Here is a 56,147-nt window from a genome sequence, read left to right on the forward strand (position 1 = left end):
GGTCATCAGCTTTCTGTCGTCCTGGTTCTGCGCCACCGACTGACGTGTCGAAAGGCCCGGCCGTTATCGACCTTAGTGACCGGCATAGGCAAGCAGGCTGTGGACCTCGACGCCAAGCGCTTCGATGCGCCGGGTGCCGCCGAGCTCGGGCAGATCGATGACGAAGGCGGCACCGACGATCTCGGCACCCAGCTGACGCAACAGCTGGATGGCCGCGTCGGCTGTGCCGCCGGTGGCGATGATGTCGTCGGCGACCAGCACGCGCTCGCCAGGCACGATGGCGTCGGCATGCATCTCGATGGCGTCGACCCCGTATTCCAGCGCGTACTCCACGCTGACGGTGGCATGGGGCAGCTTGCCCCGCTTGCGGATCGGCACGAAGCCCGCGCCGAGCACCAGCGCCATCGCCCCGCCGAGGATGAAGCCCCGCGCTTCGATGCCCGCGACCTTGCCGATCCGCGCCTCCCGATACGGCTCGCAGAGACGCTCGACCGACTGGCGAAAGGCAGCGGCGTCCGAGAGCAGCGTGGTGATGTCGCGGAACTGGATGCCGGGCTTGGGATAGTCGGGAATGGTGCGGATGGCAGCCGCGAGGGGATCCGGCGTGATCGTGGCAGAGCTCATGCGGTGGCGTCCTGTTGCAGCTGGCGGCAGATCGACCGGCGCCCGACGGTGCTTCAATCGCGATACCCCCGCCGCGGTCAAGCGCAATCGTTCGCCGATCCAATGGCGGTTAGCGTACAGAGCTGTGTGGCCGGATCGTTTCCCACAACATCTCCGTCGGAACATGCGACTGTCCGATCTCGACCATGCCGAAAAGACGCAATGCCACATGCTTTACGCGCCCGCCTCTCGGTGCCGCTTGGCTGCCACGGGAAGGGAACTGCGGTGTATCTGCGTCTGACCTATGCGAGCATCATCGTCGACGGCATCGACGGCCGCCAGGAATTCAGCGACATCACCGACCATGCCGAGATCCGCAACCGGGGATTATCAATCGGCGGCGTCCTCGCCTTTGACGGACTCCAGTTTCTGCAGATCCTCGAGGGGGACCGAAGTTCGGTCGAGGCCCTCTATGAGCGCATTGGTGCCGACCCGCGCCATCACGGCGTCGTCTGCCTTCGCACGACGCTGACCGATGCCCGGCATTTCGACTACTGGGGCATGCGCCGCCAGCCGGCGATCGAGATGCTGATGCTGTCGCAGCATCTCGCCTAGGGCGCCCTGCATCCGACAGGATGCAGCGAATGCGACCTGCCCTACAGATTGCCGGTGCCGCACTGGGGTTGCGACCAGCTTCGTTCGAGAACGCCTGTCCTTCAAACGAAAGGAGGGGTCCAATGGCCCCTCTTCCGTCAGCGATGCTAGTACGTTCAGTGCGGTGTCGAGGCCCAGACGCGGCGCTTCACCAGGAAGAGCAGCACCGAGAACACCACCAGGAAGAGCAGAACGACGAGGCCGGTCTGCTTGCGGGTGACGAGGTGCGGTTCGGCGGTCCACATCAGGAAGGCCGAGACGTCCCGCGAATACTGGTCGAGCGTCTGCGGCGTCCCGTCGTCATAGGTCACCTGATCGTCCGAGATCGGCTGCGGCATGGCGAGCGCCGGGCCCGCAATGAAGTGCGGGTTGTAGTAGGTCCCGTCCTGGATCGTGATCCCGGCCGGCGGCTCCTTGCCATAGCCTGTCAGCAGGCCGTGCACGTAGTCCGGACCACCCTCGGCGTATTGCGACCACGGGAAGATGTCGAGGACGAAGCGCGGGAAGCCCCGCTCGACGGCGCGAGCCTTCGCCATCAGCGACAGATCCGGCGGCGCGGCACCGTTGTTGGCGGCGGCGGCAGCCTCGTGGTTCGGATAGGGCGACGGGAAATAGTCCGACGGAATACCAGGACGCTCGACGAGCTCGCCGTCAGAGTTCGGGTTAGCATCCGTGACGGTGTATTCCGCGGCGAACGCCTTCACCTGGTCGACGTTGTAGCCGAGCTCGCCGAGATCGCGGAACGCGACGAGGTTCATCGAATGGCAGGCCGAGCAGACCTCCTTGTAAACCTTCAGGCCGCGCTGCAGCTGCCCGATGTCCCACTTGCCGAAGGGGCCGGCGAAGGTCCAGTCCATCTCCGGTGGATGCTCGAGCGGGTAGTGCGGCGTCGCGTGCTCGCCCGCCCCTTCCGCCATCGGCGGAGCGGCACCGCCCGTGCCGGTGTCGGCGGCAGCGCCGGGCGCCGGCGACTCGGGCGACGAGGACGTCGGCTCAGCCGCAGCGCCGGCCGGCGCAGCAGCGGGTGCAGCGGCGGCAGGCGCCGCCGGTGCGGCGGTGTCCTGGGCGAAGGCTCCCGGCGCGAAAAACACGCTGGCAGCGAAGGCGGCAGTCAGAAGCTTGTTCATCTTGATCGATCCTGACGTCACCGTTCAGCCCTTCTTTTCGGGCGAAGCCACAGCACCGGCCGGCATCGAACGCCCACCATGCTTTGCCAGGATCGCATCGGTGATCGAGGCCGGGAGCTTCTTCGGGGTCTCGATGAGGCCCAGCACCGGCAAGACGATCAGGAAGTGGCCGAAATAGTAGATCGTGCCGATGAGCGCGAGGGTCGGATAGACACCTTCCGCCGGACGCGAGCCGAGCCAGCCGAGGATCACGGCGTTCACCGCGAAGATCCAGAAGAAGATCTTGTACATCGGGCGGTAGGAGGTCGACCGGACGCGGCTGGTATCGAGCCAAGGCACGAAGAACAGCACGATGATCGAGCCGAACATCACGAGCACGCCGCCGAGCTTGGAGTCGATCGGACCGATGTCGAAGGTGATGGCGCGGAGCATGGCGTAGAACGGCAGGAAGTACCATTCCGGCACGATGTGCGCGGGCGTCTTCAGCGAGTCGGCCTGAATGTAGTTGTCGGGATGGCCCATGTAGTTGGGCAGGAAGAAGACGAAGTAGACGAACACCGCGAGGAACACGGCCATCGCGAGGCCGTCCTTAATGGTGGCGTGCGGGGTGAACGGCACGGTGTCCTTCGAGGTCTTGATCTCGACGCCGGTCGGGTTGGTCTGGCCGGTCACGTGCAGCGCCCAGACGTGCAGGATGACGACGCCGGCGATCATGAACGGCAGGAGGTAGTGCAGCGAGAAAAAGCGGTTGAGCGTCGCGTTGTCGACTGCAAAGCCGCCGAGTAGCAACTGCTGGATCGGCTGGCCGATACCGGGGAAGGCGGTGAAGAAGCCGGTGATGACCGTCGCACCCCAGAAGCTCATCTGCCCCCAGGGCAGGACGTAGCCCATGAAGGCAGTGGCCATCATCAGAAGGAAGATGATCACGCCAAGGATCCACAGAACCTCACGCGGCTGCTTGTAGGAGCCGTAATAAAGGCCGCGGAAGATATGGATGTAGACGGCGATGAAGAAGAACGAGGCGCCGTTGGCGTGCATGTAGCGCAGCATCCAGCCCCAGTTCACGTCGCGCACGATCTTCTCGACCGATACGAAGGCGAGGCCCGAATTGGCGGCGTAGTGCATCGCCAGGACGACGCCCGTCAGGATCTGCAGGCCGAGGAACAGCGCCAGGATGCCACCGAAGGCATAGGCGTAGTTGAGATTGCGCGGCACCGGGAAGGCGACGAAGGAATCGTACATAAGACGCGGCAGCGGAAGCCGCGCGTCCAGCCAGCGCATGACGCCGTTTTCCGGCACGTAGGAAGAATGACCACTCATTGAAACGTTCCCCCCAGATCAGCCGATGCGCACGGTCGTGTCGGATATGAATGCAAATGGCGGAATCGCCATGTTCTCCGGCGCCGGGCCCGAGCGGATGCGACCCGCCGTGTCGTAAGTCGAGCCGTGGCACGGGCAGAACCAGCCGTCGTAAGAACCGGACTGGCCGAGCGGAATGCAGCCGAGATGGGTGCACACGCCGACCATCACCAGCCACTGCTCCTTGCCGGCGGCGGCGCGGTTGGCGTCGCTGGCATCGGCATCGGAGGGAAGGTTGGCATTGCGCGAGACCGGATCCTTGAGATCGGCCATCGTGACGTTCTTGCCGTCCTCGACCTCCTTGGCGGTGCGCTGGCGAATGAACACCGGCTTGCCGCGCCACTTGGCAGTGATCGACTGGCCCTCGGCCACCTGGCTGACATCGACCTCGATCTCGGCGAGCGCCAGCGTTCCGGCGTCCGGGTTCATCTGGTCGATGAAGGGCCAGACGGCGAGCCCGGCGCCCACGACGCCGACGGCGCCGGTCGCGATATAGAGAAAGTCCCGCCGGGTCGGTGCGGTTGTATCGTTAGCGCTCACGAACGGGGGCTCCTTCATCGAATTCGTCAGTCCCTGGACGGCTTACTGGGAGAATTCTCATCTCGTCCACGCCCGATTCTGCCGGTTTCAGCGGTCAAAATCACGCCATGGTTTTGGAGGCGTTCTAGGCAGAAGGACTGGCCTTGTCCAGACGGGAAGCCCGCCGAACGGCAACGTGTCGCGGTTTCGCCGTGCATTCGTCGAAACTTCGCTCGAATGTTGCTGCAGAGACGCGGATTGTGCACGCCGTGCCACCGATCTCGGCCTTTACTGCGCCGCCTCGCTGTCGAGGAAGCCCCCGGACTGCCGCGCCCAGAGATCGGCATAGAGGCCGCCGCTGCGGATCAGTTCCTCGTGCGTCCCCTCCTGCACGATCCGCCCCTCGTCAAGGACGATCAACCGGTCCAGCGCGGCGATGGTCGACAGCCGGTGGGCGATGGCGATGACCGTCTTGCCCTCCATCATGGCCGAAAGATTCTCCTGAATCGCCGCCTCGACCTCCGAGTCCAGCGCCGACGTCGCCTCATCCAGCACCAGGATCGGCGCGTTCTTCAGGAGAACACGGGCAATCGCAATGCGCTGGCGCTGCCCGCCCGACAGCTTGATGCCGCGCTCGCCGACATGGGCGTCGTAGCCGGCACGGCCAGCCGGATCGCGCAGGCCCGGGATGAAACCCTCGGCATTCGCCCGCGCGGCCGCCGACAGCACCTCGTCCTCGTCGGCATCGGGTCGGCCATAGGCGATGTTGTCGCGGATCGAGCGGTGGAGCAGCGAGGTATCCTGCGTCACGACGCCGATGTGTTCGCGCAAGGAGGCCTGCGTCACGCCGGCGATGTCGACCCCGTCGATGAGGATGCGGCCGTCCTCGACGTCGTAGAGCCGCAGCAAAAGGTTGACGAGCGTCGTCTTGCCCGCCCCCGAACGGCCGACCAGCCCGACCTTCTCGCCGGCGGCGATGGTCAGCGAGAGCTGGTCGATGACGCCGGAACCCTTGCCGTAGTGGAAGACGACGTTGTCGAAGCGGATCTCGCCGCGGGGCACCGCCAGATCCCCCGCATCCGGGCGGTCGACGAGGCCCGGCAGCTTGGTGACGGTCGCAACCGCGTCCTGAATGGTGCCGTAGTTGCGCACCAGCCCGTTGATGTTGAACATCATCCAGCCCGACATCTGGTTGAGCCGCAGCACCAGCCCGAGCGCGGTGGCAACGCCGCCCGCGCTGACGCTGCCGGCTTGCCAGGCGAGGACGGCCAGCGTTCCGATGGCGGTCATCATCACCCCGTTCAGCACGGCGACGGCGGTGCGCACCGAGGTCAGCGCGCGTGTCAGCCGGCGCACCGAGCCGAGGAACAGTCGGAAGCCGTCCTTGACGAAGGCATCCTCGTTGCGGGCGCTGTCAAAGAGTTTGACGGAGAGGATGTTGGTGAAGCTGTCGACTACCCGGCCGGAGACCACCGAACGGGCATCGGCGGTCGCGCGGCCGTAGCGGCGGATCTTCGGCAGGAGGGTGCGCACGATCCAGACATATCCGAGTGACCAGAACACCAGCACCACCGCCATCCACGGGTCGAGCGCGCCGAGGATGGTGACGGACAGGATGACGAAGGTGACGAAGGACCAGAAGGTCTGCAGCGTGGTGATGATGAAGTCGCCAGTCGCCTCGCCGACCTGCTGGACCTTCTGGGCGATGCGGCCGGCGAAATCGTTCTGGAAGAAGGTGTAGGGCTGCTCCATCAGGCGCCGGTAGGCTTGCCACCTGACACGGTTGTAGAAGCTCGGCGAGATCACCTGCTCTTCCAGAACCGACGCGACGAAGAGGATCAGCGAGCGGCCGATGAGCGTGATGAAGGCCAGCCAGAACAGCAGCCAGCCATGATCGGCGACGAGCGTTGCCGGCGTCGAGGTCGACAGCGCATCGATGACCCAGCCGACACCGGTATAGAGCACGGCCTCGACGCCACCGGTCAGTCCGCCGGTCACCAGCAGGCCGAGGAACGGCCACTTCGCCTGCTTGGCGAAGTGCCAGATGAAGCGGTTGGTCTCCGCCGGCAGCGGCGAGAGCTGGCCGATCCGGCGCGTCTCGGCCGCATCGTCATTATCGGCGAAAGGCTCGATGACGTTCTCGAAGCGCTGCAGGAACCGGTCCATCATCGAGACGCCGACGCCTCCTTTGCCGCGTCGCTGCCGACGTCGATGAAGCCGCCGACCTGCCGGTTCCACAGCTGGGAATAGAGCCCACCGGTCGCCAGCAGCTCGGTATGGCTGCCCTCCTCGACGATCCGGCCCTGGTCGAGCACGATCAGCCGGTCGAGGGCGGCGATGGTGGAGAGGCGGTGGGCGACGGCGATGACGGTCTTGCCCTCCATCAGCTTGTAGAGGTTCTCGGCGATCGCGGCCTCGACCTCGGAGTCCAGCGCCGAGGTCGCCTCGTCGAGAAGCAGGATCGGCGCGTCCTTCAGCATGACGCGGGCGATGGCGATGCGCTGGCGCTGCCCGCCGGACAGCTTGACGCCGCGCTCGCCGACCTCCGCGTCTAGCCCATGACGCCCGTCGATGTCGGACAGGCGCTCGATGAAGCCGACAGCTTCCGCCCGCTCGATCGCCCGGCGCACATCGGCTTCGCTCGCATCCGGCCGGCCGTAGAGGATGTTCTCGCGGATCGAGCGGTGCAGCAGCGAGGTGTCCTGCGTCACCATGCCGATCTGGCTGCGGAGCGAGGCCTGCGTCACGCCGGCAATGTCCTGGCCGTCGATGAGGATGCGGCCGGTCGGCAGGTCGTAGAAACGCAACATCAGGTTGAGCAGCGTCGTCTTGCCCGCGCCCGAACGGCCGACGAGGCCGATCTTCTCGCCCGGCCGGATGGTCAAGGTGAAGCCGTCGACGACGGGCCCGGCCTGGCGATGCGGCTTGTCCGAGCCATAGTGGAAGCTGACATTCTCGAACCGCACCTCGCCGCGGTCGACCACGAGCGGCTTGGCCGCCGGCCTGTCCTCCAGCGCCACGGGCAAGGTGAAGGTCGAGATGCCATCGCGGATCGTGCCGATATTCTCGAACAGCGCCGAGACCTCCCACATGATCCACTGCGACATGCCGTTGAGGCGCAGCACCAGGCCGACGCCGACCGCGATGGCGCCGACCGAAATGAACTCGCCAAGCCAGAGCCAGATGCCGAGCCCGCCGACGCCGAGCAGCAGCATGGAGTTGAGGAGGTAAAGGCAGGTGAAGAAGGCGTTGATCAGCCGGGCCTGGCCGTAGGCGGTGCCGAGAAAGCCGGTCATCGAATCACGGGCGTGGTCGGCCTCGCGCCGGGTGTGAGCAAACAGCTTCACGGTGCCGATGTTGGCGTAGGCATCGACGATGCGGCCAGTCATCTCGGCGCGGGCGTTCGCCTGGCTCATCGCCACGGTCATCAGCCGCGGAATGAAGTAGCGCAGCATCAAGATGTAGAGAACCAGCCAGGTGGCGAAGGGGATCACCAGGACCAGGTCGGCACTGGCAATGAGGAAGACGATGCCGGTGAAATAGACGGCGACGTAGAGCAACACGTCGATCGACTTGACGATCGTCTCGCGCAGCGCGATCGCCGTCTGCATCAGCTTGGTCGAGATGCGGCCGGCGAACTCGTCCTGAAAGAAACCGAGCGACTGGTCGAGCAGCCAGTTGTGCACGATCCAGCGAAACCGCATCGGGAAATTGCCAAACATCGCTTGGAAGCCGACGAGGGATTCGAGGAAAACCAGTCCCGGCAAGGCGATCGCGATGATGAAGGCCATGCCGGCGAGCTTCCAGCCCTGGTCGGCCAGAAAGGTTTCGCGGGAGGTGGCCGACAGCCAGTCGACGATCTGGCCGAGGAAGCCGAACAGCGACACCTCGATGATCGAGACGATCGACGTCAGCACCGCCAGCGCCAGCAGCAGCGGCCAGACCGGGCGGGCATAGTGCCAGATGAAGCGCGGCAGGCTGGAGGGCGGATTGCCCATTCGCTCGGGCGGGAACGGATCGACGAGCCGCTCGAAGAAAGAGAACATGCGGAAATTTCCTGATCGGCACGGACGGGGGCGCAAGGCACGCCCGTGATCGGGGGCTGTCGGGCCGGGCTAGGCTGCTGATATAGGAGCGCGTCCGCCGACGTCACCGAAAACCGTCATCACGTCGGCAATACTTCCCCATTGGATCCGCATGGCCCTGACGCTCGCGCTTTACCAACCCGACATCGCCGGCAATACCGGCGCCGTCCTCCGGCTCGGCGCCTGCCTCGGCGTCGACGTGTCGATCATCGAGCCGACCGGCTTCGACATGTCCGACCGTGCCCTGAAACGCTCCGGCATGGATTATCTCTCGATGGTGTCGCTCACCCGCCACGTCGACTTCAAGGCGTTCGAGCGCTGGCGGCATGAGACCGGACGGCGACTGGTGCTGTTCACCACCGCCGGCGCGGCGTCCTACACCGACATCGCCTACCGGCCCGACGACATCCTGATGTTCGGCCGCGAGAGCGCCGGCGTGCCGGAAGCGGTGCACGGCGTCGCCGACCTCCGCGCCACGATCCCGATGGTCCCCGGTGCGCGTTCCCTCAATCTTGCGGTCTCGGCGGGCATGGCGGCCGGTGAGGCCTTGCGGCAGGTGCGGATGGGCTCGCACGGCATGACATAAAACTGTTAGCCGACGGGGCTAGTGAGGTCCCGTCGGAAGCCGCGAGTCGCGCTCCGCGCCATCTTCTGGAGGCTTCCGCATGCCAAGACCTCAGGCGATCGACCTTGCGCAGGATCTCAGCCCTCGGCTCGGCACCAGCGCGGTTGTCGACCGGCGGCCGGCGGCGAAGATCCGCACGGCGGTGCACCGGGCGCGGGCCTGGTCGAAGGAGGGCCTCCTCGAGCGCGCCTTCACCACGCTGTTTAGTGGGCTCGTCTACCCGCAGATCTGGGAAGATCCGGTGGTCGATCTGGCCGCGCTGCAGCTCGGGCCGGACAAGCGGATGATCACCATCGCTTCCGGCGGCTGCAATGTGATCTCCTACCTCACCGCCGATCCCCGGGAGATCATCGCCGTCGATCTCAACGCCCACCACGTGGCGCTGACCCGGCTGAAGCTCGCAGGCGCCAAGCATTTTCCAAACTACGCCACCTATTTCCGCTTCTTCGGACGGGCGAACGACAGCGCGAACATCCAAGCCTACCGTAGCTTCCTGCGCGACAGGCTCGACCCCGTCACCGCCGCCTACTGGAACCACCGCGATCTGATGGGTCGGCCGCGTGTGCGGCTGTTCGCCGAGAACATCTACCGGCACGGCGTCCTCGGCCGCTTCATCAAGCTCGGCCATGTCGGCGCGCGGCTGTCGGGGGTGAAGCTTCAGCCGCTGACCGAAATGCGCGGTCTCGCCGAGCAGCAGGCCTATTTCGATGAGGTGATTGCACCGCTGTTCGAGAAGAAGTCGGTGCGCTGGCTGACCTCGCTGAAGGCGTCCCTCTTCGGCCTCGGCATCCCGCCGGCGCAATACGATGCGCTGGCCGGCGGCGACGAAATGGCGGACGTGTTGAAGCAGCGGCTGGAAAAGCTGATCTGCGGCTTCCCGATCGAGGACAACTACTTCACGCATCAGGCGCTCGGCCGCGCCTATGCCGCCGGCGATGCCGGCCCGCTGCCACTCTACCTCCAGAGCGCGCATTTCGATGCCATCGCCGCCCGCACCGACCGCGTCTCGGTCGTCCGGCAGTCCTTTACCGAGCGGCTGGCGGAGGAACCGGCCGAAAGCCTCGACGGCTACGTTCTTCTCGACGCGCAGGACTGGATGACGGATGTCCAGCTGAACGCGCTCTGGCGCGAGATCCTGCGCACCGCCCGGCCTGGTGCCCGGGTGATCTTCCGCACCGCCGGCGAGCCGAGCATCCTGCCCGGCCGGGTGGACGACGCGATCCTCGTCCGCTGGGACTATCGCCGCGACGAGTCCGAAGCCTTCTGCCGGGCCGACCGCTCGGCGATCTACGGCGGCTTCCACCTCTACGTCCGCCAGGCATGAGCCGCGTCGCCGGCGGCCATTCCGCCCTGATGGACGCGGTCTACCGCCGGCAGCGGCACATCTACGATGCCACCCGCAAGTATTACCTCCTCGGCCGCGACCGGCTGATCGAGGAAATGGCGCCGCCGGCTGGCGGCGCGGTGCTCGAGGTCGGCTGCGGCACCGGCCGCAATCTGATCCTCGCCGCACGCCGATATCCGGCAGCGCGGTTCCACGGCATCGACATCTCCGAGGCGATGCTGGCGACGGCCCGCGCCCATGTCGCGAAGGCCGGCCTCAGTGACAGGATCACCCTCGCGCAAGGCGACGCCACGGCGTTCGATCCCGCGGCGCTGTTCGGGCGGGAGGCGTTCGACCGGGTCTTCATCTCCTACGCCCTGTCGATGATCCCGGACTGGCCGGCCGCCGTCACCGCCGCTGTCGCCGCGACCGGCGATGGCGGGCGCCTGCATGTCGTCGATTTCGGCCAGCAGGAGCGCCTGCCGCCGGCGGCACGCGGGATCCTCCAGACCTGGCTGCGGCAGTTTCACGTAACGCCTCGGCCGGATCTGGCTGCGGTGCTCGAAGACGCGGCGACGATCGTCGGGGCGGATCTTATCCAGTCCCGGGTCTTCCGCGGCTACGCCTGGCTTTTCATCCTTCGCCGCTGAGATGACTGTCGCACTGGCACCCGAGAAGTGTCTGAGCTGCGAGGGGCAGACGCAGGGCCCAACCCAATCCGCAAACCTAATCGGCGGTCGGCAGGCGGCGCATGGTGAACTCGACCTCGTCGCCTGGCAGCAGACGCCAGCTCTCGACCGAGGTCCAGTAGGCGGCCTTGGGATAGCGGTCGAACCATTCGCGCGCCTTGGTCCGGGCCGCATCGCGCGGCAGCGTGTAGGTCTCGCGAACGAAGCTGCCCGTGCCGGATGCCTGACGGCGCCGGTTCTCTTGGAGCTGTCGGGCAAGACCATCCAGCGGCGGGCGGGGAAAGCTCATGGCGCGCATTCACTCATTACACGTCTCGAGCAGCAGAATAGCGCTGGCGCCGGCATATTGCGAATCGAAATCGGTGGCTGCGGCCTCCCCGCTCCGCTCGGCGGTCTTCCGCCCGCCGGCGCTTCCTGTTAGGCGCTTGGGTCGGTAAATTCGGCGGGATGCCGGCCGCACAGCGGACAAGGCAGAGGCCGGTTCGAGACGCTTGAGGAACAGACGATGGAACGTCCCCAGTTGCCGGAAGGCCTGCCCGAGAACATCGAGGCCAAGAAGCAAGCCGCGCGCGAATGGTTCGAGACGCTGCGGGACAAGATCTGCGAAGGTTTTGAGGCGCTCGAGGACGCCTTCGTGCCCGAGGGAGAGACGGCCGGGCGCTTTGTCCGGACGCCTTGGGCCCGCAAGGAAGACGGCGGCGGCGGCGTGATGTCGATGATGCACGGCTCCCTCTTCGAAAAGGTCGGCGTCCACACCTCGACGGTGCATGGCGAGTTCTCGCCGGAGTTCCGCAGCCAGATCCCCGGCGCGGAGGAGGATCCAAGCTTCTGGGCCTCCGGCATCTCGCTGATCGCCCATATGCGCAATCCCAATGTGCCGGCGGTGCACATGAACACCCGCATGGTCGTCACCTCCAGCCAGTGGTTCGGCGGCGGTGCCGACCTGACGCCGACGCTGGACCGCCGGCGGACGCAGGAGGATCCGGATACGCGCGCCTTCCACAAGGCGATGCAGTTCGTCTGCGACCGGCACAACGGCGTCGCCGACTATCCCACTTACAAACAGTGGTGCGACGAATACTTCTTCCTGCCGCACCGCAACGAGGCCCGCGGCGTCGGCGGCATCTTCTACGACTGGCTGCATTCGTCGGAAGAGAAAGGCGGCTGGGACGCCGACTTCGCCTTCACGCGTGATGTCGGCAAGGCGTTCCTCGTCGCCTACTCGCACATCGTCAAACAGAACGCTGGACTGCCCTATACCGAGGAAGACCGCGACGAGCAGCTGGTCCGCCGCGGGCGCTATGTCGAGTACAACCTGCTCTATGACCGGGGCACGACCTTCGGGCTGAAAACCGGCGGAAACGTCGACTCCATCCTCTCCTCCATGCCGCCCCTGGTGAAGTGGCCCTGACCCAATCGTTAGTCGCGACCGAAGTTTGGCGTTGGAGATAGCCCCGACTTCACGCGCCTCCGGCTGGCTTCAATCGATTTTATGCCGACGGGCCGAATTGACACGCCCCTGGTGCGGACGGATAACTAAAATTAATTCGGCGCCTTCTAAGCTCGAGTATTTCTAATTATTTCCTCGCATCAGGATCTCTCCATGTCAGCGATATCTTGCCCTGTCTGCAGCGGCACTGCTGCAGATCTTTACGAGACGCCGGATGCCGGGATTTGTTGCAGTTGCGAAGACTGCGGCAGCTTCGTCATCTCCGAGGCCAGTGCTATCTCGCTCGGGCGATACAGCGGACCGATGCGTCGGGGTCTGCTGAGCGCCGCGATCCAGCGCACGCCGGTCGGCGCTTTGCCGATCATCTCGCACGTCGACTGACGCCACCTCTCCATCCAGCGCGCAAGGTCTTGAACGCAAAGGCTTTGCTCATATTGCGGCGCCGTGCCTGTGACGCTGACGCCTGCGACGCCGAGCGTTCCTGGCGTTCGGCGTTATCGAGTGCTTCTCTCGAGGCATGGCCCTGCGCTGAAACGGCCAGATTTCCCGTTTGACCGAAAGGGCACTCCGCTTAGCTTCAGGGTTAAATAATCTTCTTAGACTTATCCCGCTCAGAGCCTTCTTTTCATGGGGTTGCTTAGGGGCGCCGCAATTAGTTCTTGTCTATGGCTGGAACAATTGCGTATGCCATGGCTTCTAGGCATGGCACGTTGCCGAGCCTATGGGAGGAAACGCAATGTACGAACTGAATTGCGCTGGTGTAATTCCAGGGTGCGAGCGGATCATTCGGGCCGAGAGCCCCGCCGAAGTTATCCGTCGCGCTGTCATGCAAGCCCGCCAGCTGGGCGTCGACCGGATCACACCGTCGATGATGGACAGCTTCCGCGCCGGGACACAGGAACTGCGGAACTGAACACCCGATCCTGCGAGCAAGCCTGATCACAGTGCAAGGCGGGCCGAAAGGCCCGCTTTTTTGTGTCCGCGCCAGGGTCCTCGTCTTTTGGAACTTGCCCGCGGCTAGGTTTTCAACTGTCCGAGCAGCTTCTCGCGGGAGAGCATGAAGCCGCTTTCCACCCAGGCAAGCTTCAGGGTCTGCAAAGCGGCGCCCAGTTCCTTGCCGGGGGTCATGCCGAAAGCCTGCAAATCGGCGCCGCTCACCGGAAAAGCCGGTGGGTCGAAGCTTTCTGCCGTCTTCAGAAGGCGCGCATAGCTAGACGTTGCACCCGCCGCATCGAGTCCCTTGGCAGCCGATACGGCCAGTTGCTGACGCAGCCGGTCGACGACCCCGCCCCGCTCCGCGAAGTAGAGTTTGAGTCGGAACGCGGTCTCCGTCTGATCGCCGGGAATGGGTCCCGTCTCGGCAAAGGCGTTGAGTCGGTCGCGGTCGATGTTGGAGAGCTTCAGCCTCGCCGACAGCTCGGCAAGGCGTGGCGCATCCGGCGGAACGATGCATTCCAGCCGCAGCAGCGGGTCGGCGGGCCAGCCGTTCAGCTGTTCCGCCGCCATGAGCCCGTGAATGCCGTCGATCCCCCAGCGTTCGCTCTCGGGCAGGATCAAGGTGAGGACGCCCGTCTGGCGCATCCAGAGCAAGGCGCGGGACGGGTCGGGGGCAGAAAGCAGCTTGCGCAACTCGCCCCAGACGCGTTCGGCAGAGAGTTGCGCGAGGCCTCCCTTCAGGCGCGTCGACGCCCGCAGGCCGTCGCTGTCCGGCCGGCCCTCGCCATACCAGGCGAAGAAGCGGAAGAAGCGCAGGATGCGCAAATAGTCCTCCTCGATCCGCGCGGCAGCATCGCCGATGAACCGCAGCGTCTGGCGCTCGATGTCGGCGAGGCCCCCGACGAGATCCACGACCTCTCCGTCGGCATCGCAGTAAAGCGCGTTGATCGTGAAGTCGCGCCGTTCAGCGTCGGCCTGCCAGTCGCGGCCGAAAGCGACGACGGCGTGCCGGCCATTTGTCTCGACGTCGCGGCGCAGCGTGGTGACCTCGAAGGGCCGGCGGTTGGCGATCACCGTCACCGTGCCATGCTCGATGCCGGTCGGCACCGTCTTGAAACCGGCCGCAGCGGCACGGGCAATGGTCACCGCGGGCACGCAGGTCGTCGCGATGTCTATGTCAGAGACCGCCTTGCCGAGGATGGTGTTGCGGATGGCGCCGCCGACGACCCGCGCCAGTTCCTCCTCGCCACTTTCATCACCGGGACCGGAGAGCGCTGCGAGCAAGCGTTGCAGGTCGGCGTCGCGGAGCCAATCGGCGTCGATCCGTGTCATGCGTAGAGCCTTTCGTAAAGCGTCCGGATGATGCCGGCGGTGACGCCCCAGATGCGGCGATCGCCGAAGGGCATCACGTAATAGTGCCGTTCCCGGCCCTGCCAGACCCGGCTTTCGCTGAAATGGTTGGCCGCGTCCATCAGGAAATCCAGCGGCACCTCGAAGACGTCGGCCACCTCCTCCGGGTTGGGCGTCAGCGTGAAGCCGGGCCGAACGAGGGCGAGAACCGGGGTGATTCTGAAGCCGGTGCTGGTGGAATAATGCGGCAGCCGGCCGAGCGGCTCGACGAAGCCAGCCTCGAGCCCGATCTCCTCAAAGCTTTCCCGCAAGGCCGCCGCCTCCGGAGAGGCATCGCCGGGATCGATCGAGCCACCGGGAAAGGCGATCTGGCCGGCGTGCTGGCGCAGCGTGCTGGCCCGCATCGTCAGGATGACGCCGGCCGAATGCCCGCGATCGACGATCGGCACTAGGACAGCCGCTGCCCGCGCGGAGCGGGTCTCCGCGAGTTGCTGGATGTCCGGATTGAGGACGTGGTCGCCGGCTTCAACCTCCGTCTCCCCGCCGCGGAGTACCCGCGCACAAAAGTCGGCAGCCGTGAAGCCAGGTGCGGACGACCAGCTGGTCATTCCAAAACACCTGCCGGCAGCACGAAGCGGGCGCCGCCCGATCGGATAAAGCCGACGCCGTCGTCGCCGGTTTCGACGCAGTCGGCGAGATCGAAGGCGAGCGCGCGCGTCAGCTTCGCCTCCAGCCGGCCGCGAACGAGGACGTAGGGCGTAAAGCCGCCCCCGCTGTCGACGGCGAACCGCAACGGATTGGCCGGGCCGGCTGCGACGATATCGCCCACATTGGTGCGGAAGGAGATCACCGGCTCCTCGCCCTCGGCGTCGCGGCTCATCTCGACGGCAATAAACGGCGCGTCCTCGACGGTGATCGACAGCTTCTCGACCGGCGTCACCAGGTGGGTCGTTCCGTCCGCATCCTTGCGCAGGACGCTCGAGAACAGGCGCACCAGCGCCGGCCGGCCGATCGGGGAACCCTGGTGGGTCCAGGAACCGTCAGCCCGAATCGCCATCTCGCTGTCGCCGCAGTGCGCGGGGTGCCAGGCCTCGACCGGCGGCGCGCCCTTGCCGGCGCGCTCGGCCCGTGCGACCAGCGCGGCAAGGCCTGGCGACACGCTGTTGTGATGGTCGGCGATCTCGGCTCTCCCGTGCTGTCGCAGCTTTCCGCGAATGTGGTGGCGCCGCGACGCCGGTTCCATGTCTTATTTTGGCCGGGCTTCCCGGTCACGAGATAGTTGCGTCCCGGCGGCTTGCCAGGATAACGCCCAGCAGATTTCATGGGTCAGCGGCCACACCGGCCGGCACCCTCTTCGCGGCCCATGCCAGCCGTCTGCCAGACAGTGGAGTTCTCCATGACGATGCATGCGCCCCAGGATTCGGTACTCGACGCGGACGGCATCGTCGCCTTGGCCGAACATGCCCTCGCCGACATCGCCCGGGTGAAGGAATCGGTCGGACGCGTCATCTTCGGCCAGGAGAGCGTCGTCGAGCAGACAATCATCGCAATCCTCGCCGGTGGCCATGCCCTCCTAGTCGGCGTTCCCGGTCTCGCCAAGACCAAGCTCGTCGACACGCTCGGCGTCTCGCTCGGGCTCGACGCCCGCCGCATCCAGTTCACGCCCGACCTGATGCCGTCCGACATCGTTGGCTCGGAGGTGATGGACCAGGACGAGGGCGGCCGCCGGTCCTTCCGCTTTTTGCGCGGCCCGGTCTTCGCGCAACTGCTGATGGCCGACGAGATCAACCGCGCCTCGCCGCGCACCCAGTCGGCGCTGCTGCAGTCCATGCAGGAATACCACGTCACCGTCGCGGGCGTGCGCCACGACCTGCCAGCGCCGTTCCACGTGCTGGCGACGCAGAACCCGCTGGAGCAGGAAGGTACCTATCCCCTGCCCGAGGCGCAGCTCGACCGCTTCCTGATGCAGGTCGACGTGCTCTATCCCGACATCGACGCCGAGCGCCGGATCCTCACCGCCACGACCGGCGCGATGGAGGACAAGGCGATCCCGGTGCTGACGGCCGAGCGCCTGCGGGAGATCCAGCTCCTTGTGCGGCGCATGCCGGTCCCCGAGAGCGTGGTGGAAGCGATCCTCCACTTGGTGCGGTCCGCCCGTCCCGGCCACGGCAACAAGGAAGCCGACGCCCATATCGCCTGGGGCCCCGGCCCTCGCGCCAGCCAGGCGCTGATGACCTGCGTGCGCGCCCGCGCGCTCTACGAAGGGCGCCTCGCGCCCTCGGTGGACGATGTGATGGCGCTCGCGGAGCCGATCCTGCAGCACCGCATGGCGCTGAACTTTTCGGCCCGCGCCGAGGGGATGACGGTGCGCGACGTCGTCGCCGCCCTGAAGCGCGACGCAGCGAAGGGCTAAGCGATTGACCATCGGCCAGACGGTCGACCTCACCGGTTCCGCCGATGCGCTGACGCGCGCCCGCCAGCGGGCGGCCTTGATGCCCGACCTTCTGGTCGAGGCACGCCGCGTCGTCGCCACCGTCATCGCCGGCTGGCACGGCCGCCGCCGCCGCGGCATCGGCGAGAACTTTTGGCAGTTCCGACCCTTCGTCGAGGGCGAGCAGGTGTCGCGCATCGACTGGCGCCGCTCGGCCCGCGACGACAGCCTCTACCTTCGCGACCAGGAATGGGAGGCGGCGCAGACCGTCTGGCTCTGGGCCGACCCCTCCCCGTCCATGCTCTATCGCTCCGATGCCGCGGCGGTATCGAAGGAGTCGCGCGCGCTGGTGCTGGTGCTGGCGCTCGCCGACCTTCTTTCCGGCTCGGGCGAGCGGATCGGCTATCCCGGTGTGATCGACCCGATCTCGGCCCGGAACGGCGCTGAGCGGATTGCTGCCGCCCTCGTCAGCGATCGTCCCGCCGGCTTTCCGCCGGACGACCGGCTGAAGCGCTTCAGCGAGGTCGTGCTGGTCAGCGATTTTCTGGATCCGCTCGACGAACTGCTCGGGCAAATCGACCGCATCGCCCGGCGCGGCATCCGCGGGCACCTCGTCGCCATCGCTGATCCCGCCGAGGAGACCTTTCCCTATGCTGGTCGCACCGAGTTCCGCGACCCCGAGACCGGCGCAAAGCTCACCGCCGGCCGGGCAGAACTGTTGCGCGCGGACTATGAGCGGCTCTACCGGGCGCGGCGCGAGACGATCGGCGAGCACTGCCGCCGGCTCGGCTGGAGCTTCATCCCGCATAGGACGGACCGGCTGGCCTCCGAGGCTCTGGTCGCGGTGCACAGCCGGCTGAGCGGCATGCCGCAGGCCGTGGCCAAGCGCGGGGTCCCGGCATGATCGGCGGTCTAAGCTTCGGCGCGCCGCTGGTGCTGTTCGGCCTACTAGCGCTTCCGGTGATCTGGTGGCTCCTGAAGCTGACCCCGCCCCGGCCGCAGACAGAACCCTTTCCGCCGCTAAAAATCCTCGCCGAGGTTCTGAAGCACCAGGAAACGCCGGCGAAGAGCCCGTGGTGGCTGACGCTGCTGCGGCTGCTGCTGGCCGCGTTGATCATCCTGGCGCTGGCAGCGCCGGTGCTGAACCCACGCGAAGGCCTCCTGTCCGGCAGCGGCCCGCTCGCCGTGATGATCGACAATGGCTGGGCGAGCGGCGCCAACTGGGAAGCCCAGCGCGATGCCGCCGAGGCCCTCGTGCAGGACGCCGCGAATGCCGGCCGCCCCGTTTCGCTCGCCTTCACGGCCGACGGCCCGACCGACGATGCGACGCCCGTCGAGGCCGCCACCGCGCTCGAGCGCATCGCGGCCGCCACGCCCCGTCCGATCCCGACCGACCGTCCCGCCGCCATCGCCCGCCTGACGACAGCCCTCGCCGGCAACCCGCCGGGCTCGGTCGCGCTCCTCAGCGATGGCATCGACAGCGACGGCGCCCCCGCCGCACTGACCGCGCTCGGTAGCCTCGGCTCCGGACAGACGATCTACTACCGCCCGGAAATCGCGGGTCTCGTCGGCCTGACGCGGACCGAGAACGCCACCGACGCGCTGGTGATCCAAGGCGTGCGGCCCGAAGCTGGCGCTGCCGCCTCGTTCGCGCTGCGGGCCGTCGATGCGCAAGGACGTGCGATCGGCACCGCCGCCTTGGCCTTCACCGCCGATGCCACCACCGGCGAAGCGCGCTTCACCATTCCCGTTGAGCTGCGCAACGACATCGCCCGCCTCGAGCTCGACGGCGCGACGACGGCCGGCTCGGTGCGGCTCGTCGACGACAGTTTCCGGCGGCGCCGTGTCGGCCTCGTGTCCGGAGAGGCGGCCGACGCCGCGCAACCGCTGCTGTCGCCGCTCTACTACATCAGCCGGGCCCTCGAGCCCTTCGCCGACGTGGTCCGCGCGGACAGTGCCGATCTCGGCACCGCCATCCCCGCGATGATCGCCCGTAAGCCCTCCGTTATCGTTCTCGCTGACATCGGCGTCATGCCCGCGGCAGCGCGGACGGCGCTGACCGAGTTCGTCGACAAGGGCGGCTTCCTGCTGCGCTTTGCCGGCCCTCGGCTGGCGGCGACCACCGGCGAGGATACGCTGGTGCCGGTGCGGCTGCGCAGCGGCGAGCGTCAGCTTGGCGGCGCCCTGTCCTGGGCGCAGCCGCAGAAGATCGCGCCGCTGGCGCCGACGAGCCCTCTGGCCGGCATCGCGATCGGCGAGGACGTCACCGTCTCCCGCCAGATCCTCGCCGAGCCCTCCGTCGACTTGGCCGACCGCACCTGGGCAAGCCTTGCCGACGGCACGCCGCTGATCACCGCCGGCCCGGTGGGCGCCGGCACCATCGTGCTGTTCCACGTCACCGCCGAGGCGACCTGGTCGAACCTGCCGATCTCCGGCGCCTTCGTCGACATGCTCCGACGCATCGTCACTTTGTCGCGCTCCACCGGCCCGGCCGCGGCTGGCGGCACGCCGGGCGAAGCCGCCTCGGCTGCGCAAAGCCTCCCGCCCTACAGGCTGATGGACGCACAGGGGCGGCTGGCGTCGCCTGGCCCCGACGCCGAGCCGTTGACCATCGCCGCAGACGCGACACCGTCCGTTTCGCGCCGCAACCCGCCGGGGCTTTACGGCACCGAGGAAGGATACGCCGCCTTGAACCTTCTCGCGCCCGACGCCGTGCTGCGGCCGCTGGCGGAAAGCGACTTCGGCGTGCCGCTGGTGCAGCGCGGCTATGCCCGTGCCGATACGCTCGATCTGACCCCCTGGCTTCTGGCCGCCGCTCTCGCGCTGTTTGCCGTGGATGCGTTGGCTCTCTTGTGGCTGAACGGTGTCATCTCACGGCTCGGCCGATGGGGCGCCAGACAGCGGGGCACGGTTGCGCCCGCGATCGCGGTGCTTGCTTTCGGCCTCGCCTTGAGTCTTGGCGGCACCGGCAAGGTCGTCGCACAGGAACAGAATGCCCCGCCGGCCGCGCGTTCGGCTGACGATGCCGAGCGCGCGAAAGCCGCGATCGCGGCGACCGTGACGACGCACCTTGCCTATGTCGAGACGGGTGACGGCAGCGCCGACGAGATCTCACGCCGCGGCCTCGACGGACTGTCGCAGTTCATCGCCGCCAAGACCGCGCTGGAGCCGGGGCCGGCCGTCGGCGTCGACATCGCCCGCGACGAACTCGCCTTCTATCCCATCCTCTACTGGCCGATCGATGCAGCGGCAGCGATGCCGGACGCGGCCGCCGTCAGCCGGGTCGACGCCTACATGAAGCAAGGCGGCACGGTGCTGTTCGACGTCAAGGACGACGATCTCTCGTCGCTGACCTCCACCGCCGTATCGCCCGGTCAGCGCCGCCTGCGCGACATCCTTGCGGATCTCGATATCCCGCCGCTGGAGCCGGTCCCGTCGGACCATGTCCTGACGAAATCCTTCTACATCATGGACGCGTTTCCCGGCCGCCATTCCGGCGGGGAGCTCTGGGTCGAGGCGCTGGTGAGGGATCCCAACGCCGAAAGCCGTCCGGCGAACGCCGGCGACGGCGTCTCGTCGATCATGATCACGTCCAACGACATGGCCAGCGCCTGGGCCGTCGATGATGCCGGACTGTTCCTTTATCCCACAGATTCCAGCGATGCGTCGCAGCGCGAATATGCCTATCGGGCCGGCGTCAACATCGTGATGTACGTCCTCACCGGCAACTACAAGGCCGACCAGGTGCACGTGCCGGCTCTCCTCGAGAGGCTCGGCCAATGACCTGGTCCATCGACTTCGCGCCCTTCTTCTCCTGGACGGTGCTGGCCATTCTCGCGGTCCCGGCGCTGCTGCTGGCGCTCGCGCTCGTCTTCGCAAAATTGCGCGGCTCGCTCCTGCGCGTCGTCGCCATCGCGGCGCTGATGCTGGCGCTGCTGAACCCGGTCGTGCTGCGAGAGGAGCGCGACCCGCTAAAGAGCGTCGTCGCGCTTGTGATCGACGACAGCCAGAGCCAGACCATCGGCCAGCGAACCGCCGAGACGACGGCTGCGGTCAAGGCCCTGCAGGACAGCCTGTCGCGCTTCCCCGAATTTGAGGTCCGGACCGTCAACGCCAAATCCGGAGCCGCCAATGCCGACGACGCGACGACCGCGCTGTTCGGCGCGCTCGGATCGGCGCTCTCGGACGTCGCGCCGACTCGGGTCGCTGGCGCCATCATGGTCACCGACGGGCAGATTCACGACATCCCCGCCGCGGCCAGCGCGCTCGGCTTCGATGCCCCGGTGCACGGGCTCGTCACCGGCCGGCCGGACGAGTTCGACCGCCGCATCGAGATCACCACCAGCCCACGCTTTGGCATCGTCGAGCAGGACCAGAAGCTCGCCTACCGCGTCATCGAGGACGGACCGCGGGCATCGGCCACACCGGTCGAAGTCCGCGTCTTCCTCAACGGCGATCTGATCGGCCGCCAGCAGGCGCGGCCGGGCACTTTGGAAAGCTATGACTTCAAACTGCCGCGCGCCGGCAAGAACATCGTCGAGCTCTCAGTCGCCCGCGATCCCGACGAGATCACGCCGATCAACAACCGCGCCATTGCGGTGGTCGACGGCATCCGCGAGAACCTTCGGGTGCTGCTCGTCTCCGGCGAGCCGCATGCCGGCGAGCGGACCTGGCGCAATCTCCTGAAATCGGACGCGTCGGTCGATCTCGTTCACTTCACCATCCTGCGCCCGCCGGAGAAGCAGGATGGCACACCGATCGACGAGCTGTCGCTGATCGCCTTCCCGACGCGCGAGCTGTTCGTCGAGAAGATCGACGATTTCGACCTCATCATCTTCGACCGCTACCAGCAGCGCGGCGTGCTGCCAGCGCTCTACTTCGACTACATCTCGCAGTACGTGCAGAACGGCGGCGCGATGCTGATCGCCTCCGGCCCGGAATATGCCGGCGACGACTCGGTCGCTTCGACCTCGCTGGCCTCGATTCTGCCGGCGCTGCCGACCGGCGAGATCGACGAGGTGCCGTTCCGCCCGGCTCTGTCCGAACTCGGCAAGAAGCACCCGGTGACGCGTGACTTGCCGGGCTCCGACCAGACCCCGCCGGCCTGGAGCGAGTGGTTCCGCTCGATCGGCGTCGGCGAGCCGCGCGGCGAGACCGTGATGACCGGCCCCGACAACAAGCCGCTGCTGGTGCTGGAACGCGCCGGCGAGGGCCGGGTCGCGCTGCTCCTGTCGGACCAGGGCTGGCTCTGGTCGCGCGGCTTCGAAGGCGGCGGCCCACACGTCGCACTGTTCCGCCGGCTGGCGCACTGGCTGATGAAGGAGCCGGAACTCGACGAGGAAGCGCTGAACGCCGAGGCGCGGGGCACGGACCTCATCATCACCCGCCAGACGATCGGCGATGATCCCGGTCCCGCGACGGTGGTGACGCCGTCCGGCAAGGCGGAGCAGGTCCCGTTGACGCGGATCGGCGAGGGCCAGTGGCAGGGCTCGCTGAAGACGGAAGAGCTCGGGCTTTTCCAGGCGGCGAATGGCGAGCTGCGGACGCTCGCCAATGTCGGCCCGGTCAACCCGCGCGAATACCGCGAGGCGGTGTCGACGACAGCCAAACTCCAGCCCATCGCCGACGCGACCCGCGGCAGCGTCCGCCGCATCGCCGCGGACGGCACCGTCGCCGTGCCGCGGATCGTGCCGGTCAGCGGCCGGGCGGATGCGGAGGGGCGAGACTGGATCGGGCTGAAGACGACCGACGAGACAGTGCTGCGCGGTGTCGAGCGGACACCGCTGTTTGCCGGTTTCCTCGGTCTGGCGGTTCTTCTCCTCGCGATCTCCGCAACCTGGTTCCGCGAGGGTCGCTGACCCCCGGCACATTGGAGTGCGCTGCGGTTAGCCGCGCGCCCGGACCACGCCGGACAAATTCTCCAGGGCACCCTCGACGAGCGGCAGGCCGAGGATGCGCGTCCGGTCCACCGGGCCCGGCATGATGACGGACCCGACCGGCAGCGGACGGTAGCCGATCGGCATGTAATAGGCGCGGTCGCCGACCAGCATGATGACGCGCTCGCCCGCCATCAGCGCCGTGGTCTCCGCTGTCGCCATCAGCCGCCGGCCGATGCCTTTTCCCTTGAAACTTGGACGTACCGCCAGCGGACCGAGCATCAGGCACGGGGCTTCGCCGATACGGATCGGCGTCAGCCGTACCGATCCGATGACCACGCCGTCGAGCAAGGCCACGAAGGACAGGCGCCGATCATGCGGCGCCATTTCCCGTACCCTTTCGGCGGCGCGGACAAAGCGACCGGGACCGAAAGCCTCGTCGGCAATGGCATCGATGACGGCATCATGCTCGGCGGTTTCGGGGAGATAGACGACGTCGAAGAGAAGGGAGGACATGCAGCTTCCGGGGACGGGCGCAGCCTGTCTCATGGACATCCGCGCGGGTATGGCTGTGACGGGGTTTCGACCTAGAATGTCGTTCGTCGTCGCAGCATCACCGCCATGGTCGTCTTCTCCAACGGCTTGGTGCCGGTTGAGGCGGGTTGTTATAGCGCGGGGAGCCGGACGGCAAGCGGCGACGGCGCAGACCATTCTCGATGGCTGGGTCCATGGCGGTCGCTCGCCCTTCGCCCCGCCCGCCTTACATCCCCGAATATCATTCTAAGGGGACAAGCAATGGGACTTTTGGTCGACGGCGTCTGGCAGGACAAGTGGTACGAGACCAAGGACGGCGCGTTCCAGCGAACGACGACGAAGTTTCGAGACTGGATCACACCCGACGGTGCGCCGGGGCCGGACGGGCAGAAGGCATATCCGGCAGAAGCCGGGCGGTATCATCTCTATATCTCGCTCGCCTGTCCCTGGGCGCACCGGACGCTGATCGTCCGCCGGCTGAAGCGTCTGGAAGACGTGATCTCGCTCTCTGTCGTCGACTTTCTGATGGCGGAGAACGGTTGGGAGTTCTCCGACAGGGCCGGCACCATTCCCGACACCGTCCTCGGCAAGACGAAGCTCTACGAGGTCTATACGGCGGCCGAGCCGCAGTTCAGCGGGCGGGTGACCGTTCCCGTGCTCTGGGACAAGAAGACGGGGACGATCGTCAACAACGAGTCTGCCGAGATCATCCGCATCTTTAACTCCGGCTTCGGCGACCTGGCCGATACCGCGGTCGACCTGTCGCCCGCAGCGCTGCGGAGCGAGATCGATGCAGTGAATGAGGCGGTCTACGACGCCGTCAACAACGGCGTCTACAAATGCGGCTTCGCCACCACGCAGGAAGCCTACGAGCAGCCGTTCCATGCACTGTTCGCCATGCTCGATCAGCTCGAGGAGCGTCTGTCCTCGCAACGCTTCCTCACCGGCAGCGCGATGACCGAGGCGGACATCCGCCTGTTCACGACGCTCATCCGCTTCGACGCGGTCTATCACGGGCACTTCAAGTGCAACGCCCGGCAGATCCGGGACTATCCCAACCTCTTCGGCACCATGCTCGATGTCTACCAGACCGATGGCTTCGCCGAGACCGTCGATTTCGAGCACATCAAGGGGCACTACTACCAGAGCCATACGACGATCAATCCGACCCGGATCGTCCCGCTGGGGCCAGAACAGGACCTTTGGCAACCGCATGGGCGGGAGCGACTTTCCCGCGGCTGATGGCTACCAGAGTGGATTCCGCGGGCCGCCTTCAAGTTCCGCGAGACGCCGGCGGGTCGACGCGGTCGTTCCCTCCGGCAGAGCGTTCAGGGAAAAGAAACCGCTCTCGGCGATCTCACAGTCGGGCGCTTTCGGTGCGGTCTGCCGCACCGAGCGGCAGACGTAGAACAGGACGTGGTCGCGGCGGGAGGCACGTCGGTTGAAGTAGATGCCGACGAGGTCCGGCGCTTCCAGAAGTTCCAGATTGCCCTCCTCGCGCAGTTCCCGTTGCAGCGCCTGCTCCACCGTTTCGCCAGCATCCACCCCGCCGCCCGGCAGATACCAGCCGGGGACATAGGTATGGCGCACCAAGAAGACGCGGCCTTCCCTGTCGAAGGCAGCGCAGCGCATGCCGAGCGTCATCGGTCGCATCAGCACGTGGGCGAAATGGAAAATCCGGGTGCGAAGCCGCGTCATCAGCACTATCGGAAGCCTCCGCCGCTCTTTCCCTTTAAGACAGAGCAGCTAGATGGAGGCATATGTTCACCCTTGCGCATCTTTCAGATATCCATCTCGGCCCGCTGCCGGAGCTCTCGTTTCGCGAGCTCGCATCCAAGCGCGTCACCGGCTACGTCAACTGGCACCGCAACCGGCGGAGGGTGATGTTCGGCGATACGCTTGTCTCGCTGGTCAACGACCTGAAGGCCCAGAAGCCGGATCATGTGGCCGTCACCGGCGATCTCGTCAACCTTGCCACCAAGACCGAGATCGTCGGCGCCGGCCTCTGGCTGCAGGATTTTGGATCCGCCCGCGACATCTCCGTCATTCCTGGCAACCACGACGCTTATGTGCCGGGCGCGCTGAAGCGGGCTTGCGCTGAGTGGCACGACTACATGGTCGGCGACACGCCGCAGCGGGCGATCGGCGGAATGTTTCCCTATGTAAGGATGCGCGGCAACGTCGCCATCTTCGGCATCTCCAGCGCCGAGGCGACCGCGCCCTTCTTTGCGACTGGCACGTTCAAGCGGCGCCAAGCGCTGGCGCTGGCCGAAATGCTGGGCGCCTGCCGTACCACCGGTCATTTCTGCGTCATCATGATCCACCATCCACCGATCTCGGGCGCGGCGTCCTGGCACAAGCGGCTAATCGGCAAGCAGTTCTTCTGGAAGGTCATCCGCGAAGTCGGCGCCGACCTCGTGCTGCACGGCCACACCCATCTCGACACGCTGAACTGGATCGCCGGGACCGATGGCCTGGTTCCTGTCGTCGGCGTGCCGTCGGCCAGCCAGAACGCCGGCAGCGAGAAGCCGGCCGCACGTTACAACCTTTTCGACATCGACGGCGAACCGGGTGCCTGGACCCTCGTCCAGCGCGAACGCGGCCTCTACAAGGACGGCAGCGGCATCGGCTGGATCCGTCAGCGGCAGTTGATGGGCAATGGTGAGGCGATCGACGTGGCCCCGTCCGCAGATGCGCCCGCGGCGATGCCGAATTTGCCGGCAGCGCAATAGCAGGCAAGACTGAGGTTGCGGTGCGACGCAGGGTGGCGATAGTCAGGCCGTCTGTTTCCTGCGGTAGTCATCCCCATGCGCGCTCCCCCTGCCCCGGCGATCACCGCCGGCCTGCTCGCGGCCTTCGTCGGCTTCACCTCTTCCTTCTCAGTCATCCTCCAGGGCCTCTCCGCGATGGGCGCGACGCGAGCCGAGGCGGCCTCCGGTCTGATGGCGCTGTCGATCGCGATGGGGGTCTGCGCCGTCGGGGTCAGTCTCTGGACGAGGATGCCGGTTTCGATCGCATGGTCGACGCCGGGCGCGGCGCTGCTGGCGACCTCCGGCCTGCCGGAAGGCGGGTTTCCGGTGGCCGTCGGGGCCTTTGTCGTGGCGGCGGGGCTGGTGGTCGCGTCCGGTGTCTTCCGTCCCCTCGGCCGCCTGATCGCCGCGATCCCGGGCTCGCTCGCCAACGCGATGCTCGCCGGCATCCTGTTCTCGCTGTGCCTTGCACCGGTAAAGGCCGTCGCCGCCGATCCCGCGGGCGGCCTTGCGATCGCGGTGACGTGGCTGGTGATGGCGCGGGTCAAGCGTATCCTCGCCGTCCCCGCCGCGGCGATCGTCGCCATCGCGGTGATCCTCCTGAAAGCACCCGCGGGCGGCATGGAGCTCGGGCACATGCTGCCCTCCCCCGTCCTGGTGATGCCGGCGTTCACGTTCGCAAGCCTCATCGGCATTGCCTTGCCGCTGTTCCTGGTGACGATGGCCTCGCAGAACATTCCAGGCCTCGCGATCCTCAAGGTGAACGGCTATACGCCGCCGGCCGGGCCCCTGTTTGCCGCGACCGGCGTCTTCAGCCTCGCGGCGGCCCCTTTCGGCGGGCACGCGGTGAACCTTGCCGCCATCACCGCGGCGATCTGCGCCAGCGACGAGGCGGGACCGGATCCGCGGCGGCGCTACTGGTCGGGCGTCGTCTCCGGCGTCGCGTATGTCGGCTTCGGGCTCATCGCCGGCGTGGTCACCGCCTTCGCCAGCCTGTCGCCGCTACTGATCCAGGCCGTGGCGGGACTTGCCCTGATCGGCGCTTTCTCCAGCGCCGTCCACGCGGCGATGGCGCGGCTCGACGAGCGGGAGGCGGCGACGCTGACGTTTCTTGTGACCGCATCCGGCATCGCGTTCTTCGGCATCAGCGCCCCGTTCTGGGGCCTCATCGCCGGCGCCGGCGTGCTGGCGGCCGCGCGGTGGAGAACGGCGCATCCTGCCGCCAGCTTACCGGCAGAGTATGCCAAGCCGCCGCGCTGATCCAAGAGTCCTACCGCGGAACGAGCCCGCGATAAGCAGCCAGCGCATATAAAATGCCGGCGCCGATGACGATACCGATCATCAGCCAGCCGATCGCCAGAGGGATTGCCGAGGGGTGCTTGTGGACGGCGGCAACAGGCCGGATCGGTTCGGCAGCGGCCGTGTCCGCCGTGCCCGAGCGCACTGCCGCGCGCTGCCCCAGCCCATCGCTGTCGGCAAGAGCCTTCTCCCGCTCGACGATGCGTTCGGCGATGTAATCGGTGACGCGGTCGGCGATCACCGCCGTTTCCAGCGATTCGGCGAGCGTCAGGCGGCCAAGCCGGGTCTCGCGGACGAAGCGGTAGGTGCGGCGGTCGCGCGCCATGCTCACATGGGCCGTTACGTCGATCCAGAACCGCGGCTGCTGGCCGCCCGATATGGAAAAATCGAAACGGTCGTCGCCGGCCGGCACCTCGTCGATGACGCCCGCCAGTTCCTCGGCGAAGATCTCGAGCCGTGCCCGATCGGCCTCGCGAATGTCGACGGTGACGTCGCTGCGGTGAGCAGCGGCAATTTTGGCCGCGCGGACGGCGTCGGCAAGCCGACGCGTGCCCATCAGGGAAGAGACGTTGTCCTTTCCTTCGCCCATCGCCGTTTCAGGACCCCGTTCCAGACTTGTCGTCTCCTCGACCTTAAATGTCTTGTGTGCAATTGCAACGCGCTGCCGCGATACCGGACCTATCGCCGGGACAACCGGGACGCCGCCGAAACCCGGTCGGGATCGACGACGAGGTGCAAAAGCGCCGGCCCGTCGCTGGCGAGCGCTGCCTCGAACGCGGCGGCGAAATCCGCGTCGCAGTCGACCTTTTCCGCAAAGGCACCGTAACTTCTGGCCAACGCGGCAAAGTCCGGATTCTGCAGCGCCGTTGCGGATATACGGCCGGGATAATGCTTTTCCTGGTGCATCCGGATCGTGCCGTACTGGCTGTTGTCGACGACGAGGACGATCACCGCGGCGCCGGCCTGGCAGGCGGTTCCGAACTCCTGGCTGGTCATCTGGAAGCACCCGTCACCGGCAAGGCAGACCACCTTGCGTTCGGGGTGGCGCAGCTTGGCAGCGATCGCGGCGGGCAGGCCGTAGCCCATCGAGCCCGAGGTCGGCGCCAGCTGCGAGGCGCGGTCGGTGAAACGGTGGAAGCGGTGCAGCCAGCCGGCATAGTTGCCGGCGCCGTTGGTGATCGTGCTCGCCGCCGGCAGGTGCGTCTCGAGATGCGCCATCACCGCGTCCATGTCGACGAAACGAGTTGTTTCGTCGACGAAACCGCTCGTTTCGTCAGCGAAAGGCTTTGTCGCCGGCGTCGCCGGAGGCTTAGGCGTCGACCAATCGAGATATTCCTGGTGCATGGCTTCGGCCTCGCCGGACCAGGCGACGGTCGCTGGCGGCACCAGTTGCGCGGCCTTTCGGGCGAAGGAGATGGGATCGGCATGAATGCCGAGCGTCGGCTGGTAGAGCCGGCCTATGCCGTCCGGCAGAATGTGCACCAGCCGCTGCCGCGGCATGGGCACGTCGAACAGCGTGTAGCCCTGGCTCGGCATCTCGCCCAGCCGCGCGCCGAGCGCGATGACGAGATCGGACGCGGCGATCCGATCGCGCAGTTTCGGCGAGGGGGCGATGCCGAGGTCGCCGGCATAGTTCGGGTGGCGGCTGGGGAAGAGCGACTGGCGGCGGAACGAGCAGACGACCGGCAGGTGCCAGGCCTCGGCGAAGGCCGCTATGTCGGCGATCGCCCCGTCGCTCCAGCGAGAGCCGCCGAGAAGAAGGATCGGCGCGGCGGCGGTCTCCAGCAACGACCAAAGGCTCTCGAGCTTGCTCTCCGCCGGCAAGATGTCGATCGCCTCGACCCGTGCGGGAATGGCCGCTTCGGCCTTTCCGGACAGCGTGTTTTCCGGCAGCGCAACGATCACCGGACCGGGCGAGCCATCGAGGGCAATCCGGAAGGCTTCAGCGACGAGGTCCGGCAGTTCGTCCGGCGTCGCCGCCTCGAACACCGCCTTCGCCATGCCGCCGAAGAGAGCGGGATAGTCGAGTTCCTGGAACGCGCTACGGCCCCGAAACTTCACCGGCACCTGGCCGATGAAGAGGATCATCGGCGTCAGGTCATGGGCGGCGACGTGGACGCCCGACGCAGCATTGGTCGCGCCGGGCCCGCGGGTGACGAAGGCGATGCCGGGCCGGCCGGTGAGCTTGCCATCGGCCTCGGCCATCATCGCCGCGCCGCCTTCCTGGCGGCAGACGACCGTTTCGATCCGGCTGTCCACCAATGCGTCGAGCACCGGGAGATAGCTCTCGCCGGGCACGCAGAACACGCGGTCGACGCCCTGCGCTTCGAGCGCCTTGACCAGGAGGACGCCGCCGCTCTGCATCAGTTTGCCCCGAGGATGCGGTTTGCCGCCGAGACGATCGCCTCCAGCGACGCCGTCACGATGTTCTTGTTGATGCCCGCGCCGAAGAGTTTCCCGCCGGCATGCTCGATCTCCATGTAGGTGATCGCGCTGGCGTTCGAACCGTGCTGGAGCGAATGCTCGGAGTAATCCGCGACGGACATCTCAAGCCCAAGATGGCGCGCCAGCGCATCGACGAAGCCGTCGATCGGACCGGTACCCCGCCCGGTGATCGTCACCTCGGTGCCGTTGTCGAGGATCGTCGCCTCGATCATCCGCTCGCCGCGGTGCTCGGGATTGGATACCGTGTGATGGTCGACGAACTTGAGCCGGCCGCCCGGCTGCTCGACATAGCGCTCGATGAAGCGGTCGTAGATCGCCTTGACCGGCAGTTCCTTGCCGCCCTCGTCGGTGATGCGCTGGATGTCCTCGCGGAACTCCACCTGCAGCGCGCGCGGCAGGTTGAGGCCGTAGTCGGCCTGCAGCACGTAGGCGATGCCGCCCTTCCCGGACTGCGAGTTGATGCGGATGATCGCCTCGTAGGAACGGCCGACATCCTGCGGGTCGATCGGCAGATACGGCACTTCCCAGAGCGCCTTGTTGGAAGCGCGGCTCGCCTTCATGCCCTTGTTGATCGCGTCCTGATGCGAGCCGGAGAAGGCGGTGTAGACGAGCTCGCCGACATAGGGGTGTCGCTCGGCGATGGCGAGCTGGTTGCAGTATTCGTAGACGTCCTTCATCCGGTTGACGTCGGACACGTCGAGCTGCGGATCGACGCCTTGGGTGAACATGTTCAGCGCCAGCGTGACGATGTCGACATTGCCGGTGCGCTCGCCATTGCCGAAGAGCGTGCCCTCGACTCGGTCGGCGCCGGCGAGCAGGCCGAGCTCGGTCGCGGCGATCGCGGTGCCGCGGTCGTTGTGGGGGTGCAGCGAGATGATGAGGTTCTCGCGGTTGTCGAGGTTGCGGCACATCCATTCGATCTGGTCGGCATAGACGTTCGGCATCGACATCTCGACCGTCGCCGGGAGATTGATGATCAGTTTGTTGTCCGGCGTCGGCCGGACGATCTCGATCACCGCATTGGAAATCTCCAGCGCGAAGTCGAGTTCGGTGCCGGTAAAACTCTCCGGCGAATATTCGAAGCGATAACCGCCGCCGGCCTTGGCCGCCATGTCGGTGATCATCTTGGCCGCATCCGTCGCGATCTCGCGCACCCCGGCGCGGTCCTTCTGGAACACGACGCGACGCTGAAGTTCGCTGGTCGAGTTGTAGAAGTGGACGATCGGGTGGTTCGCGCCCTCGAGCGACTCGAACGTGCGGGTGATCAGCTCCGGCCGGCACTGCACCAGCACCTGCAAGGACACGTCGTCCTCGATGCCGCCCTGTTCGACACACCAGCGGATGAAGTCGAAGTCGGTCTGCGAGGCCGAGGGGAAACCGATCTCGATCTCCTTGAACCGCATCCACTTCAAAAGCTGGAAGAAGCGCTCCTTCTTCTCCTGACCCATCGGGTCGACGAGCGCCTGGTTGCCGTCGCGAAGGTCGACAGAGCACCAGATCGGCGGCGTCTCGATGCGCTTCGACGGCCAGGTCCGGTCGGACAGGTCGAGCTGGGGATAGGGCTGGTACTTCTCGGCGGCCTTGCCCATCACAGGCGATGGCGGCGCGGCGCCGGTGGCAGGGGCTGTCTGAGCCGGCCGGCTGCCGGTGATACCCCGTTCGGGCATGGTGGCTGAAATGGACATCGTTGAGACCTTCGTCGCTCGCCCGGACGCGCGGGTCCTTCGACCTACGGCAGCGTTAACCGGGAATGGTGAACCCTATGGAAGCGGAAGGGGGCATGGCGCAGACGCGACCGGCTCGACCGCCGGACGCCCCCAATCAACGGGTCCGACGATCGCTTCTAAGCGGAAGGAGCAGCAGGCGCGCACGCAGGACCACTCCACCCGTCGCAAGCGACAGGGACAGGATCATCAGGAGGGTCGGGGCGATGCTCATGAGGAGAGGTTAGCCGAATTCGGGAGAACTGCAAGAGGCGCCTCCGACATCGTCGCGCGCCCCATTGTCGACGCCGTTCGCCCGCGCCGTGCGGCCCCCTCAGACCACCGGCACCCCGGTCTGCTTGATCTCACCCTCGGGCTCGACGTGGATCTGCACATGCGCATTGTCGAACTTGTCCTGCAAGGCATCCTCGATGCGGTCGCAGATCTCGTGCGCGTCCCCGACGGTCATCGCTTCCGGCACCACCATGTGGAACTCGATGAAAAGGGCCCGCCCGGCGATGCGCGTCTTCAGATCATGCACCTCGAGCGCCCCTTCGCCGTGGACGGAGATGAGCGAGCGCACCTGCTCCTCGTCGGCTGGCTCCATCGCCTGGTCCATGAGGCCGCTGAGCGAGGTGGTGACGACGTGCCAGCCCTCGCGCAGAATGTTGACGGCGACGAGGGCGGCCATGATCGGGTCGAGCAGCGCCCAGCCGGTGACCGAGGCGATGCCAAGGCCAACAAGCACCCCGATCGACGTGACGACATCAGCCATGATGTGGCGACCGTCCGCGGCCAGGGCCGGCGAACGACGGGCCCGGCCGGCGCGGATCAGGAACTGCGCCCAGGCGAGATTGATGACGGTGGCGACACCGTTGATGGCGATGCCGACCATCGGCGCCTCGAGTGTGCGCGGCGTCTCGAACGCGTTCCACGCCTCGCGCAGGATCAGGAGCGCGGCGACGATGATCAGTGCGCCCTCGACCACGGCGGAGAAATACTCGGCCTTGGTGTGTCCGAAAGGATGGTCGCTGTCGGCCGGCGTGAAGCTGACGCTGACCGCCCAGAACGCGATGATGCCGGCGACGACATTGACGATCGATTCCAGCGCGTCGGAGTACAGCGCCACCGATCCAGTGACGTGATAGGCGTAGTACTTGATGCCGAGCACCAAGAGCGCGACGCCGATCGTCGCCGTCGCGATGCGCTTGACCAGGACAGCGTCCGGGTGGACGCCAGTTGTCGAAATCGTCTTGGACATCAGGCAGCTTTCACGCGGGCGCGGCGCGGCAGATGCGCGACGATGTTCTCGATCATCCGCATGCCGGCGGCACCGCCGAGGCTCATGATGCTCTCGGGGTGGAACTGCACGGCGGCCACCGGCTCGGAGCGGTGCTCGAACGCCATGACGACGCCGTCCTCGGTCTCGGCCGTGACCTCGAACTCCTTCGGCAGCCGTACCGGATCGGCGAAGATCGAGTGGTAACGACCGACCGTCACCTCCTGGCCGAGCCCGGAGAAAATGATGCCGGGCTTCTGTACGCGAATGCGCGACGGCTTGCCGTGCACCGGCACATGCAGCGTGCGCAGCGTGCCACCATAGGCCTCGGCCAGCGCCTGCAGGCCGAGGCAGACGCCGAAAATCGGCAGATTGCGCTGGCGTGCCGAGGCGATGGTGCCGGCACAGTCGAAGTCGACAGGCTTGCCGGGGCCCGGCGACAGCACCACGAGATCGGGCATGACGCTGTCGAAGATCGTCTGCGGCACCGGCGTGCGAACGGTGGTGACTTCCGCACCGGTCTGTCGGAAGTAGTTGGCGAGGGTGTGGACGAAGGAATCCTCGTGGTCGACGAGGAGGATCTTGACGCCCTCCCCGACCTTGGCGCCCGAGCGCTCGCCGGCGACGCTGTTGGGCAAGCCGGCCTCGCGGATCGCCGAGATCAGCGCCGACGCCTTCAGCTCGGTCTCCGCCTCTTCTTCCTCGGGGTTCGAATCGTAGAGCAGCGTCGCGCCGGCCCGCACTTCGGCGATGCCGTCCTGCAGGCGGATGGTGCGCAGCGTCAAGCCGGTGTTCATGTCGCCGTTGAAGTGCATCATGCCGACGGCGCCGCCGTACCAAGCGCGCGGGCTCTTCTCGTGCGCCTCGATGAAGCGCATCGCCCAGAGTTTTGGCGCCCCCGTCACCGTTACCGCCCAGGCATGGCTGAGGAAGGCGTCGAAGGCGTCCATGCCCTCGCGCAGCCGGCCCTCGATATGGTCGACGGTGTGGATCAGCCGCGAATACATCTCGATCTGCCGGCGGCCGATGACGCGCACCGAGCCAGGCTCGCAGACGCGGCTCTTGTCGTTGCGGTCGACGTCCGAGCACATGGTGAGCTCGGACTCGTCCTTCTTGGAGTTCAGCAGCTTCAGGATCTGCTCGGAGTCTGAGATCGCGTCGTCGCCGCGCTTGATGGTGCCGGAGATCGGGCAGGTCTCGACCCGGCGGCCGTTGACCCGCACGAACATTTCCGGCGAGGCGCCGATCAGGAACTCGTTCTCCCCGAGGTTGATGAAGAACGAATAGGGCGACGGGTTGATCGCCTTCAGCCGGCGCGAGATCGCCGAAGGCGGGTTCTCGCAGCGCTCGAAGAAGGTCTGGCCGGGCACCACCTCGAACAGGTCGCCGCGGATGAACTTCTCCTTCGCCGACCGCACCAAAGCGGCATATTCGCCCGGCTTGTGGTCGCCGCGCGGCGGAATGCGGTCGGACGGTGTGAACGGCGCCTCCGGACCGCCGCCCTCGAGACCCTCGGTCGAAATCCCGTCCTTCTCGAAGCTGTAGCGATCGACATAGGCCTTGGCGGCGTAGTGATCGACCATCAGAATCTCGTCCGGCAGATACAGGACGACATCGCGGCGATTGTCGGCGCGCGTCAGGGATTCGGCGACGGGATCGAACTGGAAGGCGAGATCGTAGCCGAAAGCACCGTAAAGCCCGAGATCGGCATTCTCCTCGGACTTGAACAGGCCGACGACCGAGCGGAGGACGGAGAACACCGTCGGCATGCGCGAGCGTTCCTCCTCGGTGAAGGCCCGGTCCGGGAGCTTCACGCGCAGGTCGATGCGATCAGCGGAGACCGTCTGCTCGGCGATGTCCTCATGGCCTGCCAGTGCCCCGGCGACGAAACCCAGCAACGCCTCGCCGCGCGGGTTCAGCGCCTCGATCGCCATCTGGCGGCCGGCCGAGGTCACCATCAGCGGCGGGTCGACAATCGCCGTATCCCACCGGGTGTAGCGACCGGGATACTCGTAATTGGACGAAAACACCGCGCCCCGCCGGGTGTCGAGACGATCGACGAAGGGCTCGATCGCGCCGGCGTAGGGCACCACTTCGCGCCGCCGGGTCACGGCAACGCCGCCGAGGGTGTGATAGCGCTCGGCGCCGTCGGAGAGTATCTCGAGCGTCATACCTGTCTCCCGAACCTTCGAGCATCCTGCGCCGCTTGGGTCGCACCGAATGCACCGCCAAAATGCTGGGGCCCTCGAACACGGCGGCGGCTAATAAAAAAGGCCGCCGGATGAACCAGGGCGACCTTTGTCTTCGAACGCGTGCGAAAACGCCTAGGGGCCGCCGATCAGGGAGCCTGCCACCAGAGCCGATTGTGCGCGACGTTCTTCATGCGGAAAGCGTTAGCGCGGGACGGCCAAAAGGGCAATCGGATTCAGGCGTCGGGGACGCCGGTGACGGCGAAGTCATCCCCGCACACCACAGGCGCTGCGGGCAAAGCCCGCAGCGCGCTGACAGCCGGCCGACTGTCGGCTCAGAAAAGGCCCTGAACCAGGCCCTCGTCGTCGAGGAGGATCCGCTCGGCAGCCGGACTGCGCGGCAAGCCCGGCATGGTCATTATCTCACCGCAGATCGCAACGACGAAGCCGGCACCCGCCGCCAGCCGGACCTCCCTAACATGCACGACATGCCCTTCCGGTGCCCCGCGCAAAGCGGGGTCGGTGGAGAAGGAATACTGAGTTTTCGCCATGCAGACCGGCAGATGGCCGAAACCCTTCTGCTCGAAGTCGGTGAGCTGCTGCACCACCGCCTTGTCCATGGTCACGGCGGCGCCGCGGTAGATGCGCTTGACGATGGTCTCCACCTTTTCGGACAGTCCCATCGCATCGGGATAGAGCGGCGCAAAATCGGCGCTGCCGGAATCGGCGAGCGCCGCCACCTTTTCCGCCAGCTCGAGAATTCCGTCCGAGCCGTGCGCCCAGTGCTTGCAGACGATCGCCTCGGCACCAAGGCCGGCAACGTACTGCTGAAGCGCCTCGGTCTCGGCCTGCGTGTCGCCGGAGAAATGGTTGATGGCGACCAGCACGGGCACGTTGAAGAGACCGATGTTCTCGATGTGCCGGCCAAGATTGGCGCAGCCTCGCACCACGGCCGCCACGTCCTCGGCGCCGAGATCCTCCTTGGCGACGCCGCCGTTCATCTTCATCGACCGGACGGTCGCGACGAGGACGCAGGCTGAGGGCTTCAGGCCCGCCTTCCGGCACTTGATGTCGAAGAACTTCTCCGCCCCAAGATCGGCGCCGAAACCGGCTTCGGTCACGACGTAATCGGCAAGCTTCAGCGCAGCGGTGGTGGCAACGACCGAGTTGCAGCCGTGGGCGATGTTGGCGAAGGGTCCGCCGTGGACGAAGGCCGGGTTGTTCTCCAGCGTCTGCACGAGGTTCGGCTGCATCGCATCCCGCAGCAGCACCGCCATGGCGCCGTCCGCCTTCACGTCGCGGGCGAACACCGGGCTCTTGTCGGCGCGGTAGGCGACGATGATGTCGCCGAGCCGGCGCTCGAGATCGTCGAGGTCACGGGCAAGGCACAGGATCGCCATCACTTCCGAGGCGACCGTGATGTCGAAACCGGACTCCCGGGGATAGCCGTTCGGAACGCCGCCGAGCGAGGTCACGACCTGCCGCAGCGAGCGGTCGTTCATGTCAAGCACCCGGCGCCAGACGACGCGGCGGGTATCGATCTTCAGCTCGTTGCCCCAGTAGATGTGGTTGTCGAGGAGCGCCGCCAGAAGGTTGTGGGCCGAGGTGATGGCGTGGAAGTCACCGGTGAAGTGGAGGTTCATGTCCTCCATCGGGATGATCTGCGCATAGCCGCCGCCGGCGGCGCCGCCCTTGACGCCAAAACAGGGACCGAGCGAGGCCTCGCGGATGCAGACCACGGCCTTCCTGCCGATCCGGTTCAACCCGTCGCCCAGCCCGACCGTGGTCGTGGTCTTGCCCTCGCCCGCCGGCGTCGGGTTGACGGCGGTGACAAGGATCAACTTGCCGTCCGGCCTCTCCGACAGCGAGCGCAGGAAACCCGCCGTGATCTTCGCCTTGTCGTGCCCGTACGGGACGAGGTGCTCCTCGTCGATGCCGAGCTTGGCGGCGATCTCCCGAATTGGCCGCTTGTCGGCAGCGCGTGCGATCTCGATGTCCGACTTCACGACAGCCATTTCCCGCATTCCCATTCGTGCTCGTTTTCTTGGGGAAGCGCGAAAAATCGATTCCCGAATCTGAGCATATGTCGGCGGTCGGCCGCCGCCAACCTCGGCTGCGCAGAACACAAAAAAGCCCGGGCGTGGGGCCCGGGCTTTCAATTGGCATGCCTGCGTATGCGGATCGTCTGGCATGGGGAGGACACGCCCTCTGACCCGGCATCATTTTCAGGGAGGACCGCGCTGCCGCCGATCGACCGGGAGGAAGCCGCCGGTGGCTTGCCGATGCGTCCCTGAAGCGACGATCATGACGACCGTCGCTGGATCGAAGCTGACGTGATGTCTCACTCGATACAGCCACCCAACGTGCCGATTGACAGCATGGTTCCAGCGCCGGGTATCGCGACCCTCTAGGCCTCCATCGCGATCAGGCTGGCATTGCCGCCGGCGGCCGCCGTGTTGGTCGAGATCACCTGCTCGCGGGCAAACCGCGCGACGTAGTTCGGTCCGCCGGCCTTCGGTCCCGTGCCGGAAAGACCCGAGCCGCCAAAAGGCTGCGACCCCACCACGGCGCCGATCATGTTGCGGTTCACGTAGATGTTGCCGACCGTCAGCCGTTCGGTGACGGCACGGATCGTCTCGTCGATGCGGCTGTGGACGCCAAGCGTCAGGCCGAAGCCGGTCGCCTCGATGGCGTCGCAGACCTTGCCGAGCTCGCCGGCCTTCCATCTGACGATGTGGAGGATTGGCCCGAACACCTCGCGGTCGAGCGCCTCCGGCCGGTCGATCTCGACGATGTGCGGCGCGACCCAGTGGCCGTCCGCCGGGAGACCCGCCGGCAGCGTGCCGGCGAAACGGATGCGCTGGGTCTTCTTCATGCGGGCGAGATGCTCTTCCAGCATCGCCTTCTGCTCGGCGTCGATCACCGGGCCGACATCGGTGGCGACATCGCGCGGATCGCCCATGGTGAGTTCGGCGGCGGCACCGGCGATCATGTCGGTCATCCGCTCGGCGACATCCTCCTGCACGAACAGAAGCCGCAGCGCCGAGCAGCGCTGTCCGGCGGAGCGGAAAGCGGAGGTGACGACGTCGTCGGCCACCTGCTCGGGCAAAGCCGTCGCATCCACGATAAGGGCGTTGATGCCGCCGGTCTCGGCCACCAGCGGGGCGATCGGGCCGTTGCGGGCGGCGAGCGCCCGGTTGATCAGGTGCGCCGTCTCGGTCGAGCCGGTGAAGGCAACGGCCGCGGTGGCCGGGTGCGACACCAGCGCCGCGCCGGTGGCGCCATCGCCGGGCGCAAGATGCAGGACCGCGTCGCCGAAGCCGGCTTCGCGCAGGAGATCGACGGCGAGGCCGGCGATCAGCGGGGTCTGCTCGGCGGGCTTCGCTACGACGACATTACCCGCGGCCAAGGCGGCCGCGACCTGGCCGATGAAGATCGCCAGCGGGAAGTTCCAGGGCGAGATCGCCACCACGACACCGCGCGAGCGGTAGCGCAGCCGGTTCTCTTCGCCGGTCGGACCCGGCAAAGGCACCGGGGCCGAAAACAGCCGCTCGGCCTCGTCGGCATAGAACCGGCAGAAGTCGACCGCCTCGCGGATCTCGGCAAGGCCGTCGTCGACGGTCTTGCCGGCCTCGCTGGCGAGCAACGCCATCAGCACGCCCCGACGCGACTCCATCAGGTCGGCAGCCTTGCGCAGGCTGGCGGCGCGCTTTGCCGCCGGCACCTGCTCTGCCTCGGCAACGGCACGGCGGGCGGCGTTCATCAGGAGGACTGCCGCCTCGGCCGAGAGCGGGTGGCTGACGCCGACGAGATGACCGTCGACCGGCGAACGGATCGCCGCACCCGACGCAGAGGCGGAATGGTCGAAATCGCTGCGGGTCTCGATGGCCTTGTCGTGCGCCTTGTCGCGGTCGGCGATGAAGGCGCCGAGCGCCTTGCGGTCGCCGAACTCGACGCCGCCCGAATTGTGCCGGCCGCCGAAGAGGTCCTTCGGCAGGCCGATCTTCGCGTTGCGGCCGGGCCCGACCTGCAGCATGTCGCGCGGCCGCTCGATCAGGCTCTCGATCGGAACGTCCTTGTCGCCGACCTTGGCGACGAAGGAGGAATTGGCGCCGTTCTCCAGAAGGCGGCGGACGAGATAGGCGAGGAGATCGCGGTAGCCGCCGACCGGCGCATAGATGCGGCATGCCAGCGTCTCGCCGAACTCAGCGCGCACCGCCTCGTAGAGCGCCTCGCCCATGCCGTGCAGGCGCTGGAACTCGAAACCGGTCGGCTCGCGACCGGCCATTTCGAGGATGGTCGCAACCGTCAGCGCGTTGTGGGTGGCGAACTGCGGATAGAGCCGCTCGCGACGATCCAGCAGCGCCTTGGCGGCGACGAGGTAGGAAAGGTCGGTCGCCGGCTTGCGGGTGTAGACGGGGTAGCCGTCGACGCCCTTCTCCTGCGCATGCTTGATCTCGGTGTCCCAGTAGGCGCCCTTCACGAGCCGCACCATCATCCGGATGCCCGCCTCGGCGGCCAGCGCGTCGATGTGGTCGATCACCGCGAGCGTCCGCTTCTGATAGGCCTGGATGGCGAGGCCGAACCCGTCCCAGCCGCTGAAGTCGGCGCTGCGCACGACCGCGTCGATGACGTCGAGCGACAGTTCCAGCCGGTCGGCCTCCTCGGCATCGACGGTGAAATTAAGCTGGAAGCTTTTCGCCCGCATCGCGAGGTCGGCGAGCTTCGGCACGAGTTCCGCCATGACCCGCTCGTGCTTCACCGACTGGTAGCGCGGGTGGAGCGCCGAGAGCTTGACGGAGATGCCCGGCCGGTCCGGCAGCGCCTTGTTGCCGGCCTTGCGGCCGATCGCCTCGATCGCGTCGGCATAGGACTTGAAATAGCGATCGGCATCGGCCTGCGTGCGGGCGCCCTCGCCGAGCATGTCGTAGGAGTGGCGATAGCCTTTCTTCTCGAGGCCGCGCGCCCGTTCCAGCGCATCCTCGATGTTCTCGCCGAGAACGAAGTGCCGGCCGAGGAAGCGCATGGCCTGGCGCGTCGCGGTCCGCACCGCCGGGGCGCCGACGCGCTTGACCAGCGAGGAGAGGACGCCGGTCGGCGTCTCGCCGGGGCGAATGATGCGGGCGGAAATGCCGAGCGCCCAGGCGGAGGCAGCCGTCAGCATGCGGTCCTCGCCGCCCTCGCGCGACACCCAGTCGCCGGCGCCGATCTTGTCCTCGATCAGCCGGTCCTGCGTCTTGGCGTCCGGCACGCGCAGCAAGGCCTCGGCCAGCACCATGAGCGCCAGGCCCTCGCGGCTCGACAGCCCGAACTCGCGCAAGAAGTCCTCGACGCCGCCGATGCCGCCGGCCTTGCCGCGGATGTTCTCGATGAAGCGACGCGCGGTCGTGTCGACCGAGGCCTCATCATGCGTCCAGCGCGAGGCACTGGCCAGAAGGCTGGCCACCGCGGCATCATCATCGGGCGCGAAGGGAGCGGAGAACGGGCGAAGGGCAGTGACGGACATGGATGACCCCGAGGGTTGCGACATCAGCAACATTATCAGCGGTACGCGGTGCCGATCTCGCCAATCTCGCCGGGTTTTTCCGTGACTTTCACGGCCAATGGCGTCAAAAACATCTGTGATGACCGAAATCGACGCCAAAGACCGCAAGATTCTTGCTGCCCTCCAGGCGGATGGCCGGCTGACCAATCTGGAACTGGCCGAACGCGCGCATCTCTCGCCGACCGCGACGTCGGAGCGGGTGAAGCGGCTGACGCGCGACGGCTACATCCTCGGCTACACCGCGATACTCTGCCCAGAGAAGCTCGGCCGCGGCATGATCGTCTTCGTCGAGGTGAAGCTGGAGCGGACCACGGACGACGTCTTCACCGCCTTTTCCGCCGCCGCCAAGGCCAATGGCGACATCATGGAGTGCCACATGGTGGCCGGCGGCTTCGACTATCTCCTGAAGGCGCGCGTGAAAGACATGACGGCCTACCGGGCCTTCTTGTCGGACGCCCTGCTGACGCTGCCGGGGATCCGCGAGACCCACACCTATGCGGTGATGGAAGAGATCAAGAATTCAACGACGATCACGCTGTGATCGAAGAAATTGCGCCGCACGGCGTCGCGTTCTGACATTCGCCGGGAAAGGCCCCGGCAGCTAATCCCTGGTGGACCGAGTGTTCCCCAAACCTTGCGTCCCGCCGAGGCGTCCGCGATAGTCGGGCTCAGAGATCAAGCATCCGCCCGGGCCTTCGCCCCGAGGGCGACACTGGAAGGATCTGCATCCATGCGCGCTCCCCATACCCTCGCCGCCCTCGCACTGGCCTTGTCGGTGGCCGGGCCGGCTTTCGCTGCCGAGCCCGAGGCGTGCAAGACCGTGCGCTTCTCCGACGTCGGCTGGACCGACATCACCGCGACGACCGCCGTGACCACCGAGATCCTCAAGGGCCTTGGCTATACGCCGGACACCAAGGTTCTGTCGGTTCCCGTCACCTTCGCCTCGATGAAGAACAAGGACATCGACGTCTTCCTTGGCAACTGGATGCCGTCGATGGCCGCCGACGTGAAACCCTATATCGACGACAAGACGGTCGACAGCGTGAAGGCTAACCTCACGGGCGCGAAGTACACGCTGGCGGTGCCGCAGTACCTTTACGACGAGGGCCTCAAGACCTTCGCCGATATCGCCAAGTTCTCCGACAAGCTGGACGGCAAGATCTACGGCATCGAGCCAGGCAATGACGGCAACCGGCTGATCCTCGACATGATCTCGAAGGATGCCTTCGGCCTCGGCAAGTTCGAGCTGGTGGAATCCTCCGAACAGGGCATGCTGAGCCAAGTGGCACGCGCCACCAAGTCGGAGAAGCCGGTGGTTTTCCTCGGCTGGGCGCCGCACCCGATGAACAAGAACTTCAAGCTCGCCTACCTGCCAGGCGGTGACGACTTCTTCGGTCCCGATCTCGGCGGCGCAACAATCTACACCACCACCCGCGCCGGCTACTCCGCCGAATGCCCGAACGTCGGCAAGCTGCTCGCGAACCTCACCTTCTCGCTCGACATGGAGAACGCCGTGATGGGCGCGATCCTTGACGACAAGCAGGATCCAGCCGATGCGGCCAAGGCCTGGCTGAAGGCCAATCCGGATGCGGTGACGAGCTGGCTCGGCGGCGTGACCACGGTCGACGGCAAGGACGGGCTGCCGGCCGTGACGGCGGCCCTCGGCTCCTGACATCAGCACGCACCGCGGCGAAAGCCCAGCCAGCGCGGCACCACAACGGAGGGCAGAGCCCTTCCCCTTCCTGCCAGGAGGCCCGGCGCAAGTCGGGCCATGGCCTTCTACAAGAGAGTGACGTTGCCCCGTGGAATGGATTGAAGGCCACCGCCTGCCGATCGGCAGCTACGCCGCAGCTTTCGTCGACTGGCTGACGGATAATTTCACCGGGGTCTTCGACGCCATCCAGGTTGGCCTCGAGGCCTTCATCGACGCCATCCTCTACGTCCTGCAGACACCGCATCCCTTCGCGGTGATCGCGGCTTTCGGTGTCATCGCCTATGCCACGCGCCGCTCGGTACCGATCGTACTCTTCACGATCCTTGGCTTCCTGCTGATCGTCAATCTCGGCTACTGGAAGGAAACCACCGAGACGCTGGCGCTGGTCATCGCCTCGACCTCCGTCTGCATGGTCATCGGAATACCCATGGGTATCGCGGCCGCCCGCCGCCCTTGGCTTTATGCTGCACTGCGGCCGGTGCTTGATCTCATGCAGACCATCCCGACCTTCGTCTACCTCATCCCCGCCCTCATCCTGTTCGGACTCGGCATGGTGCCTGGCCTCGTGGCGACGGTGATCTTCGCCTTGCCCTCCCCGATCCGGCTGACCCGGCTCGGCATCGCCTCGACGCCCCTGCAGCTGATCGAGGCCGGCGACGCCTTCGGCGCGACGCCGTTCCAGCGGCTGATGAAGGTGGAGATCCCTTATGCCGCGCCGCAGATCATGGCCGGCCTGACGCAGACCATCATGCTGTCGCTGTCGATGGTGGTGATCGCGGCCCTCGTCGGCGCGCCGGGCCTCGGCGTGCCCGTGCTGCGGGCGCTGAACTCGATCAACATCGCCCAGGGCTTCGAGGCGGGCCTTGCGATCGTGCTCCTCGCCATCATCCTCGACCGCTTCTTCCGCGTCGACGAAGGAGGCCGCCGGTGAGCTCGATCGACCGTTCCCCGCTTACGCCCACGACGGCAAGGCCGATCGTCTCGTTCCAGAACGTCTCCATCGTCTTCGGCAAGAAGGCCGAGGCCGCCTTGCCGCTGGTCGATGCCGGCGCGACGCGCCAGGCGATCAACGAGCAGCTCGGCGTCATCCTCGGCGTCGCCGATGCCAGCCTCGACATCGCCGAAGGCGAGATCGCCGTGCTGATGGGGCTTTCCGGCTCGGGCAAGTCGACGCTGATTCGCGCCGTCAACGGCCTCGCGCCGATCACCCGCGGACGCGTGGTCGTCGACACAGGCCGCGGCCCGGTCGATCCGAAGGACTGCGGCGGCAAGCGCCTGCGCGAACTGCGCCGGCACGAGGTGGCGATGGTGTTCCAGCAGTTCGCGCTGCTGCCCTGGCGCTCGGTTACCGAGAATGTCGGCCTCGGCCTCGAGCTTGCCGGCTGCGGCAAGGCCGAGCGGCGCGATCGGGTGATGCGCCAGCTGGAGCTCGTCGGACTCAGCGACCGCGCCCATTCGCTGGTCGGCCAGCTGTCCGGCGGCATGCAGCAGCGTGTCGGCCTTGCCCGCGCCTTCGCCACGGACGCGCCGATCCTCCTGATGGACGAGCCTTTCTCGGCGCTCGACCCGCTGATCCGCACCCGGCTGCAGGACGAGCTCCTGGAGATCCAGGCCCGGTTGAAGAAGACCATCATCTTCGTCAGCCATGACCTCGACGAAGCGTTCAAGCTCGGCAACCGCATCGCCATCATGGAAGGCGGGCGGATCATCCAGGTCGGCACGGCGCAGGACATCGTCATGCGGCCGGCGAACGACTACGTCGCTGCCTTCGTCACCCACATGAACCCCCTGAACGTCTTGACCGCAGGCGACGTCATGGTGCCGCTCGACCGGTCGGCCGGCGGGCTCGATGCCCGCATCGCCGGCTCGGCGCACAGCCACACGCCCTTGCGCAAGGTGATGGAGGTCGTCTCCGAGGGCGGCGGCGAGGTCATGGTGTCGGAACAGGGCCGCATCATCGGCCGCATCGGAGCGCAGGAAATCATCACCGCACTCGGCCGGCATCAGAAGCGGAATTAGGCGACGGCAAAGCTGGTTCTTCTCCCCACCGGGGAGAAGTGGCCGGCAGGCAGATGAGGGGACGCCGGCGCCATGGTGCCGCGGACGGCAGATACAGCAAATCTGATGTCCGGCATCTGCGCAGCCCCCTCATCCCGCTGCCGCGACCTTCTCCCCGGAGGGGAGAAGAAAGCAGCGTCGCCGCCGGCGAACTCAGGCGGCCGCGGCCGCCTTCTTCGCCGCCACCCGCTTGCGGATGCTGTCGACATCGGTGATCGGCGTCGCGGCAAACAGCGTGCGGGTATATTCATGCTGGGGGTCGGCGAAGACGCGCGCCTTGGGCCCGTGCTCGACCACCTCGCCGTAGTACATCACCATCACCTCATCGGCGATGAAGCGGACGACCGAGAGGTCGTGGCTGATGAAGACGTAGGTCAGGCCGAATTCCTGCTGCAGGTCGGCCAGAAGGTTCAGGATTTGCGCCTGGACGGAAAGATCCAGCGCCGAGACGGGCTCGTCGAGAACAAGGATGCTGGGGTTCAGCATGAGGGCGCGGGCGATGGCGATGCGCTGGCGCTGGCCGCCGGAGAACATGTGGGGGTAGCGGTTGTAGTGCTCGGGGCCGAGCCCGACCTTGACCAGCATCTGCATGGCCAGTTCCCGCCGCTCGGCCGCGGAGTGCTGGGTGTTCAGCACCAGCGGCTCGGTCAGCACGTCGCCGACCTTCTGGCGCGAGTTCAGCGAAGAATAAGGGTTCTGGAAAACGATCTGCACCTTGCGGCGGAGATCGGCTCCCGGCTTGGAAGTGCCGATATTGACGGGCAGGCCGTCGATCAGCAGATCGCCGGCGGTCTGCGCATCGATCAGCGCCAGGATCCGCGCGAGCGTGGACTTGCCGCAGCCGCTCTCCCCCACGATCGCCAGCGTCTTGCCCTTCTCGACCGAAAAGCTGACGCCCTTGACCGCGTGTACCTTCTTCACCGGCTTGAACAGGCCGGCGGGCACCTCGTAGTCGCGCTTCAGGTTGCGCGCCTCGATCACGATGCTCATGCGCTTGCTCCCGCAGCGGTTTCGGCCAGGACGAAGTCGGACACCGTCGGCAGCCGCGAGCCCGTGGCATTTTCCGGCAAGGCCGACAGCAGAGCCCGGGTGTAGCTGCTCTTCGGCGCGGTGAAGAGCGACAGCACGTCGGCCTCCTCCATCTTCTTGCCCTTGTACTGGACGATGACGCGGTCCGCCGTCTCGGCGATGACGCCCATGTCATGGGTGATCATGATCAGCGCCATACCGTGCTTCTGCTGGAGGTCGAGCAGGAGGTCGAGGATCTGCTTCTGGATGGTGACGTCGAGCGCCGTCGTCGGCTCGTCGGCGATCAAGAGCTTCGGCCCGCAGGCGATGGCGATGGCGATCATCACCCGCTGGCACTGGCCACCCGACATCTGGTGCGGAAAGCTCTTCAGCTTCTCCTCGGCATCGCGGATGCCCACGAGGTTCAGCAACTCGATCGCCCGCGCCCGCGCCGCCTTGCCGCCTAGACCGAGATGCTGGTTCAGCACTTCTTCGATCTGGAAGCCGACATTGAAGCACGGATTGAGGCTGGCGATCGGCTCCTGGAAGATCATCGCGATATCGCGGCCGATGATCTCGCGGCGCTGCTTGCCCGTCATCGAGAGCATGTCGCGGCCTTCGAAGGTCATCTCGTCGGCGGTGACGGTGGCCGTGCCAGGGAGAAGCCCCATGACGCCGAGCATGGCGACGGACTTTCCCGAGCCGGACTCGCCGACGATGCCGAGCACCTCGCCGACATCGACGGACAGATCGATGCCGTCGACGGCCCTGAACGGGCCCGACGCGGTGTCGAAGGTGACGGTGAGATTGCGAAGGGAGAGGAGAGCCATGCCTTACATCACCAACTTTTTCATCTTACATTCCAACCCGAAGGAGAACACCATGTCGACAACCAAACCGCAGGAGCGACCCAAACCGATCAGCGGGCCTACGGGACCCCGGCCGATCTATTAGGTCGCAGTTTCAGGGACGTCTCGAGCGACGTCACCGCATCCTTGCCAAGAATCGCCGCAAAATCCTTGAGGGCCAGATAGTCTCCTATCATGGCCAGTTTCTGCAGTTTCGGCAGCTCTGCGAAGCGGTCACTCCGCAGGTCGTCAGCGAAGAAGCCGATAACCTCCTGCTGCCGATAGAACAGCACCACCTGATCGATGACGTCGTTCGGCAGAATGGAAATCTCCGTGGCGACAGCGCCGAAGAGGGGCGAGCCTGCCTCGCGAGAGATGAATGGCAGGTAGCTGTCGTCGGTCTCGAACTGCTGCGACACTCTCGCGAAGATTTCCGTCGTCTCGTATTGTTGCAGATGATGGACGATCGACCGGATTTCAGCGAGCAACGCTGTCTGCACATCGCGAATACGCTCTGCCCGTCGTCGCCCTTCGATCGCATTTGAGCTTCGCCAGCTGACATACCAGCCGATCGCCGCAATGAAGGAGGAGATCAGGGTCGCGGTGACGACAGGACCAACCCAATCTCCCCCCAAGGATCAACTCCGCTTCAGCTTCGGATCGAGCGCATCGCGCAGGCCGTCGCCGATCAGGTTGATCGCGAGAACCGTAATCAGGATGGCGAGACCGGGGAAGGTAACGACCCACCAGGCCCGCAGCACGAACTCGCGGGCCTCGGCCAGCATCGTGCCCCATTCCGGCGTCGGCGGCTGGGCGCCCATGCCGAGGAAGCCGAGCGCTGCCGCGTCGAGGATGGCGTTGGAGAAGGATAGCGTCGACTGGACGATCAAGGGACCCAAGCAGTTCGGCAGGATGGTCTTGAACATCAGCCGCAGCGGCCCTGCCCCGACAACACGCGCGGCCGTGACATATTCCCGTTGCTTCTCGGCCATCACCGAGGCGCGCGCCAGCCGCACGAAATGCGGCTGCAGCACGAGGGCGATGGCGATCATCGCGTTGACAAGACCGGGTCCGAGCACCGCGACGAGCACGAGGGCCAGGAGCAGCGACGGGAAGGCAAGGATGATGTCCATCACGCGCATGATAACGGTGTCGACCCAGCCGCGGACATAGCCGGCGATCAGGCCAAGCACGACGCCGGTCGACACGGCGATCGACACCACGAAGACGCCGACGAACAGCGAGAAGCGCGCGCCATGGATCAGCCGGGACAGGACGTCACGGCCGACGGCGTCGGTGCCGAGCGGAAAGGCGATGCGACCGCCCTCTTGCCAGAACGGCGGGATCAGAAGCGCGGTGCGGTCCTGAAGCGTCGGGCTGTGCGGCGCGATCAACGGCGCGAACACCGCTGCGAACACGATCAGCGCAAACACCACGAGGCCGACGACGGCCCCCTTGTTGACCGAGAAATAGAACCAGAACTCGGAAAACTGCTGCGCCCGCATGCTGCGCGGCTTGGCGGTCGGAATATCGGTGCCGACGCCCTCGGCGGCCTTCTGTGCGTCGATGCTCATGAGTTGCGAACCCGCGGGTTGATGAGGCCGTAGGTGAGATCGACCAAGAGATTGACGACCATGATGATGACGGCGACGAACAACAGACCGCCTTGCACCACCGGATAGTCGCGCTTGAACACGGAATCGACCATCCACTTGCCGATGCCGGGCCAGGAGAAGATCGTCTCGGTGAGGATGGCGCCGGCGAGCAGCACGCCGACCTGCAGGCCGATCGTGGTGATCACCGGGATCAGCGCGTTGCGCAGCGCATGGATGCCGACCACCCGGAAGCGCGACAGGCCCTTGGCACGGGCGGTGCGGACATAGTCCTCGCCCAGCACTTCCAGCATGGCCGAACGGGTCTGGCGGGCGATGACGGCGAGCGGGATCGTGCCGAGCACGATGGCCGGCAGGACGAGGTGGCTCAGCGCCGATTTGAAGGCTCCGGACTGTCCCGACAACAGGCTGTCGATCAGCATGAAGCCGGTGACCGGCGGGAAGAAGTACATCAGCGAGATGCGGCCCGACACCGGCGTCCACTGCAGATAGCCGGAGAAGAAGATGATGAGGAGAAGCCCCCACCAGAAGATCGGCATGGAATAGCCAACGAGGGCCGTTCCCATGATCGACTGGTCGAACCAGGTGCCGCGCTTGATCGCCGCGAAGACACCGGCGGGAATGCCGATGACCACGGCAAACAGCATGGCGACCAGCGAGAGTTCGATCGTCGCCGGAAACAGCGCCATGAACTCCCGCAGCACCGGCTGCTTGGTGGTGATCGAATTGCCGAAATCGCCCCGGAGGATGTCCCAGAAATAGATGAGGTACTGGGTGTAGAGCGGCTTGTCATAGCCGAACTGCACGACAAGCTGCTGGTACCGTTCCGGCGAAAGGCCGCGCTCACCGGCCAGCGCGATGATCGGATCGCCGGGCAGGAGCCGAATGAAGAAGAAGGAGACAAGCGTGACCCCGATGAAGGTCGGGATCAGGAGGCCGATCCGCTTGAGAAGAAATCCGAACATGGAAAGTGCCCTTGACGCCTGCCGCATCCGGGAGACGCCCCGTGCAACAGACCAAAAAAGATGAGCGCCGCCGGACCAGCCGGCGGCGCTCTTTATAGCCTCAGATCAGTCTACTCGTCGATGTCGACGCCGTCGAAGCGGTGCGAGCCGAGCGGATCCATCAGGTAGCCCTTGACCTTCGTGGACATCGGCAGGCTGACGAGCGAATGCGCGATCGTCGCCCAAGGGGCCTGGTCCTTGAAGATCGTCTGCGCCTCGGCATAGAGCTTGCTGCGCTCGGCCTGGTCGGAGATCGTGGCGGCCTTCTTGATCAGCGCGTCATAATCCTTGTTGCACCAGGCAGCCTTGTTGCCGCTGCCGATGCCGTCGCAGCCGAGCAGGATGGCGAGGAAGTTGTCCGGATCGCCATTGTCACCGGTCCAGCCCGCAAGGACCGCGCCGTCGTGCTTCGGATCGCCTGCGAGCTTCAGGTACTGCGTCCAGTCGTAGGTCACGATCTCGACCTCGACGCCGACCTTGGCGAAATCGGCCTGGATCAGCTCGGCCATGCGGCGGGCGTTCGGGTTGTACGGACGCGCCACCGGCATCGCCCAGACCTTCATCTTCAGTCCGCTGACGCCGGCCTCGTCGAGCATCTTCTTGGCCGCGTCCGGATCGTACTTATCGTCGACGATCTTCTCATTGTAGGACCACATGGTCGGCGGGATCGGGTTCTTCGCAACCTGGCCGATGCCGGGATAAACGGCCTCGAGTATGGCGTCCTTGTTGATCGCCATGTTGAGCGCGCGGCGGACCTCCGCCTTGTCGAACGGCGGCTGCGAGGCGTTGTAGGCGAGGTAGCCGACGTTGAGGCCGGCCTGCTCCATCATCGTCACCGACGAGTCGCTCTTCAACGCCGGGATGTCAGCGGGGTTCGGGTAACCGGCAACGTGGCACTCGCCGGCCTTCAGGCGCTGCAGGCGAACCGAGGCATCCTGGGTGATCGCGAAAACCAGATCGTCGATCGGCTGCTTGCCACCCCAATATTCTGGATTGGCCTTGTAGCGGATGACCGCGTCCTGCTGGTAGGCGACGAAGGCGAAGGGACCGGTGCCGAGCGGCTGCTGGTTCAGCTTCTCTGGGGTGCCGTCCGCGAGCAGCTTGTCGGCGTACTCCTTCGACATGACCGAGGCGAAGTCCATCGCGAGGTTCGCGATCATCGGCGCGTTGGGGGTCGTCAGGGTCAGCTTGACCGTCAGATCGTCGACCTTCTCGAACGACTTGACGAGCGTCGGCATCGACATGTCGTTATAGTAGCCCCAGGTGGTGTCGCCCGCATAGGAGAAGTACGGGTTGGCCTTGTCGCTCTGGCGGTTGAAGGTGAAGAGCACGTCATCGGCATTGAAGTCGCGGGTCGGCGTGAAGAAGTCCGTGGTCTGGAACTTGACGCCCGGACGCAGCTTGAAGGTGTAGACGAGGCCGTCCTCGGAAACTTCCCAGCTTTCAGCGAGGCCCGGCACGACCTCGGTGGTGCCGCGCTTGAACTCGACCAGGCGGTTGTAGACCGGCTTCGACGACGCATCGAAGGTCGTTCCAGCCGTGTACAGCGCGGGATCGAAACCCTCCGGCGAACCTTCCGAGCAGTAGACCAGCGACTTGGCGGAAGCAGCCGAACCGAGCGTCAGGGCAAGCGCCGTCGCAGCCAGAAGCGTCGTTACAATTTTCATTCGCGATCTCCGTTGTATTGAAAGCCGAATCTGCGCTCGCATGGGACTGGCCTTGGCATGCTCGCATGACGGCGCATCCCATAGCGTCAGCTAATTCGATGCAAGCTTAATTTTTCATCATTCACTCAAAAACGATCCGCGGCGCCGGTATTTTACGCGATGCCACGGAATCCATTGCGCTTAGTGTATTGGCAGCTATCGACTTGAAGATTGCAGCGTGCGGTCCATCCGGCTCTGCCGCCACCACGGGACGGCCCGCATCGGACGTCTCGCGGATCCGCATGTGCAGCGGAACCTCGCCGAGGAACGGCACGCCAAGCCGCGTGGCCTCGGCGTGCGCGCCGCCATGGCCGAAGATGTCCGAACGCTCCCCGCAGGAGGGGCAGAGGAAATAGCTCATGTTCTCGACGATGCCGAGCACCGGCACGTCGACCTTGCGGAACATGGCAAGGCCCTTGCGGGCATCCAGCAGAGCAAGATCCTGCGGCGTCGAGACAATGACGGCGCCAGCCAGCGGCACCTGCTGCGCCATCGTCAGCTGCGCATCGCCGGTGCCGGGCGGCATGTCGACGACGAGCAAGTCGAGCTTGCCCCACTCGACCTCCCGCAGCATCTGCGTCAGCGCGGACATCACCATCGGACCGCGCCAGATCATCGGCACCTCCTCGTCGACAAGAAGGCCCATCGACATCGCCTTCAGCCCGTAAGCCTCGATCGGAATGATGATGCGGCCATTGCTCTTCGGCTTCTCCCGGATGTCGAGCAGCCGCGGTATCGACGGACCGTAGACGTCGGCGTCGAGGATGCCGACTTTCAGCCCGAGGGCCGCAAAACCGAGTGCCAGGTTGACCGCCGTGGTCGACTTGCCGACGCCGCCCTTGCCCGACGCCACCGCGATGATACGTTCGATGCCGGGAACGCCGGGCTTTGCGGTGTTCGTGCGGGGGGCCGGGGCCGCCGGCGTCGCGGGACGGGACCCGGCCGGGGCATGGGAATGGGCATGTCCGTGCGAATGGCTGTGCGCATGCCCCGCCGGGGCGGCCGGTGCAGGCCGCGGTGGGACAGCGGCGCCGCTACCCGCGGTCTTCTCCGCGGTCAGCGCCACCATCCCCGACCGCACGCCTTCAACGGCCGTCAGCCTGCGTTCGATGTCCTGGCGGAACGGCTCGAAACGCGGAGCGTCCTCCGCCGGCACCGACAGCGAAAAGAAGGCCTTGCCGTCGGCGATGAAAATATCGGAGACCATGCCGCGGGAAACGACATCCCCCTTGCCGTCGGGCGCGTCCAGGCCTTTCAGCAAAGCGATGATCTGATCCTTGATGATGGCACTCATGTGAACCTTTCCAGGGTCGCTGTCGGCATTTCATCCAGCCCATACCGATGATGCCCTGCTTCCGCAAACCAGGAACGTTCCCGTCTTCGGCATTGACCTGAAATCCAATGGCAAATCCCGCCGGTTGCCTGCCGCTGTAAGACGTCGTGTTCGGCCAGGGAGTAACACTCCTGCAGTTACCAGAGGGTCGCGCGATGGTGGACGCTGCTGGATGCGTCGATCGCCTGTTCGTTGGTGTAGCATCGGCCCAAAGCGAAGAAAGGAGCTGATGATGGACCGATTGAAGAAGGATCCCTGGCGGGGTGTCGACGACGAGACCCGCGCGCTGGCGCGCCGGCTGGTTCGAACCGCCCGCTTCGCGGCGATTGCCACTCTTCACCCGGAGACCGTTTGGCCACAGGCAACCCGTGTCGCTGTTGCAGCCGACGCGTCCGGTCACCCGATCGTCCTGATCTCCAACCTTGCGCCGCACACCCCTGCCCTGAAGGCCGATCCCCGTTGCGGCGTGCTCCTGGGCGAGCCCGGAGACGGCGACCCGCTGGCGCATCCGCGCATCTCGCTCGCCGGAACCGCCCATTTCATCGCGCTTGCGAGCCCGGAGGAAAAGGCATTGAAGGCGCGCTTCCTGGCGCGCCACCCAGAGGCCGCGGCCTACAGCGATCTCGCCGATTTCCAGATCGCGCGGTTAGCCGTCGGCAGCGCCAGCCTCAACGGCGGTTTTGCGAAAGCCTACAGGATGGAGGCGGACGACGTGGTGGATCCGCCAGTCGATCCAGCGCTCCAGGCCGCGATCCTTCGCGCCCTCACGCACATGAATGCAGACCACCTCGACACCGTCGATACCCTTGCACGACGGAGTGGCGAGGAAACGAAGGGCTGGCATATTCTGTCGGGCGATGCCCGCGGCTTCGAGATCGGACATCGCGACGAGATAAGACGCATCGAGTTCCGGCAGAGGATCACCGCCGGCAACCAGTTACACCGTGCCTATCTCGACCTCTTCACCGACAGCTGAGCGATTTCAGGCCGCGCAATCGGCGCGGAAACGGTTTCCGGCCTTGGTTTCCCAGATGCAAAGTCCCGGATTGTTGGCGGCTTTGCCGACCATACGATCGCCCGTTCCCGGCTGCGGCTCAGGAACCTTGCCGGGCGTGTACGGGGTGACCGCGGCACCGCTGACACCGAACACGGCGCCGAAGACAGGCGACTCCTTGCTGAAATTGCTGCACGCGGACAACCCAAGAAGCCCGCACATGGCAACAGCAACCGTTTTCAGCATTTCAACATCCTAAAACTGAGAAAACTGGCTAAAACTGAGAAAACTGGCAGCTCAAACGAAAAAAGCACCGCCCGTAAAGGCGATGCTTCTTTCAAAATTTGGCCGGCAGGCTTTACGGGCAGGCAGCCACGTAGCGCTCACCAGTGCGCTGGTCGCGGTAGATGCAATCGCCAGCCTGTGAACGGCCGATAACGTTGCCGACCACAGCGCCCGTGCCTGCACCGATAAGGCCACCAACAAGCGCACCCTTACCGCCGCCGACGCCTGCGCCGATTGCCGCACCGCCGAGACCACCGATCGCAGCGCCCGTACTGGTCGCTCGCTCTGTCTGCGAACAACCCGCGCTCACCAGCAGAAGACCGGCAACAGCCCCCATCATCATCTTTTTCATCTACGCGCCTCTACCGATTTTGTTTTCGTCCCACCCCTCAAACTCTAAAAGGGCACGGAGGTTCCATCGACGCGCATCCTGACAAAATGATTCCGCGGCAGAAGTTAGCGAGCGGCCACGATCTGGGGTGCAGCGTCAAACGTTACGATCAGATTTCCATTACGGCCAATAGTCCAGTCGACCGTGGCCGATTCCTCGAAGACTTCCTCGGAAACTTCCTTGCAAGCGCCATACACCTTTTTGTCGGCGGTATCGCTTAGACGCATCTGCAACGATAAGTTTTGCGAGCACTCGGCCTGATCTTCGTATGCAGTAACAGGGACAGGGATTTCCTTGCAAACCGACGCATCGGCATTGCAGCCTACCAGCAACATGAATGCAGCGATATGTTCCATCGGTCCGTCTCCTTCGGGAAGAAGAACATTCCGCTGGGGCAACGGTTCCAGTTCGCGTTAAGCCAATATTCACACTTCAGTGAACTGCAGGGCCAGCAATTGTAGTCGCGCCTACGCATTATCGCAAGCAAGTGGCGCGACCGGTAGTGCTTTCGGCGCTACTCGGGACTGTTGATCTCGAATTGTGATTCCGGAATCAACAATGTGTAGTGCAGCCCGTCGGCCCGGTAATCCAATGCAGCCTGACCGCCCACTGAATTAGGAACGATGCGCTCGAGCGTCGACGTTCCGAACCGCGTATCATTGTCGCTGCGAACGCGTGGACCACCTGTCTCGCGCCACATCAGCCGAAGATTTCGCTCCCCGTCCTGATCGACGAACTCAGACGAAATCGCAACCTTGCCGCCGGGGCTGGAGAGCGAGCCATAAGAAGCAGCATTGACGGCGAGTTCATGCAGAGCGAGGCCGACATGCAAGGATGCGGTCGGCGAGAGATATACATCGACCCCGTCGAACGAGATCTGCCCCATTCCATCCGGCGCATACCGTTCGACCTGCATGACGATGAGGCTGACGAGATCTGCTCCCCGCCAATCCGCATCGGTCACGATGTCCTGGGATGAGGCAAGCGACTGTATGCGCCCTCTGAACCGAACGAGGAATTCGGGAACCGTTACCGAATGGCGGGCGGTCTGGCTGGCCAGACTTTGAATGATGGCAAGCAGGTTCTTCGAGCGGTGGGACAACTCCCGCAGAAGAATTTTGAGTGTCTCTTCGCGACGCTTCTGCTCGGTGATTTCCAGCGACGTACCGATAATGCCGACGACGACGTCATCGACCTTATCGACGTCGACACGGATATCAAACCAACGCGTAACGGAACCGGAGGTTGAGGAAAGCTCAAAGCGCGCCGGTCGCTGCGACCGTAAAACCTCGTTCTTGACCAAGACAGATTTTGAGGCTGCGCCAGCGTCGAGTATGTCGTGGTCACCTTGCCCAACAACACTTTCATCTAGCCAAGAATTGGAAGCGTTAAATACCCAGAGATAAGTAAGCTCGCGGCTTTGCGCGAACAGCGTCATCTCGGTATTGGCGAGAGCTTTTAAAGCCTTAGAGGCAACCATCTGCAGACGCTCAAACCTTTACGCATGCTCTTGTCCGCCTGACCCGCCCGCTCAGCGGAAAGTCAGAGTTTAGCTGGGCATGCCTGCCTGTAGCCGCTGCCTGTTCAACTTTAGAACCGTTGCGAAATCATCCGATTTCCGTTGTTCGGGTCGCTTTCCAACCCTGCTCGAACAACGCGTCCTTCTGTCCACGGTTCCTGAGATTCTGAACCGCGATACGTTAGCCAATACAAAAACACCGCCGGGGTACCGGCGGTGTTTTTTGGTCGACCAAAGGCTTAGGCAGCCGCCCGCTTTTCGGTTTCGAAAAACAATGCCTGGCTGATCAGAGCCTTCACCATGTCCGGATTAAACGGCTTCGTCACCAGGAAGGTCGGCTCCGGCCGCTCTCCCGTCAACAGCCGCTCAGGAAAGGCGGTGATGAAGATGACGGGGACACTGACCTTTGACAGGATATCGTTGACTGCATCGATCCCTGAGCTGCCGTCGGCGAGCTGGATATCTGCGAGAACCATGCCCGGCTTCTGCTGCTCGAACAATGCGAGCGCTTCCTTATGGGTCCGCGCGATACCGGTGACAGTATGGCCGAGGCTCTCGACCATCTGCTCGATGTCCATGGCGATCAGCGGCTCATCCTCGATGATCATGATCTCAGTCGAGACCTGCCGCCCGATATCAATGCTTGCTTCGTCAATCAGGCTCGAGAACTCCTGCTCGCCGACGGAGAGGATCTGTGCCGCCTCAGTCGTCGTAAATCCCTCGACGGCTACCAGCAGAAAAGCCTGACGCGGCAGCGGCGAGATCGCACGAAGATTACGCGAAGCGCTCTCCTCCCAAGCCGAAACCGGCGCGTCGTCGCGTACATTCACCTCAACCGACTGCCAGAGCGATGAGAACAGGCGGTACAGCGAAATACGCGGGCTGTCCTCGGTGCTGAAAAG

51 protein-coding genes (2 of these 51 only partly in view) are annotated in these 56,147 nt (G+C 65.7%); 19 read left to right on the forward strand and 32 right to left on the reverse strand.

The genetic code is table 11. The features are described 5' to 3' along the window. Positions 1 to 43: the end of a MaoC family dehydratase gene (locus ACZLZY_RS07000; protein WP_472933000.1), read on the forward strand. Its footprint begins 428 nt before the window's first position; 43 of the gene's 471 nt are visible here — the last part of the coding sequence; its start codon lies beyond the left edge, outside the window; it ends in the stop codon at positions 41 to 43. Between the two features lie 29 nt (positions 44 to 72). On the opposite strand, the gene ACZLZY_RS07005 is transcribed toward ACZLZY_RS07000, so the two are convergent. Beyond that, positions 73 to 624, reverse strand: coding sequence for an adenine phosphoribosyltransferase (locus tag ACZLZY_RS07005; protein ID WP_472933002.1), 552 nt, complete (start codon positions 622 to 624; stop codon positions 73 to 75). A 264-nt stretch (positions 625 to 888) separates the two neighbouring features. Between ACZLZY_RS07005 and ACZLZY_RS07010 the strand changes: the two genes are divergently transcribed. Then, the gene (locus ACZLZY_RS07010; protein ID WP_472933004.1) at positions 889 to 1,218 is read left to right on the forward strand and encodes a BLUF domain-containing protein; all 330 of its coding nucleotides are present in this window, start codon (positions 889 to 891) and stop codon (positions 1,216 to 1,218) included. A gap of 155 nt (positions 1,219 to 1,373) precedes the next feature. Here ACZLZY_RS07010 and ACZLZY_RS07015 read toward each other — a convergent pair whose 3' ends face one another. The 5 genes from ACZLZY_RS07015 to ACZLZY_RS07035 all read right to left on the reverse strand — a co-directional run bounded on the left by ACZLZY_RS07015 (position 1,374) and on the right by ACZLZY_RS07035 (position 8,308). Continuing rightward, the gene (locus ACZLZY_RS07015) at positions 1,374 to 2,174 is read right to left on the reverse strand and encodes a cytochrome c1 (protein ID WP_472933149.1); all 801 of its coding nucleotides are present in this window, start codon (positions 2,172 to 2,174) and stop codon (positions 1,374 to 1,376) included. 234 nt (positions 2,175 to 2,408) lie between these two features. Further along, positions 2,409 to 3,704, reverse strand: coding sequence for a cytochrome b (locus ACZLZY_RS07020; RefSeq protein WP_472933006.1), 1,296 nt, complete (start codon positions 3,702 to 3,704; stop codon positions 2,409 to 2,411). An 18-nt stretch (positions 3,705 to 3,722) separates the two neighbouring features. Further along, positions 3,723 to 4,283: a ubiquinol-cytochrome c reductase iron-sulfur subunit gene (petA, locus tag ACZLZY_RS07025; protein ID WP_472933008.1), complete on the reverse strand. Its 561-nt coding sequence runs from the start codon at positions 4,281 to 4,283 to the stop codon at positions 3,723 to 3,725. A gap of 267 nt (positions 4,284 to 4,550) precedes the next feature. Further along, positions 4,551 to 6,431 carry an ABC transporter ATP-binding protein gene (locus ACZLZY_RS07030; RefSeq protein ID WP_472933010.1) on the reverse strand — a complete coding sequence of 627 codons (1,881 nt, stop codon included), beginning with the start codon at positions 6,429 to 6,431 and terminating at the stop codon, positions 4,551 to 4,553. Beyond that, positions 6,428 to 8,308 (reverse strand): ABC transporter ATP-binding protein, encoded by a 1,881-nt coding sequence (locus tag ACZLZY_RS07035; RefSeq protein ID WP_472933012.1) that lies wholly within the window; start codon positions 8,306 to 8,308, stop codon positions 6,428 to 6,430. The genes ACZLZY_RS07030 and ACZLZY_RS07035 overlap by 4 nt, the downstream gene beginning before the upstream one ends. A gap of 151 nt (positions 8,309 to 8,459) precedes the next feature. Between ACZLZY_RS07035 and ACZLZY_RS07040 the strand changes: the two genes are divergently transcribed. From ACZLZY_RS07040 to ACZLZY_RS07050, 3 genes are all read left to right on the forward strand, one after another. Next, positions 8,460 to 8,933, forward strand: coding sequence for a tRNA (cytidine(34)-2'-O)-methyltransferase (locus tag ACZLZY_RS07040; protein WP_472933014.1), 474 nt, complete (start codon positions 8,460 to 8,462; stop codon positions 8,931 to 8,933). 79 nt (positions 8,934 to 9,012) lie between these two features. Further along, a complete protein-coding gene (locus ACZLZY_RS07045; RefSeq protein ID WP_472933016.1) occupies positions 9,013 to 10,296 on the forward strand; it encodes a BtaA family protein in 1,284 nt (427 codons plus the stop codon). Next, the gene (locus ACZLZY_RS07050) at positions 10,293 to 10,946 is read left to right on the forward strand and encodes a class I SAM-dependent methyltransferase (protein WP_472933018.1); all 654 of its coding nucleotides are present in this window, start codon (positions 10,293 to 10,295) and stop codon (positions 10,944 to 10,946) included. The genes ACZLZY_RS07045 and ACZLZY_RS07050 overlap by 4 nt, the downstream gene beginning before the upstream one ends. 76 nt (positions 10,947 to 11,022) lie before the next feature. Here ACZLZY_RS07050 and ACZLZY_RS07055 read toward each other — a convergent pair whose 3' ends face one another. Continuing rightward, positions 11,023 to 11,274 (reverse strand): hypothetical protein, encoded by a 252-nt coding sequence (locus tag ACZLZY_RS07055; protein WP_472933020.1) that lies wholly within the window; start codon positions 11,272 to 11,274, stop codon positions 11,023 to 11,025. A 216-nt stretch (positions 11,275 to 11,490) separates the two neighbouring features. Between ACZLZY_RS07055 and hemF the strand changes: the two genes are divergently transcribed. Then, positions 11,491 to 12,396 carry an oxygen-dependent coproporphyrinogen oxidase gene (hemF, locus tag ACZLZY_RS07060; protein WP_472933022.1) on the forward strand — a complete coding sequence of 302 codons (906 nt, stop codon included), beginning with the start codon at positions 11,491 to 11,493 and terminating at the stop codon, positions 12,394 to 12,396. A gap of 239 nt (positions 12,397 to 12,635) precedes the next feature. Here hemF and ACZLZY_RS07065 read toward each other — a convergent pair whose 3' ends face one another. After that, entirely contained in the window at positions 12,636 to 12,800 is a 165-nt protein-coding gene (locus ACZLZY_RS07065; RefSeq protein ID WP_472933024.1) for a hypothetical protein, read from the reverse strand. A gap of 371 nt (positions 12,801 to 13,171) precedes the next feature. Here ACZLZY_RS07065 and ACZLZY_RS07070 point away from each other — a divergent pair, with 371 nt between their 5' ends. Continuing rightward, on the forward strand, positions 13,172 to 13,348 hold the full coding sequence (locus ACZLZY_RS07070; RefSeq protein WP_472933026.1) for a DUF1059 domain-containing protein: 177 nt from the start codon (positions 13,172 to 13,174) through the stop codon (positions 13,346 to 13,348). 104 nt (positions 13,349 to 13,452) lie between these two features. Here ACZLZY_RS07070 and ACZLZY_RS07075 read toward each other — a convergent pair whose 3' ends face one another. Genes ACZLZY_RS07075 through ACZLZY_RS07085 form a run of 3 tightly spaced genes read right to left on the reverse strand, consistent with a single transcriptional unit; the run spans position 13,453 to position 15,964 of the window. Continuing rightward, the gene (locus ACZLZY_RS07075; protein ID WP_472933028.1) at positions 13,453 to 14,703 is read right to left on the reverse strand and encodes a CCA tRNA nucleotidyltransferase; all 1,251 of its coding nucleotides are present in this window, start codon (positions 14,701 to 14,703) and stop codon (positions 13,453 to 13,455) included. Continuing rightward, on the reverse strand, positions 14,700 to 15,329 hold the full coding sequence (locus ACZLZY_RS07080; protein ID WP_472933030.1) for a CoA pyrophosphatase: 630 nt from the start codon (positions 15,327 to 15,329) through the stop codon (positions 14,700 to 14,702). The genes ACZLZY_RS07075 and ACZLZY_RS07080 overlap by 4 nt, the downstream gene beginning before the upstream one ends. Further along, entirely contained in the window at positions 15,326 to 15,964 is a 639-nt protein-coding gene (locus ACZLZY_RS07085) for a DUF1285 domain-containing protein (protein ID WP_472933032.1), read from the reverse strand. Before ACZLZY_RS07085 ends, ACZLZY_RS07080 begins: the two co-directional genes overlap by 4 nt. A 159-nt stretch (positions 15,965 to 16,123) precedes the next feature. Here ACZLZY_RS07085 and ACZLZY_RS07090 point away from each other — a divergent pair, with 159 nt between their 5' ends. From ACZLZY_RS07090 to ACZLZY_RS07105, 4 genes are read left to right on the forward strand one after another with little or no spacing between them, the layout of a single operon-like run. Continuing rightward, positions 16,124 to 17,134 (forward strand): AAA family ATPase, encoded by a 1,011-nt coding sequence (locus tag ACZLZY_RS07090; RefSeq protein ID WP_472933151.1) that lies wholly within the window; start codon positions 16,124 to 16,126, stop codon positions 17,132 to 17,134. A gap of 4 nt (positions 17,135 to 17,138) precedes the next feature. Continuing rightward, a complete protein-coding gene (locus ACZLZY_RS07095; protein WP_472933034.1) occupies positions 17,139 to 18,056 on the forward strand; it encodes a DUF58 domain-containing protein in 918 nt (305 codons plus the stop codon). Continuing rightward, positions 18,053 to 20,935: a DUF4159 domain-containing protein gene (locus ACZLZY_RS07100; protein ID WP_472933036.1), complete on the forward strand. Its 2,883-nt coding sequence runs from the start codon at positions 18,053 to 18,055 to the stop codon at positions 20,933 to 20,935. The genes ACZLZY_RS07095 and ACZLZY_RS07100 overlap by 4 nt, the downstream gene beginning before the upstream one ends. Further along, a complete protein-coding gene (locus tag ACZLZY_RS07105; protein WP_472933038.1) occupies positions 20,932 to 23,010 on the forward strand; it encodes a hypothetical protein in 2,079 nt (692 codons plus the stop codon). The genes ACZLZY_RS07100 and ACZLZY_RS07105 overlap by 4 nt, the downstream gene beginning before the upstream one ends. A 27-nt stretch (positions 23,011 to 23,037) precedes the next feature. Here the strand turns inward: ACZLZY_RS07105 and ACZLZY_RS07110 are convergent, their stop codons facing one another. Further along, on the reverse strand, positions 23,038 to 23,544 hold the full coding sequence (locus ACZLZY_RS07110) for a GNAT family N-acetyltransferase (RefSeq protein WP_472933040.1): 507 nt from the start codon (positions 23,542 to 23,544) through the stop codon (positions 23,038 to 23,040). Positions 23,545 to 23,823: 279 nt separating this feature from the next. Between ACZLZY_RS07110 and ACZLZY_RS07115 the strand changes: the two genes are divergently transcribed. Next, positions 23,824 to 24,804 (forward strand): glutathione S-transferase family protein, encoded by a 981-nt coding sequence (locus ACZLZY_RS07115; RefSeq protein WP_472933042.1) that lies wholly within the window; start codon positions 23,824 to 23,826, stop codon positions 24,802 to 24,804. Positions 24,805 to 24,807: 3 nt separating this feature from the next. Here ACZLZY_RS07115 and ACZLZY_RS07120 read toward each other — a convergent pair whose 3' ends face one another. Next, positions 24,808 to 25,260, reverse strand: coding sequence for an NUDIX domain-containing protein (locus ACZLZY_RS07120; RefSeq protein ID WP_472933044.1), 453 nt, complete (start codon positions 25,258 to 25,260; stop codon positions 24,808 to 24,810). Positions 25,261 to 25,322: 62 nt separating this feature from the next. Here ACZLZY_RS07120 and ACZLZY_RS07125 point away from each other — a divergent pair, with 62 nt between their 5' ends. Next, positions 25,323 to 26,294 carry a metallophosphoesterase family protein gene (locus ACZLZY_RS07125; protein WP_472933046.1) on the forward strand — a complete coding sequence of 324 codons (972 nt, stop codon included), beginning with the start codon at positions 25,323 to 25,325 and terminating at the stop codon, positions 26,292 to 26,294. 75 nt (positions 26,295 to 26,369) lie between these two features. After that, the gene (locus tag ACZLZY_RS07130; RefSeq protein WP_472933048.1) at positions 26,370 to 27,572 is read left to right on the forward strand and encodes a benzoate/H(+) symporter BenE family transporter; all 1,203 of its coding nucleotides are present in this window, start codon (positions 26,370 to 26,372) and stop codon (positions 27,570 to 27,572) included. A 10-nt stretch (positions 27,573 to 27,582) separates the two neighbouring features. On the opposite strand, the gene ACZLZY_RS07135 is transcribed toward ACZLZY_RS07130, so the two are convergent. From ACZLZY_RS07135 to putA, 7 genes are all read right to left on the reverse strand, one after another. Further along, positions 27,583 to 28,200 (reverse strand): hypothetical protein, encoded by a 618-nt coding sequence (locus tag ACZLZY_RS07135; protein ID WP_472933050.1) that lies wholly within the window; start codon positions 28,198 to 28,200, stop codon positions 27,583 to 27,585. An 89-nt stretch (positions 28,201 to 28,289) separates the two neighbouring features. Continuing rightward, entirely contained in the window at positions 28,290 to 29,975 is a 1,686-nt protein-coding gene (locus tag ACZLZY_RS07140; RefSeq protein WP_472933052.1) for a thiamine pyrophosphate-binding protein, read from the reverse strand. Next, positions 29,975 to 31,645: a 2-isopropylmalate synthase gene (gene leuA / locus ACZLZY_RS07145; protein WP_472933153.1), complete on the reverse strand. Its 1,671-nt coding sequence runs from the start codon at positions 31,643 to 31,645 to the stop codon at positions 29,975 to 29,977. The genes ACZLZY_RS07140 and leuA overlap by 1 nt, the downstream gene beginning before the upstream one ends. Before the next feature lie 448 nt (positions 31,646 to 32,093). Continuing rightward, positions 32,094 to 33,020: a cation diffusion facilitator family transporter gene (locus ACZLZY_RS07150; RefSeq protein WP_472933054.1), complete on the reverse strand. Its 927-nt coding sequence runs from the start codon at positions 33,018 to 33,020 to the stop codon at positions 32,094 to 32,096. Continuing rightward, a complete protein-coding gene (locus ACZLZY_RS07155; RefSeq protein ID WP_472933056.1) occupies positions 33,020 to 35,209 on the reverse strand; it encodes an anthranilate synthase in 2,190 nt (729 codons plus the stop codon). The genes ACZLZY_RS07150 and ACZLZY_RS07155 overlap by 1 nt, the downstream gene beginning before the upstream one ends. Positions 35,210 to 35,562: 353 nt before the next feature. Beyond that, on the reverse strand, positions 35,563 to 37,242 hold the full coding sequence (locus ACZLZY_RS07160; RefSeq protein ID WP_472933058.1) for a formate--tetrahydrofolate ligase: 1,680 nt from the start codon (positions 37,240 to 37,242) through the stop codon (positions 35,563 to 35,565). A 392-nt stretch (positions 37,243 to 37,634) separates the two neighbouring features. Then, entirely contained in the window at positions 37,635 to 40,733 is a 3,099-nt protein-coding gene (gene putA, locus ACZLZY_RS07165; RefSeq protein WP_472933060.1) for a bifunctional proline dehydrogenase/L-glutamate gamma-semialdehyde dehydrogenase PutA, read from the reverse strand. Positions 40,734 to 40,851: 118 nt separating this feature from the next. On the opposite strand from putA, the gene ACZLZY_RS07170 reads away from it, so the two are divergent. The 4 genes from ACZLZY_RS07170 (at position 40,852) to choV (ending at position 44,505) form a co-directional block, all read left to right on the forward strand. Beyond that, the gene (locus ACZLZY_RS07170; protein ID WP_472933062.1) at positions 40,852 to 41,313 is read left to right on the forward strand and encodes an Lrp/AsnC ligand binding domain-containing protein; all 462 of its coding nucleotides are present in this window, start codon (positions 40,852 to 40,854) and stop codon (positions 41,311 to 41,313) included. Between the two features lie 189 nt (positions 41,314 to 41,502). After that, positions 41,503 to 42,444, forward strand: a complete 942-nt coding sequence (locus ACZLZY_RS07175; RefSeq protein WP_472933064.1) for a choline ABC transporter substrate-binding protein — start codon at positions 41,503 to 41,505, stop codon at positions 42,442 to 42,444. Positions 42,445 to 42,574: 130 nt separating this feature from the next. Next, a complete protein-coding gene (gene choW, locus ACZLZY_RS07180; RefSeq protein WP_472933066.1) occupies positions 42,575 to 43,417 on the forward strand; it encodes a choline ABC transporter permease subunit in 843 nt (280 codons plus the stop codon). A gap of 5 nt (positions 43,418 to 43,422) precedes the next feature. Next, positions 43,423 to 44,505, forward strand: coding sequence for a choline ABC transporter ATP-binding protein (gene choV / locus ACZLZY_RS07185; RefSeq protein WP_472933155.1), 1,083 nt, complete (start codon positions 43,423 to 43,425; stop codon positions 44,503 to 44,505). A 192-nt stretch (positions 44,506 to 44,697) separates the two neighbouring features. On the opposite strand, the gene ACZLZY_RS07190 is transcribed toward choV, so the two are convergent. From ACZLZY_RS07190 to ACZLZY_RS07220, 7 genes are all read right to left on the reverse strand, one after another. Then, a complete protein-coding gene (locus ACZLZY_RS07190) occupies positions 44,698 to 45,534 on the reverse strand; it encodes a dipeptide ABC transporter ATP-binding protein (RefSeq protein ID WP_472933068.1) in 837 nt (278 codons plus the stop codon). After that, positions 45,531 to 46,382 carry an ABC transporter ATP-binding protein gene (locus ACZLZY_RS07195; RefSeq protein WP_472933070.1) on the reverse strand — a complete coding sequence of 284 codons (852 nt, stop codon included), beginning with the start codon at positions 46,380 to 46,382 and terminating at the stop codon, positions 45,531 to 45,533. The genes ACZLZY_RS07190 and ACZLZY_RS07195 overlap by 4 nt, the downstream gene beginning before the upstream one ends. Before the next feature lie 98 nt (positions 46,383 to 46,480). Beyond that, on the reverse strand, positions 46,481 to 47,035 hold the full coding sequence (locus ACZLZY_RS07200) for a hypothetical protein (RefSeq protein ID WP_472933072.1): 555 nt from the start codon (positions 47,033 to 47,035) through the stop codon (positions 46,481 to 46,483). A 3-nt stretch (positions 47,036 to 47,038) separates the two neighbouring features. Further along, positions 47,039 to 47,905, reverse strand: coding sequence for an ABC transporter permease subunit (locus ACZLZY_RS07205; protein ID WP_472933157.1), 867 nt, complete (start codon positions 47,903 to 47,905; stop codon positions 47,039 to 47,041). Positions 47,906 to 47,970: 65 nt separating this feature from the next. After that, a complete protein-coding gene (locus ACZLZY_RS07210) occupies positions 47,971 to 48,978 on the reverse strand; it encodes an ABC transporter permease subunit (RefSeq protein WP_472933074.1) in 1,008 nt (335 codons plus the stop codon). 110 nt (positions 48,979 to 49,088) lie between these two features. Then, on the reverse strand, positions 49,089 to 50,684 hold the full coding sequence (locus ACZLZY_RS07215; RefSeq protein WP_472933076.1) for an ABC transporter substrate-binding protein: 1,596 nt from the start codon (positions 50,682 to 50,684) through the stop codon (positions 49,089 to 49,091). Between the two features lie 121 nt (positions 50,685 to 50,805). After that, positions 50,806 to 52,017 (reverse strand): Mrp/NBP35 family ATP-binding protein, encoded by a 1,212-nt coding sequence (locus ACZLZY_RS07220; protein ID WP_472933079.1) that lies wholly within the window; start codon positions 52,015 to 52,017, stop codon positions 50,806 to 50,808. Between the two features lie 271 nt (positions 52,018 to 52,288). Here ACZLZY_RS07220 and ACZLZY_RS07225 point away from each other — a divergent pair, with 271 nt between their 5' ends. After that, complete coding sequence (locus tag ACZLZY_RS07225; RefSeq protein WP_472933081.1) at positions 52,289 to 53,032, forward strand: HugZ family pyridoxamine 5'-phosphate oxidase; 744 nt, start codon at positions 52,289 to 52,291, stop codon at positions 53,030 to 53,032. Positions 53,033 to 53,038: 6 nt separating this feature from the next. Here ACZLZY_RS07225 and ACZLZY_RS07230 read toward each other — a convergent pair whose 3' ends face one another. The 5 genes from ACZLZY_RS07230 to ACZLZY_RS07250 form a co-directional block, all read right to left on the reverse strand. Further along, complete coding sequence (locus ACZLZY_RS07230; RefSeq protein ID WP_472933083.1) at positions 53,039 to 53,296, reverse strand: hypothetical protein; 258 nt, start codon at positions 53,294 to 53,296, stop codon at positions 53,039 to 53,041. 112 nt (positions 53,297 to 53,408) lie between these two features. Further along, positions 53,409 to 53,687: a YMGG-like glycine zipper-containing protein gene (locus tag ACZLZY_RS07235; protein ID WP_472933085.1), complete on the reverse strand. Its 279-nt coding sequence runs from the start codon at positions 53,685 to 53,687 to the stop codon at positions 53,409 to 53,411. Positions 53,688 to 53,791: 104 nt separating this feature from the next. Continuing rightward, complete coding sequence (locus ACZLZY_RS07240; RefSeq protein ID WP_472933087.1) at positions 53,792 to 54,082, reverse strand: hypothetical protein; 291 nt, start codon at positions 54,080 to 54,082, stop codon at positions 53,792 to 53,794. A gap of 158 nt (positions 54,083 to 54,240) precedes the next feature. Next, on the reverse strand, positions 54,241 to 55,206 hold the full coding sequence (locus ACZLZY_RS07245; RefSeq protein WP_472933089.1) for a sensor histidine kinase: 966 nt from the start codon (positions 55,204 to 55,206) through the stop codon (positions 54,241 to 54,243). Positions 55,207 to 55,484: 278 nt separating this feature from the next. Next, positions 55,485 to 56,147 carry the 3' portion of a response regulator gene (locus ACZLZY_RS07250; protein WP_472933091.1) on the reverse strand. Its footprint extends 132 nt past the window's final position, so 663 of the gene's 795 nt are visible here — the last part of the coding sequence; the start codon falls outside the window, past its right edge; it ends in the stop codon at positions 55,485 to 55,487.

The organism is Mesocryomonas lacus, assembly GCF_055730135.2.

Bases quoted from the DNA above. Each gene is read 5' to 3' on its own strand.
- ACZLZY_RS07005 (WP_472933002.1), bottom strand. From the start codon at position 624: ATGAGCTCTGCCACGATCACGCCGGATCCCCTCGCGGCTGCCATCCGC.
- ACZLZY_RS07015 (WP_472933149.1), bottom strand. From the start codon at position 2,174: ATGGCGGAAGGGGCGGGCGAGCACGCGACGCCGCACTACCCGCTCGAG.
- ACZLZY_RS07020 (WP_472933006.1), bottom strand. From the start codon at position 3,704: ATGAGTGGTCATTCTTCCTACGTGCCGGAAAACGGCGTCATGCGCTGG.
- ACZLZY_RS07030 (WP_472933010.1), bottom strand. From the start codon at position 6,431: ATGATGGACCGGTTCCTGCAGCGCTTCGAGAACGTCATCGAGCCTTTC.
- ACZLZY_RS07035 (WP_472933012.1), bottom strand. From the start codon at position 8,308: ATGTTCTCTTTCTTCGAGCGGCTCGTCGATCCGTTCCCGCCCGAGCGA.
- ACZLZY_RS07040 (WP_472933014.1), top strand. From the start codon at position 8,460: ATGGCCCTGACGCTCGCGCTTTACCAACCCGACATCGCCGGCAATACC.
- ACZLZY_RS07045 (WP_472933016.1), top strand. From the start codon at position 9,013: ATGCCAAGACCTCAGGCGATCGACCTTGCGCAGGATCTCAGCCCTCGG.
- ACZLZY_RS07050 (WP_472933018.1), top strand. From the start codon at position 10,293: ATGAGCCGCGTCGCCGGCGGCCATTCCGCCCTGATGGACGCGGTCTAC.
- ACZLZY_RS07055 (WP_472933020.1), bottom strand. From the start codon at position 11,274: ATGAGCTTTCCCCGCCCGCCGCTGGATGGTCTTGCCCGACAGCTCCAA.
- hemF (WP_472933022.1), top strand. From the start codon at position 11,491: ATGGAACGTCCCCAGTTGCCGGAAGGCCTGCCCGAGAACATCGAGGCC.
- ACZLZY_RS07065 (WP_472933024.1), bottom strand. From the start codon at position 12,800: ATGATCGGCAAAGCGCCGACCGGCGTGCGCTGGATCGCGGCGCTCAGC.
- ACZLZY_RS07070 (WP_472933026.1), top strand. From the start codon at position 13,172: ATGTACGAACTGAATTGCGCTGGTGTAATTCCAGGGTGCGAGCGGATC.
- ACZLZY_RS07075 (WP_472933028.1), bottom strand. From the start codon at position 14,703: ATGACACGGATCGACGCCGATTGGCTCCGCGACGCCGACCTGCAACGC.
- ACZLZY_RS07080 (WP_472933030.1), bottom strand. From the start codon at position 15,329: ATGACCAGCTGGTCGTCCGCACCTGGCTTCACGGCTGCCGACTTTTGT.
- ACZLZY_RS07085 (WP_472933032.1), bottom strand. From the start codon at position 15,964: ATGGAACCGGCGTCGCGGCGCCACCACATTCGCGGAAAGCTGCGACAG.
- ACZLZY_RS07090 (WP_472933151.1), top strand. From the start codon at position 16,124: ATGCATGCGCCCCAGGATTCGGTACTCGACGCGGACGGCATCGTCGCC.
- ACZLZY_RS07100 (WP_472933036.1), top strand. From the start codon at position 18,053: ATGATCGGCGGTCTAAGCTTCGGCGCGCCGCTGGTGCTGTTCGGCCTA.
- ACZLZY_RS07105 (WP_472933038.1), top strand. From the start codon at position 20,932: ATGACCTGGTCCATCGACTTCGCGCCCTTCTTCTCCTGGACGGTGCTG.
- ACZLZY_RS07110 (WP_472933040.1), bottom strand. From the start codon at position 23,544: ATGTCCTCCCTTCTCTTCGACGTCGTCTATCTCCCCGAAACCGCCGAG.
- ACZLZY_RS07115 (WP_472933042.1), top strand. From the start codon at position 23,824: ATGGGACTTTTGGTCGACGGCGTCTGGCAGGACAAGTGGTACGAGACC.
- ACZLZY_RS07120 (WP_472933044.1), bottom strand. From the start codon at position 25,260: ATGACGCGGCTTCGCACCCGGATTTTCCATTTCGCCCACGTGCTGATG.
- ACZLZY_RS07125 (WP_472933046.1), top strand. From the start codon at position 25,323: ATGTTCACCCTTGCGCATCTTTCAGATATCCATCTCGGCCCGCTGCCG.
- ACZLZY_RS07130 (WP_472933048.1), top strand. From the start codon at position 26,370: ATGCGCGCTCCCCCTGCCCCGGCGATCACCGCCGGCCTGCTCGCGGCC.
- ACZLZY_RS07135 (WP_472933050.1), bottom strand. From the start codon at position 28,200: ATGGGCGAAGGAAAGGACAACGTCTCTTCCCTGATGGGCACGCGTCGG.
- ACZLZY_RS07140 (WP_472933052.1), bottom strand. From the start codon at position 29,975: ATGCAGAGCGGCGGCGTCCTCCTGGTCAAGGCGCTCGAAGCGCAGGGC.
- leuA (WP_472933153.1), bottom strand. From the start codon at position 31,645: ATGGGCAAGGCCGCCGAGAAGTACCAGCCCTATCCCCAGCTCGACCTG.
- ACZLZY_RS07150 (WP_472933054.1), bottom strand. From the start codon at position 33,020: ATGTCCAAGACGATTTCGACAACTGGCGTCCACCCGGACGCTGTCCTG.
- ACZLZY_RS07155 (WP_472933056.1), bottom strand. From the start codon at position 35,209: ATGACGCTCGAGATACTCTCCGACGGCGCCGAGCGCTATCACACCCTC.
- ACZLZY_RS07160 (WP_472933058.1), bottom strand. From the start codon at position 37,242: ATGGCTGTCGTGAAGTCGGACATCGAGATCGCACGCGCTGCCGACAAG.
- putA (WP_472933060.1), bottom strand. From the start codon at position 40,733: ATGTCCGTCACTGCCCTTCGCCCGTTCTCCGCTCCCTTCGCGCCCGAT.
- ACZLZY_RS07170 (WP_472933062.1), top strand. From the start codon at position 40,852: ATGACCGAAATCGACGCCAAAGACCGCAAGATTCTTGCTGCCCTCCAG.
- ACZLZY_RS07175 (WP_472933064.1), top strand. From the start codon at position 41,503: ATGCGCGCTCCCCATACCCTCGCCGCCCTCGCACTGGCCTTGTCGGTG.
- ACZLZY_RS07190 (WP_472933068.1), bottom strand. From the start codon at position 45,534: ATGAGCATCGTGATCGAGGCGCGCAACCTGAAGCGCGACTACGAGGTG.
- ACZLZY_RS07195 (WP_472933070.1), bottom strand. From the start codon at position 46,382: ATGGCTCTCCTCTCCCTTCGCAATCTCACCGTCACCTTCGACACCGCG.
- ACZLZY_RS07205 (WP_472933157.1), bottom strand. From the start codon at position 47,905: ATGCGGGCGCAGCAGTTTTCCGAGTTCTGGTTCTATTTCTCGGTCAAC.
- ACZLZY_RS07210 (WP_472933074.1), bottom strand. From the start codon at position 48,978: ATGTTCGGATTTCTTCTCAAGCGGATCGGCCTCCTGATCCCGACCTTC.
- ACZLZY_RS07215 (WP_472933076.1), bottom strand. From the start codon at position 50,684: ATGAAAATTGTAACGACGCTTCTGGCTGCGACGGCGCTTGCCCTGACG.
- ACZLZY_RS07220 (WP_472933079.1), bottom strand. From the start codon at position 52,017: ATGAGTGCCATCATCAAGGATCAGATCATCGCTTTGCTGAAAGGCCTG.
- ACZLZY_RS07225 (WP_472933081.1), top strand. From the start codon at position 52,289: ATGGACCGATTGAAGAAGGATCCCTGGCGGGGTGTCGACGACGAGACC.
- ACZLZY_RS07230 (WP_472933083.1), bottom strand. From the start codon at position 53,296: ATGCTGAAAACGGTTGCTGTTGCCATGTGCGGGCTTCTTGGGTTGTCC.
- ACZLZY_RS07235 (WP_472933085.1), bottom strand. From the start codon at position 53,687: ATGAAAAAGATGATGATGGGGGCTGTTGCCGGTCTTCTGCTGGTGAGC.
- ACZLZY_RS07240 (WP_472933087.1), bottom strand. From the start codon at position 54,082: ATGGAACATATCGCTGCATTCATGTTGCTGGTAGGCTGCAATGCCGAT.
- ACZLZY_RS07245 (WP_472933089.1), bottom strand. From the start codon at position 55,206: ATGGTTGCCTCTAAGGCTTTAAAAGCTCTCGCCAATACCGAGATGACG.